Here is a 57,671-nt window from a genome sequence, read left to right as displayed (position 1 = left end):
ATCGTTGCCAATAAACCGTTTCTTATTTTCCTGGCGGCGGATCTGGACTTTTATCTTGTCATCACCGCTCTCTCTTTTTATGCCAATTACGCAACGGAATTCTATAGTGTAGATCAGGCGGTGGCGGCGGGGATATTTGTAGGCTGTATATATTCGGGTTCAATTACGGTGAACATCCTTTTGGGTACACTTGATCTGCTTCGGCTCAAACAGAAATTTGTGCTGTCAAAGTGTATCAGCTGTACAGCTCTGATCCTGTTGATAACAGTGCCGGGACAATGGAGTTTTTTTCTTATCAGCTATCTGCTGGGCATGGTGCGTGCGATCAGGAATATGGTGTATACGCCGTCTGTGAAAAAATTTTCAGGGAAATCGGACGCAACAGACTATTTTGCCTTTGCCCCGATCCTGACAGCACCGATCGCCTTTGGCTTTCCCATGCTGTTTGGCAAAATGCTGGATATGCTATCGCCCATGGGAGCAAATTCGTACAGGATACTCTTTGGGGTATCGGCGCTGTTCCTGCTCGTCACCTTCTATTGCACCCTTAAAACGGAGTACCGCGAATCAGCAACATCCGGGCTATAGGGTGAGCAGGTTTTCATCATCGTCCCTCAATGGCTGTTTTCCGGCAACCTTCGCCAGGATCTTGCCGGGTCGGGCAAAACGGTCAAAACTTCTGGTGAACATGAGCCCGTCTGTTTGTGTCCGCAGTGCTACTACGGTCTCTTCTCCTTCGGCGGGCAGGGGGGTAACGATTTCAGCGATGATATCCCCTTTCCTGAGCCACTCTCCCGGTTGTTTGATAAAGCTGACAATGCCTGGTGATGGGGCTTTGACGTAATCCACACCGGTCAATGGCGTCGCTTTGTTTTTCAGGGGAGGGAGCTCGGGTGCTGTGCCGGACACAATTCCCCTGCGCTGGAGGAAGTTGAAAATATTTCGGGCGTCATTGCTGACCATTTCCGGATCGGTATCGGCAATGCCGCGCAGCTCTATGGTGACGGAAAGGCAGGCGGGTGGTATCGGCTTGTCCGGGAATTGCGCAGCAAGGTCCCACCATATCCTGGAGCAGGCTTCGTCAAAAGGGTTACCGCCAGAGTTTTCGGCGAGCAAGGTGACGTCTGCACCCATCTGGGCGGAGAGATCCTGAGCTGCCGGCCAGAGTGGTGTTCCCATATAAATGTGTACCAGCGCCTGATGATCGCAGTGCAGATCGAGCATGATGTCAGCATCACAGGCCATGGAGAGTAGCAGCTTTTTCAGGGATTCCGCTTCGTCTATAGGGCTGGTTTCGGCCACACACTCTCTAAATGCTGAACGTATAAGAGTAACATTTTCCTGAGGGTTATCGGTGAGTTTTCCCTCTACTTTCCTACTGACAGCTTCGACCAGATCGAGGTGGCTGCGGTTGAAATTGACAGAGTTGGCAAAATTAAAACGGCCGTGTAACAGTTCATCACGCCATTGGCTGAGCCCGATAGGGTTGGCAGCGGGTACAAGTACAATTTCCCCCTTTACCTCCGCCTGGTCAAGCAGGGTTGTGAGATGATGGGCTACCAGGTAACCGGGGGCTTCGTCGGCATGGAGCCCCGCCTGGATGTAGACCTTGGGACCTGGGGTCGATCCTTGCGAGGTATACCGGATAACAGTGAGGGCCCGGTTTGTTCCGGGGCTGGCTGCAGGGAGTGTGATGGTCTCAATTGTTTTCAATTCGGTGCCTCAATGACAGCGCGTTCGTTCATTTGTGGTGCGAGATGGGCAAACCACCGTTTTTCCAGTTTCTTGATGAGAAAAACGAGAATAAAGGTGATACACAGGTAAAAGACGGCTGCTGTTAAAAACGCCTCATAGGGGCTGTAGTATTTGGAATTAATAATACGTGCTGCACCGGTGATATCGACAATAGTGATAACGCTGGCAAGGGATGAACCATGCAGCATGAAGATTATTTCATTTGAATAAGCGGGCAGTGCCCTGCGGAATGCACTTGGCAGGATAATTCTGCGGAACATGGTAAATCGTGACATCCCGGCGGCCATGGCTGCCTCGACCTCACCATGAGGGGTGGCTTCAATGGAACCACGGAAAATCTCAATGGTATAGGCGCAGGTGTTGAGGGAGAATGCAAAAAGAGCACAGAAATAGGCTTCCCGAAACAGTGGCCAAAAGATACTTTCTTTAAAGAAATCAAATTGGCCGAACCCATAGTAGATGATAAACATCTGCACCAGCAGCGGTGTTCCCCTGAAAAAATAGACAAAGGCACGGATTGGTGTCTGAATGAAAATATTTTTGGATGTCCGCAACACTGCTAAAGGGACAGCAAAGAGCAGGCCGATGGCCAGTGACACAGATACCAGTATAAGGGTGTTTTTCAATCCTTCAAAATAGGTGGGCAGACTCTCCAGTATGATCGAAAAATCCATAGTTATGCCCTCCTTACGCCGACGCTGTATTTCTTCTCCAGGTGTTTGAGCAGGTAAATGGAGATAGACGTGAGAATCAGGTAATTGATGGCAACCACCACATAAAAGGTGAATGGTTTCCTGGTAGCTCCGGCGGCTAGCGCTGCTTTTCTGACCATGTCGTCAAGACCGATAATAGAGACGAGAGCGGTTGTCTTAATCAGCACCAGCCAGTTGTTGCCGAAACCGGGCAGGGCGTGGCGCACCATTTGTGGCATGGTGATTCGGCGAAAAGTCATCATCTTCGACATGCCATAAGCGCTTCCCGCCTCAATCTGCCCCTTGCTGACAGCCAGGATCGCTCCCCGAAACGTTTCGGTCATATAGGCCCCGAAGATAAAGCCGATGGTTGAGACTCCGGCAATAAACGGGTTGATGTCGATATAACCCTCATAGCCAAAGGCGGCACCAAGCTGATTGATGAAGACCTGACCACCGAAAAACACGAGCAGCATAAGAACCAGATCCGGAATGCCGCGTATAACGGTGGTGTAACAGGTGGCGATTATCCGCAGTGGCAAAAGGTCTGAAAGTTTGGACAAAGCGCCGATAATGCCGAGCAGCATGGCGATAAACAATGAGGCCAGCGACACTTCCAGAGTGAGAAGTGTTCCTTCCAGAATCGCCGGTCCATATCCGTGAAGGTTCAGCATGAATAATCCGTACGAAAAGAAAACCTGTTCCGCCCGCATAGAGGCGAAACAGGCTGATAAAACATCAGGACGTTAGTACGAATTTCTCGCGATAATGGCGGTGAGAAATTCGGACCAGTCGATTATTCACCGTAGACGTTGAAATCGAAATATTTATCCTGGATTTTCTTGTAAACACCGTTTGCACGGATAGTGTCGATTGCCATATTCAGTTTCTCGGCAAGGTCGCCGTCACTCTTTCTGATAGCAATACCTGCACCATCACCGAACCATTTTGGATCGGAAAGATCAGGGCCGATGAACTGGTAATCTTTTCCTTCCTCTTTTTGCAGGAAGCCATCAAAGAGGGCTACACTATCAGCCAGCAGCATGTCTACACGACCTGCGGTGAGGTCCAGGTATGCCTCATCTTGGGAACCGTAGCGCTTGATCTCAACGGTATCTCCGTAGTTATCAGTCAGGTAGCGGTCATGGATGGTGGCTCGTTGCACACCTATGCGCTTACCTTTGATCGTATCTTTGGAGAACTCGGTCATGCTTCCTTTTTTGCAAACGAATTTTGCAGGTGTATTGTAATATTTTTTACTGAAGGCTACCTTTTTCTTGCGTTCCTCGGTGATGGACATGGAAGCGATAATCGCATCGTACTTCTTGGCCAGGAGTGCAGGGATAATACCGTCCCAATCCTGGGCAACGAGAACAATCTCGGCACCCATCGCTTCACCAAGCGCCTTGGCGATATCGATGTCAAAACCTGCCAGGGTTCCATCGGGTTCAACATAGCTGAAAGGAGGATAGGCACCCTCAACGCCGATACGTACTTTTTTCCAGTCTTTCGCCATGGCGGTGCCGGTAGCGAGGACAAAGGCCAGCAAAGCAACACACAATGTCAGTTTTTTCATTTTCTCTCCTCTAGAATGGTGTTAAACAACTCTGGGCAGTTAAGAGTGAAGCCCATTTGCCTATGAACATACAAGTTAAATGTTTATTGGTAAGGTAGGCCAGACCGGTGAAATCCGAGCTAGACCATTGCCTGTATAAACGTCCGAAAACGTAAGCTTTCAGGGTTGTCAAAGACCTGTTCAGGGGTTCCGTCCTCGATGATCCGTCCCTGGTCGAGAAAAATCACCCGTGATGAGACCTCGCGGGCAAAGCCCATCTCATGGGTGACCACAATCATGGTCCTGCCCTCATCGGCAAGGGTGCGCATAACGCCGAGTACTTCGCCTACCAGCTCGGGGTCCAGGGCGGAGGTTGGTTCGTCGAACAGTATTGCTTCCGGTTCCATGGCCAGGGCCCGGGCGATGGCAGCGCGCTGCTGCTGGCCACCCGACAAGTGAGCAGGGTAGGCATTGAATTTGTCTCCGATTCCAACCTGTTCCAGGTATCTTTTGGCGTTGTCCTCGGCCTGTTTCCTGTTCATCTTCAGCACATGGACAGGAGCCTCGATCACATTTTCCAGAATGGTCATGTGGGACCAGAGGTTGAATTGCTGGAACACCATGGCCAGCTTGGTACGTATCCGCTCAACCTGTTTGTTGTCGGCCGGGCGATACTGCCCCTTCCTGTTGCTTTTCATGAGCACTTCTTCACCTGAGACCTTCAGCTGGCCACTGTCGGGTGTTTCAAGCAGGTTTATGCAGCGCAACAGGGTCGATTTACCGGACCCACTGGAACCGAGGACGGAGATGACATCGCCCTTATAGGCGGAAAGTGAAATATCTTTTAAGACTTCATTGTCCCCAAAACTCTTGTATAGGTTTGAGATCTCAATGGATGGGGTTTTCGCAATACTCATATATTTCCTTGACGCCGAAAGCCTGGAGCTATAACGCGTTGAAGGAGAAAGAAGGTTAGAAACAGTGCTGATGTAATCAGATCCTGTTTCGATGTTGATAATTACTGGCTAAAATCTATCCTATTAAATACCGTAACGCAAATTCTTTCAGGGTGGGTCGATAATCTTTACCAACCGGATGGTCTTGACCTCTTATGATTCTGATCCAGCTCATCACTTGGCATTGAGCAGTTTTGCGTCGATTACCACATCTTACTAAATGTTTACAAAAGGCCAGACCCGGCGGTACCGCCTTCCTCAGTATTTTAACAGTGCATGAAATTCACGCTATATTTCCCCACCTCCTCTCTACTGGTTTCAGTGAGATTCTGCGGGAATTCATTTCCCATGTAGGGAAGGTGAGGGATTACTGTATAATTTGTTACGAGGCCCTCACGTTTTCCATTCACATACGCCTCTTCAAACTTGAGGTAACCATTCCCAAAATACGCGCAATATCGGTATGTGCTACCATAATTTTGACTATTTGGATATGCCCTAAATGAAGATCTTTCGTCTGGCCTTGTCTTAGGACAACTGGAATAGTTGTCATTGCTCGCATTGTTCCAATTCCTGTCATAAGAATCTATTTGAGAATCTTGTATGGCGGTTCCATTACCACTAAAAGATGCTATAACGTTTTTGAATGACAGTGTTTCTAGGTGCTTATCAGATGCGATTCCCGCTAAAACGTCGCCAAAAGAGGAACTGTTTGATGGTGAGTTGTTGTTCTGTTTTGAGGTTAATCTATTTATCTCTTTTTTCAGTTCTGGAAGAACATTATTTTCAACCCTCTTTTTTGTTAAATTTGAAAAATCAATAGCATCTGGATCATTACATCATAGCTTCCATGAGTGTATTTCCAATTACTAACGAGATGTTCCCTGACTATTCTGGCTAACTGCTGCTTAGTCACAAATCGTAGAGGATTGTCTGGTGATGCTGGAATCCAGAAAATATCAGGGTCGTTAACTGCTTTCTTCAAATTATTATAAAGTTCTATTTTCTCATCATAGGTTTCCGGAAAAGCCGAAGAAGACATAAAAATAATCCCTAAGATTCATCCTGTTGTTATACGCAAAATAGTCATCTTTCAATTTCCTTGAAATTGAGTTTACGTATTGTACTATATCTCGGTGTTATTACTGACACGGAAGCAAGCAGGTGGATAGAAACACTTTACGGATAGATCTTATCCCGGAGGGCGGAGACTCCCCCTCGCCCATTATAGAAACAGGAATAGTATAAAATTAGGGATTTTCTTAAATGCTTGATATTGGAAGAAACAATATTCTTTATTGGATACCCAATTATGGTATTCTCTTTTCATTGCCTTAATATACATTATTTCTGATTTACCTCATATCACATATAATATTTTCAAAGCAAAGAAGCGTTGTTGGGGGATCGGATGAAATTTCTTGGTTTGTGGTTGTTCGGCACAAATCTTATAACTCTTTTCGTTTTTTGATGCGTTGGACTGATTTGATAATCAGCCAAATGGTCATCACCATGCCGTAATAACTAATGCTCAAAATTCCAAAGACTGCTAGGGTCATGCCATTTGTGACGTAGGCTTGGTGCCATTGTCTGGTCAGCTCATGTATTTCCTCGGGGAGTTTGTCAAAACCCGTTTTGATAATTTCACCTTCTGAATAATCCAACAAGTAACTCCTCTTTCTTTCGTGGCTTCCCCAGGCAATGAGTTCCAGGTTCTGATCTTTGTCGGCTTGAATTGCCTTGACGAATCCACCGCCAAACATGTCCCCATCAACAATAAATAGGTCTTTTTGCAGGATGTTGTTGTCGTTGTCTATGAGTATGATCTCATAAGAGTTGAGTTCACCCGAGGAGCTTTGTGTGACGTTGACGGTAATGTGTTTTTCTCCATTTCTCCATAACAAGCCATGAGCCTCGATCAGCTTTTTATCTATTTGGGCCTGGTCGAAGATATAGTTGTAGAAAAAATAGGCCATCACCGGAATCGGCCACAGGAAAAGAAGAATTTTGAGTGTGCGCCACATGCTTTGGCCTCATTTAAGGGGATTGTCTCAGAAAACGTAAAAATCGTACGCTAAGCGGTTGTTTGGCTGGCACCCAAAAATGTCGGGGTCATCTTGCATCCAAACAACACCTTACCGGATAATTCACAAAATATTTATACGAAGTGCAGATTAGTGGCGATCGTATGTATAAAAACCAGCTCCATCTGCTGGCCAATCTTTCGAAACACCTTTTAGGTGCTGATTTTCGCTGCAATATTGCTTACCATTCCAGCTTAGAGCATATTTTTGACCAGATTGATGGAAACGTGCATCGCTATATATATAGCGCACGCAAAAGTTTTTTTTCTCTACAGTGTAGGAAATCACTCCTGATTTCAAATAATCAATTAAAAGCATATCGGGAGGAGAATACAGCTCTGTGATTCGAGGGTATTGCTTGTGTTGCTTATAGTACTCCTCAACCTGCAACCCTCACAACTGAATTGGCTTCATTTCTGTGCTTGGAAAAATTCCTCTGCACATTGACGTGGTCCAGTAAAAATGGACACTTTTTCTATACAATCCTTGAGCTTCCTTATAAACGAATTTTTCAAAAATCGATTTAGTAGTAAGAATTTCAGAACGAAGCCAATGAGTTTCTACTTCATGTGATTGCAATTAATAAATTGGTTATTATCAACACAAGTAACGAAACAGGCATTTAGTTCTTTTTCTGTCTTGTACCTCTGTTCAAAACACCCTCCCAGGCAGTTCACCTTATTTTGCCATATCCTAAAGTTGGCTTCATTTCGATCACTTTGGGTGAAACCTGCAAGTCCCCTTCCTATACGTGAAGAATGGTGTTTCCAGGGAAGTGTACTCCAATGCTCTCGTATTGGTCTAAGCCAATTATTATTAATAGTTGTGAGATAAGCAGTGGTCATTACCCCCCCACAGTATTCTATTCCATGAGAAGGTTTGAAATTTGCTGCTCTGTGGGCTCGTATTCGATTTTCAATGTCTGGAATAGTTGTTTGTCGAATATTTGCTTTTATTGCTTGTGATCGCTCAGAGACTATTTTCAGGGCATCCGCAAGAGTGTAACCGCTATACTCACCAGGCCCATTGAGAAAAAAGATGAGTTGATTGACAACGTCATTCCGATGCATAACTCTTGGTTCATTAAAAAAAATGCTTGCTTCAACACACCAGGAATCCTCATCATTTACTAGTTCTAAATACCAGTTGAGATCTCTTTGGAGTCTTTCCATAGAGTTGTCGTCTTGTGCAGACGCGAAAAGAGGTGTCAATAAAATAACCAATAACATACAAAGTAGGTGGGTTTTAATCCGCATAGTAGTCCTTCTCCTGGTGAAAAATCAAAATATGTCTTGGTTGAATAAGCTTATAAATAATTCCAATGCCATAATTGAGTTGACCACGGCAGTCAAAAGCAAGTGATTTTAGGAACCCAGAAATCTCGTTAACCTCTAATATGTTTCAATATTTTCCCAAATAATCGTTACATGTTAACACCTCGGGAAAATTAACATAATTTCCCTAAACCCTCATAAAAACAATGATCAGCAAATATTTTGTTTCCTGCAAAATGAATTGAATTAGCTCTGTTTCTGTGGTTGGAGAACTTCTGCAACACATTGTCTTATAAGCTTGTCTGGGTCAGTCATGCTGTTACGAAGTATCTTGATGGCGCGTTGATCTTCACTGGCACCCAATAGTTGGCATAACCACAAGCGTTTTTCTGTCTCCGGATGTTCCGATGAAAAATAGGTAAATGCCTCCAGCATTTCGGGGACTGCGATTGACCCCAGAAGGTGAAGGCCATTGATAGCTGCTTCACGAGTCTGCTTGTCTTCTTCTGGATCCAGAGCTGATAAAAACACAGGTATTGTACGTTTATCCCTGAAGCGTACCAACGCTTGAATAGCAGCGTCGCGAGTATCAGCACGCCAGGTGGCTTTAAGTAAATATGGAATCGCTGAAGGATCGCCAATTAAACCTAAGGCACGAGCTGACATTTCTCTCCCTAGCCAGTCGTCATCATCTATGGTTAATGTTTGTGTTAGCACAGGGACAGCAGTCGGATCACCTAAGGCACCAAGTGCTGGAATGATCCATGCCCATACTCCACGTCGTTCTTTCAAATCTCTTATCAGTGCAAGAATAAGAGGTTGGACTGCCCGAGGGTCATTGACCCTAGACAAGGCTTTCACCCCCTTTAAATATTCTTCATCTCGGGGAGATCTGATAAGAGTAAGAATAACTTCAAAGTCACACTCTTGCCTACATTGTTGTTGGATAATTTCAAAACCAACAGAAGCCATTTGATTACGCCTGATGCACTCCTCTATACATTGTGAATCCTTCGGTTGAACACCCACAAGAGGAAAGGAACTGTTTTGCCCGACTTTCCCAGATATTGGCTCTTTTCCTTTCACTTCAATAGGTTCTAGCAAACCGACACCTTCAGCGGGAACAAAAGTAGCACGAATAAACAATGTCACTAAAATTAAACATAATAAATGCCGTGGAATACACATCATCGATTCGCCTTTATTTGTTGGCGTAATTTAATCCCAATCATCAAGAAGAGCTGCGAAATTTCACGAATGACAGTCACTTATTGCATCTATAAAAAAGGGACTCAATATTAGCTGCCATGTATTGCTCCATCTTATCATATGGACGGTTGAATTGCTCTGCCATATCTTTGGATGCCGTCCTGGTTATACAATTATAATAATGAGTATAATTAGATTCTATCTTAAGGATTACTTCATATAATATTGGGTTACCTTGTTCGTTTTCCTCTATACCTATCTGCCTCATGTTCTGTAGCATATTATTCCAGGTCTGGCTTGCTTGTACTTCGTTCTGATATACTCTATCATCAAATATTTTCTGTTCCCTCTGCTTGGTATTCATATGTTTCTTTTTAACAGCAGGGGGATTGTAAACTTGTGATGATGAACCGCCGTTTTGTGGATAAATATTATATTTGGCCCACTCATCCTCTAACATTTTATGAGCTCTTTGCATACATCCAAAGTCAGAATTGCATTGTTTACAATATTTAGATTCTTTCCGTAAACAACTTTGAACTATTGCAGAGGTAGCATATTTTTCACACTGAAATGAATACCCGGAATCATTATACCATCCTGCTCCCTTTTTTAATTCGTCCATCGTCCAAGTCCACCCAGATGTGTAACTAATTATTAATAAACAGATTGCCAATACTATTTCTTTCATTAAAGGACTCCTATCTGTCTTAAATTAAATAATTTCTCACATGCTGAACGAGAGACCAAGAAGAAAATTCCTTAGTTAAGAAATTACATTGTATTGAGTCACGTGAGTGATGAGAATTCACTTTCCGCGGGGAAAGGACCTTGGAGGGGAAATACTGCTTCCACAAACAAACTAAAACCGGTGCAAACGGATAGCTTTTTTTGATCTTCTGTCACCATAACTTCCATCAGCGCAGGTCGCTTGAGAAATATCCCCTCAACACTCCCAGCATAAATCATAAGAGATACTCTATAACACTCCTGCCTAAACAGCAACATTATAAAAATATACAACATAATCATACGATATCATTATTGTATATTGTTTCCAAACGGTCTCCAGGCCCTCTTGCCTAACAAAATATTTGTGAGTAGTCAAATGCTATTGACACTTGAATTTGACATTGCCACAAAGCAACTAATCAATGTCATAATATACAAAAACTTAGAGTGCTTCCTGTGTGGATAGACTTTTCTATTTCAATGGAACTGGCTTAAAATGGAGCAACTGCAAAGTAAATATTACCAAAGACTCCGCGTAACAAACTCTGTTTTTTCTATTCGTATTAGCTTGTTAGCTATCTCATATTCATAGATAAGGTTTTATCGTGCCTTTTTGAAAGTAATCGCCAGTGTTTTGTAGTGCATGGGAGTGCACTCGACTTTTGACATTTTGTGCAATTGGCTTCTGAAAATGACATCATTACTCTTTCGCGCACCTTTTAAAGTAGATGTCGTATCGACGAAAGATGAAATCGTTCATGTCTCAAAAACCATAAGCCTGAGGCTTCATTGTCCTGATTATATTGTTAACTTCTCTTCAAGAAGTTTGATATCTGAAGACATCGTCTTTCTTTGGCATAGCTCATCCCAGCCTCTTTGACAGAGCGTTGCAATTTTCGGCGAAACATTTAACCCCGGTGATGTTTTTTTTGCGAGCTTTTCAAAATGATGTCTTGGTAAAAGTGAGGCAGATAGATTGATGATTGTTTTACAGTGCGTCATGGCTCGGATCTCCTTGTATTTGAATATTAATGCGCATTTTCATCATAAATCAAGAAGCTCTTTAGGCCTTTACCTGTCTCTATTCGCATAACTATTTATGAGGGAGCAGTGAAGGCAAATGAAAGAGCTTGAAATGCGTACAGAATATCAGACATTCTAGCCTGATACCGGGACGTTCCGGGATGAACTTGGATGATTCGAGGGCTCGTACTGTTTTTTGATTACAAAATCGGATAGGTGAAAAAATGGCTCAGCAGGTTCGGCAATTTGACAGGCACATCGAAGCGGTGACAGCGGCACTTGATGTGCTCAACTGTTTTCTGGAGTCCCCACGTTTGTCGGTGAAGGATATTGTTGAGCTGACCGGTATGACCCGTAATCGTGTGACACGTATACTCGGGACTTTAAGTCATAAAGGATATGTTATGGGCGGCGCAGAAAGTGGCCAGTTTACACCAGGTCCGCGATTACGCTCACTCGGCAAGGTGTTCGAAGCAATAGACAATCTGGTGGTCTTGGTTCGCCCGGCCCTGCGTGAACTTGCCCTCAGGACCGGTGAGTCGACCACTTTCTATATTCGGGAGGGGTTGGAGCGGGTGGTATTGGCACGCGAGGAGGGGACGAATGCTATTCGTTTTTCCGTATCGGTTGGGCAGAGGATGGAACTGCAAACCGGTGCTGCCGGCAAGGTATTGCTTGCTTATGCCCCGAAAGTGGAGAGGGGCATTATCATTGCTGAAGCCCTGCCTAAGGTGCGCACCCTCCTGGAAAGGGAAATTGAGTCCGTTTATGAACAGGGATATTCAATCAGTAAAGGGGAGAGGAACCCCGACGCCTTTGCCATTGCCGCCCCTGTCCTTGAACGATCTGATCGGATAATTGGTGCCATCTCCCTTGCCGGTCCCCTTAGCCGCCTGAGCAATGTTGCTACAGAAAAAGAGTATATTGGCCAGATCCTGCTGGCGGCAACCAAACTCTCTTCACAATTGAGCTCAGAATTTGAAGTCTGATCTCGGTTTGCTGACTAACCGGGTTTTGCCGTATTTTTCTTTTGCTAACAGGCTGTTCTCTCCCTGGTCTTTTTTGAGGGAACTGATTGAGGTATCTCAATCCAGGAACAACTATATCTATTATTGCAGGAGATTCTATTTTTTCCATTGACTGTTGAAGACCGTAATGCAAAAATAGCTACACTATAAACTAATAGGCTACTGAGTAGCTTCCAGGTGAGAGGTTATTATGAAAACAGTAATTCTGGAAGATGAGTCGTTGCGGGATGGCTTGCAGTTCGAGAAGCAGGTCGTATCGACCCAAAAGAAGCTCGAACTTTTTAACCATCTGGTTCGGGCGGGTGTCTCGAGGATTCAGGTCGGTTCTTTTGTGAATCCGAAAGTTGTACCCCAGATGGGTGATACTGATGAGTTTGTTGCATTGGTCAAACAAACGCCTGGGGTCTTGGTAACCGGTCTGGTTCTTAATGGCAGGGGGCTTGAACGGGCAATGGCATGTGGACTGGAGCATATCAGCTTGTCAGTGTCGGTGAGCGATGCACATAGTCTGAAAAACGTTCGCAAGTCATATGGAGATGCGCTTGATTCGGTCACTGAGCTTATCAGGCAGGCGGTCCAGGCGGGTATCAAAGTAAGGGCCGGAGCACAGTGTGCCTTTGGTTGCATCTATGAGGGTGTAATTCCGGAACAGCGGGTTCTGGAGGCGCTCGAATCAATGGCCGGGGCGGGGGCTGCTGAGTTTAATCTGGCCGATACCACCGGGATGGCGAACCCTTTCCAGGTGAAAGAACTGACAACGAAGGTGGGGCAAGCCTTTCCGGAGGTCGGCATATCCCTGCATCTACATGACACCAGGGGGCTGGCTGTGGCTAACATGGTTGCAGGCTACGAGGCAGGTGTCAGGATATTCGACACCAGTGCTGGTGGGCTTGGTGGCTGCCCCTTTGTAAAGGGAGCGGCTGGCAATATTGCGACTGAAGACGCAGTGAACCTGTTTGAATCTATGGCCGTGGATACGGGAATTGATCTGGAGAAGATCTGCCAGGTGGCAGAAACATATGAACAATTGCTTGGTAGAAACCTACCCGGCAGGATGGGCAGGGTGCTGCAAGTGCAGAAGACCTGCGAGGGCTGATTATGGAAACAGGACAAAGTTTACCACTTGACGGTATACGGGTTTTGGAGCTTGGACACACGGTTATGGGACCGACCTGCGGATTGATTCTGGCAGACATGGGAGCGGAGGTCATTAAAGTTGAGCGAACGGGCAAAGGGGATGATACCCGCTGGCTCAAAGGATTTGGTTCGGGCTTCTTCACCTATTTAAACCGGAATAAGAAGAGTGTGTCCATCGATCTTAAATCGACCAAAGGCAAAGAAATATTACATAAGCTTGTAGCAGAAGTGGATGTGTTGATAGAGAATTTCGGACCAGGTACCGTTGAGAGGCTCGGCGTAGGCTATGAAGATTGTAAAAAATTAAACCCGAAGCTCATCTTCTGTTCTCTGAAAGGATTTATGCCGGGCCCCTATGAGAATCGTCCTGCCTTGGATGAGGTGGTGCAGATGATGGGCGGACTGGCCTACATGACGGGTCCATCCGGAAGGCCCTTGCGGGCAGGCGCCTCGATTACCGATATTCTTGGTGGCAGTTACGGGGCTATAGGTATCCTGACCGCCCTCTATGAAAGACAGCAGACCGGTCAAGGCAAACTGGTGCAGGCGACCCTTTACGAATCGGTGGCTTTTCTGGTGGGCCAGCACATGGCCGTTGAGGCAGTCTCCGGACAGGCACCGCCTCCAATGCCGGAGCGGGGCAGAGCCTGGTCGGTGTACGATCTTTTTATCACAGCGGATGGGGAGCAGGTCTTTGTGGGTGTGACATCCGATCGCCACTGGCAGCGCATGTGTAAAATCTTTGGTTTTGATGACTGGGCGGAAAAGAGTGAACTCGCAACCAACCAGGGCAGGATTGATGCTCGTGACTGGTTCCTGCCAGAGCTCAATGCACGGCTTGGCAAACTGAAGAAAGAGGAGTTGATGTCGTTGGCTGAACAGGCGGGCATACCCTTCGGACCTGTCAACAAGCCGTCCGATCTGGTCGATGACCTTCATATGAATGAATCAGGATCTCTGGTCGAGGTGAAGACCCCGGGCGGAGAGTTGGCAAAATTGCCAAAACTACCGCTGCGAATGGATGGGGTTGCATTCAATTTACGCAGCCATCCTCCGGAGATAGGAGAAGGGTCGCGCTCAATTTTTAGAAAACTTGGTTTCTCAAATGAAGAGATCGATGAACTGGAGGTTCAGAAAATCGTACAAGTTAAGGAATAAACTCACCGAAAATCGTTGACATGCAACTGCGCTTTTTATAAAGAAGGAAGGAGGAGTGCAGCTTGAAAGATCGCAGAGAAGTTCTTTTGTCGAAGATTGCATGCAATTTCTGTCGACAATTGTCGGGAAGCTGCTGGACAGAATGTAGCAGGGAGTGGGCCTGATCGGATTTCAGGCCCCTCCCTGTCGTCTTTTCACCAAGCTTGCAAGAGGTACTCCCAAGAGGTAGCAAGATGTAAATGAGAAGCAGTATTCACCCCCACAAAAAAGTGAAAAACAATGGCAAAGAAGAAACTGAAGGAACACCTGATTAACCGTGACTGGTGCAAAGGTTGCGGTATCTGTGTGGCTTTGTGCCCGAAACAGGTGCTCGAGCTGGACCGTGAGGAGAAGGTGATTGCGGCTCGTCCCGAGGACTGTATCTGCTGTCAACTGTGCGAGATTCGGTGTCCGGATCTGGCCATCGAGATCATCCTTGACGAGGGAGAGAAGGATAATGAGTGAGAAAATACGATTTGTGCAGGGCAACGAAGCGTGCGTTGAAGGCGCGCTCTATGCGGGTCTGAACTTTTTTGCAGGGTATCCGATCACCCCGTCGACTGAGATTGCCGAACACCTCTCATACCGGTTACCCCAGGGTGGAGGTAAGTTCATCCAGATGGAAGACGAGATCGCCTCCATGTGTGCGATTATAGGCGCCTCGCTTACCGGGCATAAAGTAATGACCGCTACTTCGGGTCCTGGATTTTCCCTGAAGCAGGAAGCAATCGGTTATGCCTGTATGGCAGAGATTCCATGTGTTATCGTCAACGTCCAGCGCGGTGGCCCTTCAACTGGTAATCCGACCCACGTCAGCCAGGGTGATATCATGCAGGCACGTTACGGGACCCACGGCGACCACTCAATTATTGCCCTTACCGCTTCCAACCATCAGGATGTTTTTTCCATGACGGTGGATGCTTTTAACTTTGCCGAAACCTATCGTACACCGGTTATCCTTATGCTGGACGAGGCGGTGGGACATATGCGGGAAAAACTTCAGATTCCCGAGCAGGATGAGCTGGAAGTCGTCAGCCGTCTGCGCACCTCTCTTGGGAAGGACGTCGATTACCACCCTTACCTCCCCCGTGAGGACGGTCGTTTACCGATGTCCGATTTCGGTGCCGAGCACCGTTATAATGTGACCGGCCTCTACCATGACATGTGGGGTTTTCCCTCGGCCAACCCGACGGTGGTCAACGAGCTGTTGCGCCATCTGGTCGATAAAATCGAAAATAACGTCCATGCCATAACCAGATATAAAGAGCATTATATGGAAGACGCCCGTTACGTCATGATTTCTTATGGCTCAGCTGCCCGCTCCGCAATTCATCTGGCGGAAGAACGTCGCAGGCGCGGCGAACGTATCGGTGTACTCGAACTGCAGAGCCTGTGGCCTTTCCCGTGTGAGGTTGTTCGCGAGAAATGCGCCAAGGCGCGTGGTGTACTTGTAGTAGAGATGAACATGGGGCAGGTGATGGCCCAGGTAAAGGCGTGTGTGGATAAACCCCGACGCGTATTTCTTGCAAACCGGTTTGACGGCAAGCTGATAACCCCCCACGATATCAAACGTCTCCTTCGGGTGATCCAGGGAAGAGGAGTGTGACATGGCTGTTAAAGATTATATACGACAACGATTTTTCCCGCATATGTGGTGCCCGGGCTGCGGCCACGGGACGATCCTGAATTCACTGCTCCGGGCGGTTGAGGAGCTGGGATTGAATAAAAACGACATCGTCATGACCTCGGGTATCGGCTGTTCCGCCCGTATTTCCGGCTATGTGGATTTTCACTCCCTGCACACCATGCATGGCAGGGCGCTGGCTTGCGCTACAGGTGTTAAACTCTCTAAACCGAGTCTGACTACCATCGTGCCGATGGGTGACGGTGACGCACTCGCCATCGGTGGTAACCACTTTATTCATGCCTGCCGGCGGAATATTGATATTACCGCCATTGTCATGAACAATCGCATCTACGGCATGACCGGCGGTCAGTTTTCACCGCTCTCCGGCGAGGGCAAAAAAGCGACCACCGCTCCTTATCTCACAATTGATCAGGAGTTCGACGTGGTGAAGCTGGCAACAGCGGCCGGTGCCTCTTTTGTGGCACGTTCCACGGCGTACCACGCCAAGGAGGCAACAAATATCCTGAAGAAGGCCATTACCCACAAGGGTTTTTCCGTGGTTGAGATCCTTTCCCAGTGCCCGACCCATTACGGTCGAAAGAATAAGGAAGGGGACGCTCCTGCCATGCTTGAGCTGCACAAGACCAATACGGCTCCGATCGGTTCCAAGGCTCTTGAAGAAAATCCGAACCTCACGCCCCGCGGCATCTTCGTTCAGGAAGAACGCCCTGAGTATTGTATGGAGTATGAGAAGATCGTCAACAAGGCACAGGGGAGGTAAGAACAATGAGCAATATTCGACTGGTATTTTCTGGTTCCGGTGGACAGGGCGTGATAACGGCAGCGATTATTCTGGCTGAAGCCGCCGTTATCTACAGTGGAAAAAACGCAACCCAGACCCAGGCTTACGGTGCAGCGGCGCGTGGTGGTTCCACCCGAACCGATATTATTATTTCCGATAGTAAGATCAACTATCCGGGTGTTATTCAGCCCAACATCCTGATGACGCTCACACAGAATTCGTACAACAGCTTTTCTTCCCTTATCCGGCCTGGTGGCTTGCTGCTTACCGATCCCCGTTTTGTGGAGACCACCAGGAAGGTGGATGCCAAACAGCTTGAGCTGCCTATGTACGAGCAGGTTATGAGTAAAATTGGCAAGCCCATTGTTTATAACATCTGCACCTTAGGTGCCCTGGTTGGCATTACCCAGATCCTGGAACCGGAGGCTGTCCTGCAGGTGCTTGAGGAGCGTATCCCAAAGGATTTCCTTGAGATGAATATGCGGGCCTTTGATCTGGGTCTGGTGTTGGGGTCGCAATATCAGTATCGCAGTTTTTTCTGATAGATCCTTTTGGGATTGAGAATCCTGGCCACGGTATCGGTATAACGGTACCGTGGCCTTTTTTTATTCCTCTTTGGTGGTTATTGCAGTTTTGCACCATTGGTTTTATACCTCTATCCTGGTGTCGGCTGTACATACCGTTCTGAAATCGGAGACAATAGAGGCTAGGGAAGTCAAAGCTGCCTGAAGCCTTCATATATTTACGTATGGTATCCGGCAGTACGGTCGTTGGAGCTCCTCCCTGCACTGGCCGTATTGTTGGGTTTGTTCGCAACGTATGACTCTTCCCACTGCAAGCTCTTCTTTTCTGCCAAAGGCTGTTGAGACGAAATGTAGTTCTTGCAGGGTGTGGCCCAGGAGAGATATCTTTGACAAACCAGGTGGGTACGATATGGATATGGTTACTTCGTATTTTTGTAAAACACAGATACAAGACGTAAATACAATGATGGATAGTATTATAAGCGACCCGCGAAAGGATCCCCTTGGAGCAATGATGCTGGATTACTTGAAGGGCAATCAGCAGGCCTTCGTCGAGGTGGAATCCTCCACACTCGAGATGTGGGAGATGCCTGGTAAAACGATGTTCAGAAGTTATGCTGAAATGGATGAGCTGGAACGCCAGGCCCTCGCTTTATGCAGGGGCAGGATTCTCGATGTCGGTGCCGGGAGCGGTTGTCACAGTTTATACCTTCAGCAGCAGGGCCTGGATGTGGATGCTCTGGATATTTCACCGGGTTGTATCCGGGTGATGGAGCTGCAACAGGTGAAGAATATTGTCCATCAGAACCTTTTTTCACTCTCAGAAAAGAAATACGACACCATTCTCATGCTTATGAACGGCCTTGGGATCTGCGGATCACTGGATGGATGTAACCTCTTCTTGCAGTTTGTCAAAATCATCCTTGAAGATGGTGGCCAGGTGATAGCCGAGTCGACAGTTCTGGAAGTGCCGGATGAAGAAGCACTAGATTTCGAGGAGGAAGAAGACGAATATCAAGGGCAGACAGAGTTTGTTATGCGCTACGGTGATATCGTTTCGGATAGCTTCGATTGGATATACCTGGATTTTGCTACACTTGAAACTCTGGTGACATTCAACGGCTTAGAATGTGAATTGCTGGCAACTGATACGGCAGGGAAATATCTGGTTCAGATATTCTGAGGGTCTGGGGATGTTGTAGGATTACTTTGCCTGCACCGTATTCCGGTGCCGGCACGCATTGTCATCAGATACGTACTTCAACAAGTTGGGTGATATTGTCCGGCAGGAGTTTTTTCATATCTTCTGTAGGGATACGAACGGGAATAAACGGAGGTTGACAGCATCGTCGAGTTCCACAAACCTGAGTCCATGCTGCACAGCGACAGATCTGTATTCCCAGCCATAATCCAGCTCACCGGATTTGAGCAGCTCAACAAGCTGGATCGCCTTGGCCTTCACATTCTCCTCGGGACGGTTGGCGAGGAGTCCATCGTATAGCCCGTCGATTTTATAATACTTTTCTGCAAGCTGCATGACCATTAGGCTGCGGTACCCACAGGGGTCAAGATTTGGGTCTGAATGTCCCCAACTCACGTTGGGATTCCGCAGGATCTCGTGCCAGTTGTCTGCGTTGACCTTGTCAGCCATCTTGCTCTTGTCGGTATAACAGAGCACCAGCCTGTTGGTGGCAAAGCGGACATTCCAGTCGGTAAGGTTTGGGATCAGGTTATTGTCGATGACCTTGTAATCGGCTGAAGCCATAATGTCAGCGGTTTCTCCTTTATCCGATATCAACCTGGCCATCTTGGTACTTCCACCCGCCTTGGTAATAACCTTTACCTCCGGATACTCAACATTGAACTCTGCTATCATCTGTTTGATTGGCACGGTCAGGCTGCCTGCATGGTAAATGATCAGCTCTCCTGAGGGGGCTGCCGAGGCAAGGGTGGAAATCAGGGCAAGTATTGCTGTTGCCGCAAGGAGGGTGGGTATCTTTTTCAATCCGTGTTTCATTTTTTAGTACCTTTTTAGTGTGAGAGATTTATACGGTATGGTCGAGGATTCCATCGCCTCGTCAAGATAGCATAATGATGATAGGGTAACTGAAGAAAATTTTAAAATAACGAAGAATGACTATGGATTACAGTGTTTTCCTTACCCACTCACTTCCTTTATAGAAGGTACCTTTTCATCAGTGTTCCTGGTCTTCAATTTATTGATAGATTCCTTTTCAAGCGAATTGCCGATCGTCTTGACTTCGAGTGTTTCTCCGGGCATGATTGCAGGTGCGTCGTTTAGGGACTATAAAAGGCAAATATCTTAGAGAGCGATCATTTGACACACAACCTTGCGCTATCACTGGCAAAAGAACTTATCCAAGTCGATACGGTAAATCCTCCGGGCAATGAAGCTCAGTGCGTACGCATTATGGCTCCTTTGCTAAGTCAGGCAGGGTTTGCTGTCACCGAATACGAATATGGTCCTAACCGGACTGCCCTTGTTGCACACTGGGGCAGGAAAGACCAGCTTCCTATTATGTTCTCCGGCCATCTTGATACTGTGCCGCTCGGTTCTCAGCCATGGGCCAGGGACCCTTTTGGAGCAGCAATTGAGGGCGGTCGGCTTTACGGAAGGGGTGCTGCAGACATGAAAGGTGGCGTGGCCACACTGGTCGCCAGTGCCATACATCACGCTTCTACCGGCAATGACTCTCCTCTGGTTGTTGTGCTTTCACCCGATGAAGAAATCGGCTGTGCAGGTGTGACAAAATTAATCCAGGATAATGCCCTGCCACAACCGCGTTGTATCTTTGTTGCTGAACCTACTGGCAATAGCCCCTGCCTGGGGCATAAAGGTGTCTTCTGGTTCAAGGCACTGTTCCACGGCAAAACTGCCCATGCAGCGTTTCCCCACCTCGGAGACAATGCCTTGGTGAAGGCGGCGACAGCTGCGCTGTTACTCAGTAACGAGATTGAAAGAGGAGAAACACATCCGGTTATGGGCGACCTCACCCTGGTTCCCAGCAGAATGCGGAGTGGTGACAATTACAACTCAGTTCCCGATCTCGCCGAACTCGGAGTGGATATCCGTTCTACAGTCAACCTGCAAAACAATGTTATCCTGAGTAACATAACAAATCTTTTGATGCCGTTTCAGCCTGAAATAGACGTTATTTTCGACCTTCCCCCGCTGTGGACCAATCCCGACCAGGATATCGTGCTCCAGGTTTTTTCCTGCTGTGATCATATCCGCAATAGAAAACACGACCAGCGTATAGCCACTTTTTATACCGACGGCGGGATCCTTGGGCCTGGCCTTGGAAATGTTCCTGTGATTATCTTGGGCCCTGGTGAATCCGGGATGGCCCACCAGGTGGATGAGTATGTACGGATTAGCGATTTGCACGAGGGGGTAGATATATATCTTGAGATTTTAAACAGATTATGTTGATACAAGGAGTTTGAAAATAGTTATGTATTCAAGGCCTCCAGGAGAGTCGACCTGGTATGAACGTATTGTTTTCCCACCATGGAGAGACTGATGAAGAAAATTCTTTATGCAGCGTTAATTTGTTTACTGGCAGGTACCGTTTCTGCCGAAACTGTCAAGATAGGTGCCGTTCAACCGCTGTCCGGCAAGATTTCCGTTTATGGAGAGGGTTTTCAGCGGGCGATTAACCTTGCGGTAGCCGAGGTAAATGCAGCTGGTGGTATTAAAGGCAAAGACCTTGAAGTTGTTTATGAAGACAACCTTTCCACTGCCCAGGGATCAGTTTCCGCCCTGCAGAAGCTGATTTCCATTGAAAAGCTGCCGCTTATCATCGGTCCTGCTTCCAGTTCCAATTTCCTTGCCGCCTGCCCTATCGCCGAGCGTGAGAAAACAGTGTTTATCGGCGCTGAGTCTGCTGCTTCTGATATCAGCCAATGCGGTTCTTACGTATTCCGTGTATTCCCATCCGATATGCTGCAGGGAATCGGTGTTGCCGAATTGACCGAAGAACTTGGTTACAAGGAAGTTGCCCTGACGTACATCAATAACGATTGGGGTGTTGGCCTGGCTGATGTGTTCAAGGCCAAATACAAGGGGAAGATAGTCGATGAGTTCGCCCATGATGAGGGAAAAGCTGATTATCGTTCTGAGCTTATGCGTCTAAAACGGAAAAAGCCGGAAGCAGTGGTCAACCTGACGTACATCAAGGAAGGAGGTGTCCTCCTGAAGCAGGCATATGAAATGAAATTTACTCCCCAATGGCTCATGGGATCAGCAGCAAAATCCCCCAAGCTTGTTGAGCTTGCCGGGCAGGCTGCAGAAGGTATTGTCGGCACCTATCCCACCTTCTCGAAAGAGGGGGACCGTTACGGTCATTACAAGAGAGCCTTTGCTGCAAAATATCCTGAAAACAAACTCCCTATTTTTGGTGAGTATAATTACGACATGATTCATCTCCTGGCGAAAGCACTGAACAGTGCAGACGAGTTGTCTGCCGATGCTATTCGCGAGGCACTCATGGAATCCTCCAAAGGGTATGTGGGAATAACAGGCGATAAGAGTTTTGATGAGAATGGTGATGTCGGTGCAACCTATGGTCGATGGTCAGTGAAGGACGGCAAGATCGTCGAAAACTGATGGACTCATAAATAGCGATATCAGGGGCGTAATATCTGCACAATCCATTTGTACAGTTAAAGCGATTTCGACCAAGAGCAGCAGACTCGCCCCTGATACGCAGAACATTGCCTTACGAAGCCTCTGTTTGTATCATTATCTTCAGCATGACTTGGCATTAATGTGTATTATCTTCAGCTTTTATTAAACGGGTTCGTTGCAGGCGGTGTCTACGCACTGTTCGCCGTTGGTCTGACTATGGTTTATTCCATTTTCAGGTTTATCAATTTTGCTCACGGAGAACTCATCGCCTGGGGGGCATACGGTGTGTTGCTGTTTATGTCCGCACCGTTTAATCTCCCTCTCTGGCTTGCAGTTCCACCCGCCATCATCCTGGTTGTTGTTCTCGCGCAGGTGCAAAACAGGTTTGTTTTCGGGCCGTTGAAAAACAGCCAACCCATCACCTTGCTCATAGCATCCATCGGGCTCTCTTTCCTGCTGCGTGGCGGTCTGCAGCTCTACTTCGGCTCAGATCTCCGATCCTACCAGGTTGGACTCTTTGAAGGATTTGAGTTTGGCGGATTATTTATCACCCAGGTTCAGATAGGGATGGTGTGTCTGACGATACTGTTTTTCGTTACCCTGTACCTGCTTTTAACCAAGACCCTTATCGGCAAGTCCATGCGGGCGGTGTCGGACAGTATTGAGCTTGCCGGCATTTATGGAATATCGACCAGCAGGGTAAGCTATTTTGTCTGGACCGTTTCGGCGGTCTTTGCCGCATCTGGAGGTTTTCTCCTTGCTCTTGACACCAATCTTGATCCGATGATGGGGCTTGCCTTTATGATTAAGGCATTCGCCGCCGTCTTGCTAGGCGGCGTAGGCAGTGTCTGGGGCGCCCTGTTTGGTGGTATGTGTATCGGTGTGATAGAGAATATGGGAACAGCATTTATCTCACCCGGGTATAAGGATATGCCTGCATTTTTACTGATTATTCTCATTCTGCTTTTGAGGCCACAGGGAATATTCGGTTCGGCACAAAGCGGGGGGCGCTGATGGAATATATCCTGCACATCACTATTATTTGCCTTATCTATATCCTCTTTGCCTCATCCCTGAACCTGGAGCTAGGTTATGCCGGGCTCTATAACTTCGGTCATGTAGGATTTTTTGCTATCGGCGCATACAGCTCTGCCCTTATCACTGTCGGCGGTTACCCAATCTGGTTCGGCCTGGTTGCCAGTATGGTCGTTGCTGCATTCGTCGGCCTCCTGTTTGCCTGGCCGGTACTGCGACTCACTGGGGATTATTTCGGTGTCGCTTCCCTGGCATTTGCAGAGATGATCCGTCTTGTTCTGCTCAACGAGCGGTGGCTGACCCGTGGACCGATGGGAATACCGGGAATTCCCCGGATTGAGCTGATGGGGCTTGCCGGAAATAGTGTGACCCTCCTGATTGTTTTTCTGCTCACCCTGTTCTCCCTGCTCTGCATAAGGGTGATTCTTTTATCTCCTTTTGGCAGGACGCTAAAACTAATCCGTGAAGATGAACATGTGGCCAGGGCCTTTGGCAAGAATGTGGTCTCTTTCAAGACCCGCACGATTGCAGTGGGTTCTGCTTTTGGCGGGCTGGCCGGAGCATTGTGGGCCCATTATATCGGCTATATCAGTCCCAACGATTTCAGCCTGCAGTTAACAGTGCTGGTCGTCTTGTGTGTTGTCCTTGGTGGGCGGGGAACCCTTGCTGGTCCCGTAATCGGCTCGATTATTGTAGTAACAGTGGGAGAAGGTTTGAGATTTCTACCTCTTCCGGCAACCATGACCGCCGGTGTCGCACATGTCCAAAGCATGCTTTTCGGTCTTGTCCTGGTGGTCCTTATGCTGCGAAGGCCTCAGGGTATCATTGCCGAAACAGACCTTATACAGGAGACCTGATGCTCGAACTCAATGGCTTATCAAAACGGTTCGGTGGCAACCAGGTTCTGCAGGATGTTTCCCTCAAGCTGGACCCGGATACGCCTATTACAGGTCTTATCGGGCCAAACGGTTCGGGGAAATCGACCCTTTTTAATGTGGTAATGGGTTTTTATGTGCAGGATCAAGGGACAGTGCATTTCGAGAAACAACAACTCGACAACCTGCCACCTGAAAAAAGATGTCATACCGGCTTATCCTGCACCTTCCAGGATAGTCGAATGCTCTCGTTTATGACGGTTCTGGAAAACCTGACCGCTATTCCGACTCCGCAACTGGGAGAGTCGCTTATAAGTACCTTTTTTGCACGGGGAAGGATTCGCCTGGAGGAAAGCAAGCTTAAAGACAGAGCTTATGAGATTCTGGAATTACTCCACCTGACTGCTCTTGCCGATAAACCTGCCGGAAGCCTGAGTTACGGTCAGCGTAAACTTTTGGAGATTGGCCGGGTGATGATGACAAACCCGAGGCTGGTACTGCTCGATGAACCTACTGCCGGGATAAACCCAACACTCATCCAGTCTCTTGTCACCATACTTGAGACGCTGGCACAAAGAGGCATGCGGTTTTTTTTGGTGGAACATAATATGCCCCTTGTCAGCCAGTTGTGTGACCGTGTACTGGTGCTAGATGCGGGAAAGTTGATTTTTAATGGTACCGCTGAAGCAGCCAGAAACGACAAGCAGGTAATCGAGGCATACCTCGGGAGTGACAGTTATGTTAACACTTGAATCCATCACTGCCGGTTATGGTGAACTCACCGTCCTTTCCGATCTCGATATAACCCTGGCAAAGGGGGAAACAGTCTGTCTTATTGGCCCAAACGGTGCAGGGAAGTCAACGGTTTTGCGAGTTGTCGCAGGTCAGTTGTATCCCACCGGAGGCCGTGTCTTGTACAATGAGAGTGACGTTTCAGGCTTTGGTTGTCAGAAAAAAATATCCATGGGAATCCTCTTTGTTCCCCAGGGGCGAAACGTATTCCCCAGTCTCTCGATTCTTGAAAACCTCCACTTGAGCAGGGTTTTTATTTCTGAAGAACAGTTCCGGGAGCGCCTGGAGGATGTTTTTCTGACGTTTCCTTGGATGCGGGAAAAACTCCAAAACAGTGCCGGCTCACTTTCCGGTGGGTTACGGCAGATGCTCGCGCTCTCCAGGATTCTGCTCCTTAGACCACAACTGGTTCTCCTTGATGAGCCATCCCTTGGTCTCTCTCCACTTGTTGTCGACGAGGTTTTTCAGATCATTTCCGACCTGAACAGTAAGGAAATTTCTTTTTTACTGGTGGAGCAGAATGCCCGTAAAGGGCTCTCGGTTGCCCACAGGGGATATGTCTTGGAATCGGGTCGAAACCGGCTTACCGGCTCCGGCAACAGCTTACTTGATGATCCAGAGGTACAAAAACTCTACCTGGGTGGATAATGCACCGAGTGGTGTACCTCACTTCACCCGATATCTACGCTCCGGGCTCCCCCTCGGTCTCATCGTCTCGATATTTTCGGCATCATAGATGCATGGCCGTGTAAGCCATGATAATACAGGAGGAAGGTATAGATTTATCAACAACGATGATCTGTGATAAGGCTTTCCCCTCCTGGCTTCCACTCTCTTAACATGCTTGATTTACATTGACTATTATTCTTTACTGATGAAAGAATAGGTATATAGGTGATGCAGCGAAACGCGGGGAAGATATATTTAATTGTGAGGATGCTCGTAAATGTGGGGGTATTTTCTAATTAGTAGTGGGGGAGACAGTGGTCAGGCAAGTGACATATGTGTATGGATTGATACTGGCGATGGTTTTTTGCAATGGTTGGGGGGCATCTGCTTATGCATCAGTTTCAGAGCAGACGCTTAAAGAAACCATTGTTATACTTGATAGAGCGAGATCCAATGGTCAGAATGAGGTTCACCGTGGTGTAGACAGTGAAACGTTCAGTGTTATCGAGGCAAAGGAATATCGACAATTTTTGAATTATTTGAGCACAAGGATTCACTATTATTGTGAAGAACTTGCCGGGATGGTCTCATCAATAGAGATGTCTGAACTCCCCTGTAATTATATAGAATCAGCAGATTTGCCGGACTTGACAGGGAGTCCTCCTACACCTGGAGAGACTCAAACCATTGGTGAAAAGATAGATGATCTTGACATGACGCTACAGGCTGCACTGAGCCAGTTTGACGAGATGCTGTTAAGCGAGCAGGAGAAGATAGACCAACAACAATCGTCACAACCTTATCCTGAAGCAGCCTCCGGTACGAGGGGAGACAGTGGTGAGAGGCCCTCTGGTGTATCCCTTGCCGGGAACAGAGAAGAGGAGCAAAGTGCCAAAGCTGAAAAAAAATCTCAGGCGGGGACAAAAAGTCGGACGGCAGCAGGTGGCGCAGGATCTGCTACTGGTGAGATGGACAGGGAAAAACGGGAAGACAACAGGGGGCAACTTCCCCCGGAAGAGAATGATGACATTGTTGCCAGGCAGTTGAGAGAGGCTGCGGAAAAAGAAAAAGACCCGGAAATTAAGGAGAAGCTTTGGGAGGAATACCGAAAATATAAGGAAGGGATTAACTGATACAGTGTTTTAAAATATAACCATCCAGCAAGGCTGGATGTGATTGCAGCCCACGGGAGGGCAGGGCAATGATAGCTTTGGAAAACGGGAAATGGAAGCTTGACAGGCGAAGAGGCCAATCAGGTTACTCAGCCCTGGTTGTGCTGCTTATCTATTCTCTTTTAATGATGAGTGGTTGCGCCACAGTTCCGGGGAGACAAGTTGCAGACGGCGTTGCTCCGCTTACGGCTTCAAATGAATTTCAGCAGGATGAACTGTTGAATGTCTCCATTAAGGTCTTTGACCCGGGAGTACTACCCCGGAATCCGGATCAGCGTCGTGGCTTATCCATGGAAATAAGAGAGGCTGAATCACGCTTTGTGCCGGTGCATCTCAAACATACCCTTCAGCATACAGGATACTGGGGAGCAGTGAGGGTCGTTCCCGATGATGATCTGGCCGCTGAAGTTCTCGTCCGCGGCAAAATAGAATACTCCGATGGGGAAAGTGCTGTTTTATCGGTTGAAGTTGTCGATTCGAGTAATATTATCTGGTTTCGAAAGACGTATGCTGAGACGGCTCGTATCGAGGAACATCACCAGACAGAGGCGGAGAGTAGAGATACCTTTCAGGACCTCTTTAACTCAGTTGCCAATGATATGGCTCTATACAGAAAAGAACTTAGCCGCCAGCAGGTGCAAACCATCCGCAATCTGGCAGAGCTTCGCTACGCTTCCTCCATGGCACCGGATACATTCTCTCATTACCTGGAAAACCAGGAGGGAGTGTACGCAATACGTCAGCTTCCTGCCCATAATGATCCGATGATAGAGAGGGTTCGATCGATCAAGACCCGTGATGATATGTTGGTGGATGCGATAAATGACTATTACGACATGTATTACCTGGATCTTTGGGAACCCTATTCATCCTGGCGGATGTATCGCCATGAAGAGGTTGAAACCATGCGGACCGTCGAGCGTGAGGCTTTGGCCCAGCAGGTCCTTGGTGTCGCAGCTATTGTTGGCGCCATTGCCCTTGGTGTAAGCAGTGATATTGATACCTCCGTCAGAACCCAGCCTCTCCAGGATATAATGATGATGGGCGGTGCCTACGCCCTGTACAGCGGTCATCAAAAACGGCAGGAGGGTCAGCTCAATAAGGTAGCTATCGAGGAGCTTGGGGATTCATTCAGTTCTGAGGCTGAACCTCTGACCATGGAGGTCGAAGGGCAGACCGTTCGTCTGACCGGATCCGCTGAGCAACAATATAGTAATTGGCGCAGGATTCTTCGTGACATATATGCCAAAGAAACAGGGCTTCAGTCACCAGTGAATCCGTCGGCCCTGTACCAGTAAACTCTGTTATGTCAAAAGGGTCCATGCAAACTCCACAGGGTACTCCCTCACTTCGACCGCCGGGAAAAAGACCGGACGACTCAGGATCATCCGGAAGTGCCGAGAGAATCAGTCGCACAGTGATGGTTGTGATGTCGGCGGCGCTGTTTGGTGTTTTGGCCATTCTTGTCTATGGGGTTCTTGTCTATGTTCCCAAATTAGAGGGCCAGGTCGGTGCGGGAGAGATGCAGCATGAGGAGAGTCTGGCTGCCGGAACGGTTTCTGCCCCCCCTGTGAAACGTGAATCAGCTACAGCGGATACAGAGGATGGATCTCATGATCAACATGAAATGAGCTCCAGAGAAATACTGAAGAAACTGTTGGCATTAAACAGCCGACTCGCGTCCGATAACATTCAGGTATGGGGGCAGGGTTCTTACAGCAGTATAGTCGCTCTTATTGGTGAAGGGGATGGTCATCTGAGGAAGAGTGAATTTAGAGATGCAGAAGAAAGGTATGTGAAAGCCTACGAGAAGCTACAGCAACTTGATGCCGACAGAAACGAAATATTGGTATCCGCTGTCCAGGCGGGCATGGCAGCCCTCGAACAAGGCGACAGTGTCGAGGCTCAGAAACACTTTTCAATGGCACTTGCTGTCGATGCCGCGGACCAGGAAGCAAAAGATGGGTTGCAAAGGACTCAGAATCTGGAGACTGTTCGAACCTCTCTTGCACGGGGAAAAGAGTTTGAGGAACAGGGCGAACTGGAGGCTGCCCTGCTGGAATACAGGAAAGGGTATGAGCTGGATGGGACATTTCAGCCGCTGGCAATTGCCTATGAGCGGCTTACAGAACAAGTAAAAGAGCAAAAGGTAAGAGATCATCTTTCGCATTTCTATTTGTACCTTGACTCGAGTGATATACCAGGAGCAGAAGCCTCCCTTGCTGATGCCCTGCGCCTGTCTCCCACAGATCCTGCAGTACTTGCCGCCAAAAAGAAACTCGAATCAGCCAGGGAAGATCTGGTTGTGCTGAGACTGCGGCAACAAGCACAAAGCCAGATGTCGAATGAGCAGTGGCATAAGGCACTGACAAGTTATCAGCAGGTGCTGAAAATTGCCCCTCAGGCTGCTTTTGCCCTACAGGGCGTTGCGGTTGCCAGGAGGAATTCCGAGCTGGTTGTTCAGATTGATACGCTGTTGAAGAGCGCAGAGCGTCTTCAAGATGAACGGGTGCAGCAAAACGGGAGGGCAACGCTCGAGTATGCACGGCGGTTAGAGGGATTAGGGCCCCGGACGACTGCGAAAATTAATGATCTTGATGAGGTTCTCACCAGGGCGTCTCAGCCAATCGTGCTCATTCTTCAATCCGATAATCTTACTGAGGTCACTCTGTATCATGTCGGGCGATTGGGGCGGTTTTACCAGAGAAGACTTGTTTTAAGGCCAGGGAAGTACACCATTATTGGGGAGAGAACGGGATACCGTGTTAAAAGGTCCATTATTGAGCTTACCCATGAGCAACCCGAAGTGGAATACTCCATCAGGTGTGAGGAAGTATTTTGACAAAGTATATTTCGGTGCAGGGCTCCGGTCACCAGACAGAATATACGGAGAATAATCTCCCTCTTACGGTTGGCGAGAGGGGGCAATGTGACATTGGACTGGCTTCCTGTTCGGGGACGATTGGTTTGATCGGCGCGGAAGGGGGGCATCTGTTTTTTCAGCCTGTTGATTCGGGCCAGACCCTGTTCTTCAACAGCCGGCAGATGACCTCCTCTGCCTGGTTAAAATCCGGGGATAAAATAGAGGTCGGCAATTCAGTTGTTCTGTTTTCTGTGGCGGGTGATTGCTACACCTTCTCAATCAGTTCAAAAGAAGAAATTGATCGAGAAAGAGACGCTGGTTTCTACCATCCAGCCGGTCCTCTCTACAACAAGAGTAATGAAAGCCTCCCACTGGAGATTTTACCCGCCGCTCAAAATAGAAGCGGCAATACGTTCCTCTACCTGTCGCTTTTCGCTCTTGGCGCTCTGTTGCTCGGCAGCATCTTTCTTTTTCTGGCCAAGCCGGTTTCGTTCCAGGTGTCACCTGAACCCGATCGCATACGCCTTACAGGATTTCCTCCCGCATTATCAGTTGGCGCGAGATACCTTGCTTGGTCTTCCCGGTATACCCTCATTGCAGAAAAAACGGGATATGCCCGGTTGGAAGAAATAATTGAGGTGAAAGATACGGACAACCGTTTTTCCTTCAAGCTGGAAAAACTTCCCGGTCAATTACATCTCATTCTTACCCCTGCTCAAGGGGTTGCTGTCTGGGTGGATGATATCCAGGTTGGTTCAACAGAAGGAGGAACGAATACGGATGTGTTTGATATAGCCCCTGGCAGGCACCTTCTTCGACTGGAGAAACCTCGCTATCACCCCCTTGAGGAACGCATTGACATAGAAGGAGAATCCCGTCTTCAGGTCTTCCGGGCCGCACTTAAACCAGCCTGGTCCTCCCTGCTTCTTGAGAGTGAACCCGAGGGAGCCGTCATCGAGGTGGATGGGAAGCGACAAGGCACCACGCCTGCTTCCCTGGAACTCCTCCAGGGAAACCATAAGATTGTAGTCTCAAAAAACGGCTTTCTTGAGGAGTCGCTGGAAATCGAAACGATCGCAGGACAGGACGAAAAGAGCAGGGTAACACTTACACCGACCCCGGCAGCTGTGACTGTCACATCAGTTCCCGAAGGGACGACTGTTCTGGTGGATGGCGAATTTCTGGGGATCACGCCCATGGACATGCAACTGCCATCAGGAAAAGAACTGGATTTCTCTCTCCAGCTGCCGGGCTTTGAATCCCAGGCGAAGCACTTTATTTTCCAGGCGGGCGAGGAAAAATCCCTGCACTTCACGATGAAGCAAGAATATGGTGTGGTCTTTTTCCAGGTTGACCCTCCTGCCGCCGAACTGTTCATTGATGGTAAAAAGCAGCCTGATTCAAATGGCAGGATGCTGCTGCCGGTCAAGACCCTTCAGGTAGCGGCACATCATCCGCAGTTTGGAAGGTATACTTCTACTGTGACACCAAAAAAAGCTTACGCTCAGCAGGTGCACATAAATCTGGCTTCACGAGAAGGGGCGGGCAATGCGCCGCTGTCATCGCAAGAAGAGAAAAGAGGGGGGAATGGCCACTCTCTTCGGCTGATCCGGCCCGTAGAATTTATGATGGGTGCCCCACGAAGAGAGGCCGGGCGCAGGGCAAACGAACAGGAGAGAAAAGTTGCGCTGGATAAAGCGTTTTATGTTTCTCCCAGGCTTGTGACAAACGGTGATTACAGGAAGTTTAATCCAAAACATTCTTCTGGAGTTATTGGCAGATATTCTCTCGATGCGGATAAACAACCTGTGGTCAGTGTTTCCTGGAATGAGGCGGTGCGTTACCTTAATTGGCTCAGCGAGAAGGAGGGGCTTGAGCCTTACTACCGTTTCGAGGGTGAAAAAGTGCTGGTGCCGGATTTTCAAGGTCTTGGCTACAGGTTGCCGTCAGAGGCTGAATGGGCGTATGTAGCCAGGCAGGCAGGCCGTGGAATCAGAGATAAATATCCATGGGGAGCCGGCTATCCTCCCTACCAGGTTGCCGGTAATTACGGTGATGTTGCGGCGGGATCCATTCTTGGTGGGACCCTAAAGGGGTATAATGATTCCTTTGCGGTTTCCTCCCCGGTGGGTTCGTTTCCTCCCAATAGTGCCGGCATATATGATATCGGTGGAAATGTCGCGGAATGGTGCCACGATTTTTATGCGGCCTATAATCCAGTCAGTACCAGCAACCCCTTTGGCCCGAAAACCGGAAGCCTCCATGTCATCCGAGGATCAAGTTGGAGGGACTCGACAATTACAGAGCTTCGGCTAAGTTATCGAAGATATCATAAGAAAGCGCAGGACGATGTCGGCTTTAGAGCAGTGAGGTACGCACAATGAGAGGAAAACGGAGGGCGACTTTCTTGATGATCTTTATGATGGGGTTGGGGGGGGCTACAGGGGTGGTTGCAAAAGAACAAGTGAATTCACAAAACACACAACAGAAAACAGAAAAAGTGGCAACGAAGAGCACCCAAACAGCCGGTGAGCCAGTTCAACCGTTTAAGCCCTCGAAAGAGATTTCTGCTGATTCTGTGATCTCACTTCCAACCGATATATGAAAGGAGACGACTATGACACGACAGGCATTACCGGTTGAGTTGATGTTTCAGGTTGCCAGTCTGCTGGTTTCCTTCATTTTTATCCATGGCGCGTATGTGACTGTCGTCAGGCCTCACGCCCAACAGCACCTGCAGCAGGAGGCAGTTGTGATGGTTCAGGACCCTGAGTATGTGCAGGAAAGGGACTTCTATGTGGTGATAAAGGATTATGAGCAGGAAGCCTGCTTTATCCTGATGCTGTGGGCCTTTGCCATATTGGGCTACAAGGGGGGGGACAGTTTTCGGCAGAAGAATTTGCTCCGCACCAATCTTCTCCACTTGCCTCCAACCCTGCCAATTGGCCCTGAGGATATTACAGAACTGCACAAACGTCTCGGTGAATTACCCCCACAGGTTTCTGCATACCTGCTACCCAGAGCACTTCGCAGCGGTATTCAACGGTTTGGGGCGACGTTGAATATACAGGATAGTGCTACTGCCGTACGAAACACCTGCGAGTCCGAGATGGAGAGGCTCGAATCCGAATTGTCTATAATCCGCTATATTGCCTGGGCTATCCCTTCTGTCGGCTTTATCGGAACTGTTCGGGGGATCGGGTCGGCACTGTCACAGGCAAACAGGGCGGTGGCAGGGGATATTACGGGAGTTACCCAGAGTCTTGGGGTGGCATTTAACTCTACTTTTATTGCCTTGATTATTTCCATCATCTTGATGTTTTTTATCCATCAGCTGCAACTGAGCCAGGAACGGTTGGTTCTGGATACCGAAGGGTATTGCGACGAGCAACTGATTTCCCGACTCCGGGTTCAACCTCCTCGTTGAGAACATGTCCTCTTCCAGACGCCCAATATCCTCTTTTAACCTGTCTTTTCTGGATATTATGTTTTGCGGGTTCGGGGCGGTGGTCCTTCTTGTTCTCATTATAAATTCTCAGACGGTAACAGAGAGAGAAGAAAAGTTTGAAGATCTCCAGGCTGAGGTTGAGCGACTTCAGTTGGAGCTTGCAGCCAACGAACTGAATCGTGAAAGGCTGGTTGCCGGCAGGGAGAGCGTCGAGAGAAGAAGAACAGAGGTGGTGGCCCTCCAGAAAACCGTGGTCGAGGGTATTGAAGCTGAAAAAACTGTTCAAACCGCATCCGGTACGGCACAGAAGAAAGTGCAAAAGGATGCGGATGAATTGAAGCAGGAACTACTCATTCTCGCACAGCAAAACGAAAAAATTAAAGATGAGATTCTGCACGGGCAAAAAGAAGGTCGGAAGGTCCGGGAATTTGAAGGAGACGGGCACCGTCAGTACCTTACGGGTTTGAAACTCGGGGGCAAAAGGGTGCTGATCCTGCTGGATAGCTCTGCATCCATGCTGGACAGGAAAGTGGTGGACATCATACGCAGAAAAGTCATGGATGACAGCACAAAACGATATGCCCCGAAATGGCGCCGGGCTGTGAGGGCAGTGGAGTGGATTATTGCCAATCTCCCGGCTGACAGCACGGTTCAGGTTCTCAGTTTCAACACCGGGGTAGAACAGCTCGGACGACAGAAGAGCGGCACCTGGCTTCCCGTGACTGATGTTGAAAGAATTGATTTGCTGCTGGCGAGACTGGCCGAGATAATACCAATGGGTGGTACCAGCCTGGAAAAGGTATTTTCCAAGGCCAAAAGCCTTACTCCGCAGCCTGACAATATCATCCTTTTAACCGATGGTTTGCCAACCCTGGGCAGCCAGCCTGCAACGCAACGAACGGTCACCGGAGCGGAACGGGTGAAATTTTTTGAACAGGCCGTAAAGAAGCTTCCCACAAGAACTCCGGTCAATACAGTCTTATTCCCGATGGAAGGTGACCCCATGGCTGCAGTGCTTTTCTGGAAGCTGGCGGTGGAGAGCTCCGGTTCATTTTTTACTCCTACCCAGGACTGGCCATGAGAAAAAAACACCGGTCCTTCGAAATTTTCAGTTTGTCCTTTCTCGATGTCGTCTCATGTGGTTTCGGCGCGATTATCCTGTTGCTGGTACTTATTAAGTCGTCTGAACCGCGGCTGGAGCGGGAAATAAGCCAGGATCTCAGTGTCAACGCGGCCGGGATCAGGCTCAATGTTGAACAACTTCAGCTGGAAAGCAAAAAGCTCTCCATCACCCTTGCATCTGAACAAAAGAGGCTGGAGGAGGAGAGGGAGAAACTGGAAGGGCTGGAACAACAATTACAGACCTTGCGAGAGCTCAGAGCGGATGCAGAAAAGACGAATGCGGCAGCCGCACTCATCCGGAACGAGTTGAGAAGTGCCAGGCAGCAACTGACCGAAGAAATGAGAAGGCTTCAGCAAGAGGTGAAATCTGCTGTTGTTTCGGATTCTGTCATTGGAGGCGTCCCTGTTGACAGTGAATACATCATCTTTATTATCGACACGTCCGGATCCATGCAATCCAGTGCCTGGCTGCTTGTGCAGCAAAAGATGAAGGAAATTCTGTCTATTTATCCGCAAGTCAAGGGTCTTCAGGTTATGAACGATATGGGGGACTACATGTTTTCCCAGTATCGGGGCAAATGGATACGTGACACCCCTGCCAGGCGAAGTTCCATATTGAGGATGCTGTCGCAGTGGAGTGCCTTTTCAAACTCCAGCCCGGTGGAAGGTGTCTCTGCTGCCATTAAACAGTTTTATAGTCCTGACAAGAAAATCAGTATTTATGTTTTTGGTGATGATTTTTCCCGTGGATCGATACAGCAGGTTGTCGATACCGTAGCCCATGTGAACAATTCGTTTTCCGGCGGCGGGCGGGTTAGGATTCATGCCGTTGGCTTTCCGGTCCTGTTTGAGCAGCCAGGTTCAGAGATGAATATTGCCCGTTTTTCTGCCCTGATGCGCAGACTTGCAGAGGATAATAACGGGAGTTTTGTCGGCCTGACAAGCCTGAAATAAATCTCAATTCTGTCGGATATTTTGATAAATGTAATCAGCAGCACTCAGAATATTAATGGAAGGATCGTAGTCTATTTCTTGGGCAGTTTTGAGATTGATGGTTAGTTTCAGGGGGGTTGTGAAGGGCTGTTGCAGCGAGCCCGGATTGGTTCCGTGAAATACCTTGGCGATGATTCGTGCCAGGTTGCGGGCAACCAGGTTGTAGTCATCCATGGAGATGCTGAATAACACACCGCGCTTTACCTCCTCGTCAGTCCCTTGAGTAAAGGATGGGATTTTGTGCCGCAATAGCGGCCGGGCAATATTAGGGAGATTACGGAGGGTGACACCAGGATGATACGTTATGTAAACGGCATCGACCTTGGAGGCCAACTGTTCATAGCAACGTGCTGTCTCCTGTTCGGCTTGTTCCTGCGTTTTATCGTTGAACGGCGCATAACAGGGGATGATAGTAAATTTTCGTTCTCGGGCAACTTCCTGGATCTTTTTAAGAGAGCAGATATTGCGACCACGCGGACTGTCTTCGTAAACGACCCCCAGACTTTTAAAGTCAAAAATACTGTGGAACAAAAAGAGCTGTCGCATATATCGCTCAGGATCTATGTTTGCATAGATGTTGGCACGGCCAGAGTCGGTGGGAGATTTGATAAGTCCTGCAGAAATGGCATCGGTTGTCTCAATTATAAGCGTGTTGACATTGTTGCGGTCAGTGAGAAGGCCTCTGCTTAAAGGGGTGCCAAAAACCAAAAGCAGGTCGAGGTCCTGCTTATCATGCAACCGTGGGAGGAGCTGTTCCTGTTGTTCCTCATAATCGGTCTTGTTCCAATTGGCGGAATAGAAGGCATCGTCCACAAACTCGATGGTGTCGCTTTGTAACTCCCTGGCCAGCCAATTCCAGACCTGGGCAGCGTCCCCCCGTTTTTTTATCGGTGGAATATCTGTCGGTTTGATCCAGCCAATTTGCATCAGAGCCTCGACAATGGCTTGCAACTCTATGGGAAATGAACTGTATGGGCCACTCTCTATATAACCTATACGCCACTTCTGCCCGTTGTTTAAGATCGGTTGCAGGACGGGATCATCGTTATTTGCAGCAATGACGGAAGATACCTGAAGAAGACAGATGAAGAAGGCGGTTAACAGAATCAAGATGCGAGTGTTCATGTAATCCTCAAATCAGTCCGCAGTAGATTCGGACTTGCGTGGTGGTTTCCTGCTGTCGGAGGCAAGCACCAGAAGTAAGCCAATCACCGGAGTGAGCAGCAGCGAGGCAAAGAGGTAGCCCCAGAAGCCGAATTTGCGATTTATGCCCAGGATACCAACGATGATGCTAAGCACGATGCTAATAAGTATAATCTGCATACATTCAGTCTCCTCATTTTTTTTTGAGTCGGACGTGTTACTTCATGATTTCTACCATTCCCGGCAATACAACAGCTGCTCTCTTCTTCAAGGAGCGCTTGTAATTATTGAGCTGCGTTCAGGAAGAGTTCGATGAGAGGGTGTAGGCATAGCTGGTTCGCTTACTTCCTGAGCGGGGAGTGTCTTTATGGCTTCCTGTGAATTTAATCCGGGTGATGTTGTTTTATCGGTGCCAGCCGTCGTTTCCGGTGAATTGAGAAAAATGGGTACTCCCCCCTGGCCGGTACCGCCAAAGACTACAATTTTAGTGTTGTTCGATTGGGCGAGTTTTCTTGCTGCCTCAATTCCTTTCCAGCGAAGCAGATTTTCAGATAAGCTCTCGGCGACGGTGTTTTGAAAAATCTTGATTCCTTCAGCTTCTATCTTTTTCCGTTCCTTTTCGGCGGTCTCTTTCTGTATTCGAAAGGTATAGGCAAGAAACTCTTGTTCCTGGCGCAGCTTCGTCTCAATGGCGTTATTGATTTCTTCTGGGAGTTTGATCGACTGGACTATAATCGTATTGTAGATGATGGGAAGTCTGCCGGTTTCCTCGATGGTCTCAACCAGAATTTCATCCTGGATTATATCCCTCTTGGTGGTGTAGATCTGCTCAGGTGTATATTTGCCAATTACTTCACGAACAGCTGAGATGGTTGATGGGATAATGATTTTGGTCGGATAGTTGGGGCCGACCTTTTGGTGGAGATAGGGGAGGGCATGGGTGTCGGGGCGGAAACGGATCGCAACCTGAACCTTGATAGTTAAACCGTTCTGGCTCAGGACTTTGATCTCTTGTATGATATTTTGAGAACGAATATCATAAATGAACATCTTGTCCCAGGGAAATATGGCGTTGACACCTTCTCCGTATGAATGATCAGTGACTGTACCGCGATTGAAAAAACGATGGAAAAGGACACCGGCGTGTCCTGGGTATATGGTGATAAAAATGGCATCCAAATAGTAAATGACAACGAAAAGTATGATCAGTAAAATCGTTATCAATTTGGCTGAATGATTTTTCAGAATGTTCAGCATTTTCTGCATGTTTTTCCCAGGTTTATGGTAAAATAATGGAATGTTTTCGGGACGCGGCCGTCAAAGGTTCAGGCTGTCATGCTCTAGAAGGACAGCTGCTCCACGCCAGTATTGATCAAGGAAATATTCAATCGCCCTGACTTCCATGTTAATACAGTCAGTGTTTGTCGCTCCCTCAGTCTCTCCCTTACACATGGCATAGATAACTGGACAAAGCTTAAATGCCGGTATAGCTTTACCCAGCAGAGGGGCTGAGTTGATATTGGTACGGGCAGTGGTGACAAGGCTCAGCAGGTACTCTTTCTGGCATTCCTTGATTCGATCGCCAACCGCATATTGATGATCGTAGCAGTCCAACCGTTTTTCAACAATGGTCACCAAGTTATCGGCAAGTTCTGAAGGCTCTGTTTTCTGCACGCTTTTATAGAAATCAAAAAAGAAGTCTGTGGTGGGTTTTGAGAGGTCGGGCCCCGTCTCGTTGGTGGTGCGGCCTGCCAGTATGATATAGCCGATGATGCAGAGCACAATAAGAGCTAATCGTGTTGAGAAAACGCGTATATCCATGCTGTTCCTTTAGACTTGGTCGAGAGAGGTCATCTTGCCATAGTCCATTTTTATCACCCGGTCGGCATCGCTGAAATAGCGATCGTCATGGCTGACAGCGATCAGGGTTTTACCTTGAGCCTTGAGGTCATCCAGCAGCTGTTTGTAAAAATACTCTCTAAACTCAGGATCTTGATCTGCTGCCCATTCGTCGTATACGCAGATGGGTTTATCGTCCAGCAGGCTGACGATCATTGCCAACCGCTTCCTTTGGCCGGTGGAGAGATTGATGTCGGAAAAGGAACCATCCACAAACTCCACCTTGTTTTCCAGTTGCATCAGTTGCAACAGGGACTGTACCTGTTCGACGGGAATTTCATCCATGCCGTAAAGGTGATCGAAGAGAAAGAAATCATCGAAGATGGCAGAGAAGAGTTCTCGAAAGGCTGGATAGTCCTGGTAATTGATTTGGCGGCCGTCAATGCGCAATTCACCGGAAACAGGGTAATAAAGTCCGGTTATCAGCTTGAGCAGGGTCGATTTTCCGCTGCCGTTTCCGCCTATAAGAAAAAGGATTTCTCCTTTTTGCAGGGTAAAATCAATTGGCCCGACACTGAAGGTGTTGGCGGGGTCCTTGGCAGGATAATGGAAATAGACATTATTGAACTCGATGGTCTGAAAATCGTTAATCGGTGGACAGGCAGGATGGACAGGTTGATCTTTACTCTTCTCCCGCCGGGTAGTGTCGAGGCTCTCCTCGAGGCTATAAAGCCGGGCAATAGCCACATCGGCCTTGGTGTGGAAGGGAATGGCATTTACCAGAACCTCAATAGGACCGATAATAAAGAGAATGGAGGTGGTAATCTGAATAATCAGCTGCGGTTTGATGTCATCAAGTTTGGGCAGGAGGAAAAGCACGGCTGCGATCAGCAGGTAGAAAAAGGTCTGGGAGAAAAGAAAACCGATGATATATTTTTTTTGGGTATCGACTTTCAGCACTTCGGTCTCGACAGCCACTTTCTCCATGGTTTGAAAATGATGGTCGTTTTTCTGTTTCGATAGCTTTAACTCCTTGAAACCATGTATGATCTGTTGGATCTTGTCGAGGAATACATTTTCTTTAACCTTGGTCTCCTGAATTTTATGGATGACCTTCTTCTCATAATGAAGAAAGACCAGTGCTGCGATTATTACCGAGAACAGGGTCATTACTAGAGCGATTTTCGAGAGGACGGCGAGGTAGAGGATGCAGAAAAAGAGCATTACCGAGGATTGCAGACCGTTGATGATCATCAACGCTGCCTGTGAGATAATTTCCGTGTCTTGGGTGATGCGGTTGTAGATGTCTGATTTACCCAGTCCTTCAAGATCCAATAGCTCTGATTGTCGGATCTTGTCGGAAAGTCGGACACGCATGCCGCGGATAATATTCTCAGCAATTTCAGTGGCTTTTTCCAGTGCGTACTTCTTGCCGATAAGAAATAAGGCTAAGGCAATGCCAAACAACCAGAAAAATTTCTGATTGATGAATGCTGAATATGAGGACTTCGATGCGGTATTGATAATTGCCAGCAGCACCGCATTGGCCACTCCGGAAACAACAGCCATAGCGACGACCGAAGTTCCAGGAATAGTTGTCTCGCGTTTATATAAGGTATAAAGATTCATGGTTACCAATAGAAGTGGTGTAGAGTAAACCTTCCAGTTAACGTATCACGGCTTTTTTAATTTTACCAATAGTTATCAAAAGAAAGAGGTAACATATTGTACGAAAGAGGTCCGCAACATAGAAGAAGGGTGGACACTTTTAGAGAATATAAAAGTTGATAGCTGTCAGTCTGCTCCGACTCGTATTGCAGATTGCTTAAATAACGTGCTGGGTTGGTCTCGGTGGAATATCAATAGGCGATGGACTCAGCAACTGACTCTTGATGGCCTGATTGCTGAATATGGAACATCCCGTCAAATAAACAACTGCACAACAAATACTGCTGGGACGAGAAAGTCTCCGAGTCGCTATAGAATGTTTATCACACTTAAAATTCCAGTACCTTGACTTGACATGGAAATATTTGATAGAGTGCTGCAGGTGCTTGTTGCAAGTAGATTGTCTTATGTTAGTAATATTAACATGTTCTCATCCTGAGACGGCCCTCTCGAAGTCTACGCTCATCGGGGGCTTTTGCTTTGTTGGCTAATATCTTCGTTATGCTCAAAATTTTATCCTCCGGTAAGCGAGGAACGAGACTCCGAGATATCAATTATATGCCTGTGAGGCAATTTTTCACATGCCTTGATCAGGATCAGATATCACATCCTTCGAAATGGAGGGTTTTAGGATAGAAAGGACAAAGTTAATTGGTTACATGTTTTTTATGGTGGTGATTTCTTTTGATTGATAATGGCTCAGGCACGCACTACATCTTGGACAGGTAACAGGTAACAGGTAACAGGTAACAGGTGACAGGTGAGCCAGGATGAGATGATAACCACTTCAGCTGCTATTTATGTGCTTATTTTTATGGATATATTAGATAAAAATATGTTTTTTTTGCTGTTCTTATACATTCTGCCGCGACATCTTCTGAAAAGGAGACGCGAATGAAACTTATAATGTTGCCGTATGCCGGTGGGAGCAGTCATTGTTATCGGGATTTGACTTTCCACCTGGCTGACTTCATTGAACCGTTGCCGTTAGAGCTACCCGGTCGTGGTCGTAGAATAAGTGAACCGCTATTGACCGATATCAATGCTCTTGTTGATGACCTGTTCCAACGTCTCACACCAACCTTTTCTTCAGCTTATGCGTTTTATGGTCACAGCATGGGGGCCCTTCTCTGTTACCTGCTGAGTTGTAAAGCGGTTGAAAATGGCTATCCCGCTCCCAAACATCTCTTTTTATCCGGTCATGCTGGTCCAGAGAGCATCAAACGGGATAAACTGTGCCATACATTACCGAAAAGAGAGTTTCTCCAGGAAGTGATACAGCTTGGAGGTACTCTGCCGGAAGTCGCCGCCTCACAGGACTTGCTCGATTTTTTTGAGCCAATATTGCGAGCGGATTTTGCAGCTATTGAGACTTTTCGTCCGGCCCCAGTCCGTCCCCTTGATGTAGAAATCACGGTCATGATGGGCTGTGAGGAGGAATCTCTTCGCAACGGTGATTTGAACTGGCAAAAGTTTGTATTAGGTGAACCACATCTGATACAATTCGATGGCGATCATTTTTTCCTCATAAAGCATTGGTCGGCCATTGGTGCCCTGATCTCGACAACCCTGGATATGGTATGGGAGGGACAAACAATTTCCCATAAAAGCACTGCCTGTTATGGCTAAGTGCTTGCCCCGTGCCCAGGTTGAGGTCTGGTCAACATTTTTCGAGGGGCGCTGGTCGAATGACTACTGGTGGCAGCAGCTTATGCGGTTGCCAAAACAGTTACACGAGAGCCTGCTGCGTTATCAGCGATGGCAGGACAGGCAGCTTGGTCTTCTCGGTAAATTGTTGTTGCTCGCAGGCCTTCAACAACGCGGCTACGGCAGCGATTGTCTTGACCGGATGCTTTGGTCGGCCGAGGGGCGGCCCTGGTTACAGGATGGACCTGACTTTAATCTTTCCCATAGTGGCCATGTTGTGGTCTGTGCCTTTTGCAGCCAGGGGAGGATTGGTGTCGATCTGGAACAATATCGAACGATTGATCCACAGGATTTTGTCTTGGCAATGAGCAGGGAGGAGATGGCTGAAATCCGAGCGGCTGATGATCCGAGTCGGCGATTGCTGCAACTGTGGACAGCGAAGGAGAGCGCTGCCAAGGCGCATGGCCTGGGGCTGGGCTGCGATTTCAAGACCATAGAGGTTGAAAACCATCAATTATTTATAGAGAATAAAAAATATAGTGTTCAGTATCTCAATGTAGTAACTGATTATCTGTGTTGTCTGGCCACTGAGGTTCCAGTGACGGAAGTACGATGTATTGAACACCCGATAGGGTGGTCAGGTTGTTAACCCCCAGCTGCTGGTTCGGTAAGGACCGGTAGGAAAAAAGGAGCGTATCATGAACAGTACAACAGCTGAGAAAGCAAAGGTAGAGCAGGGCAAGAAAGAAGAGCAGGAAGAGACTACCACCGAGACTGCTGCAGAGACTGCAACCTTGAGCAAACAGGAACAGGCTGATGCGGTTACCAGGAGCAAGATGTACTGGGCTATGGGTGCTGGTTTGGTGCCGGTTCCCCTCTTTGATATTGCCGTCATCTCCGGTGTGCAAATGAAGATGCTCAGTGATATGTCAAAAATTTATGAGATACCTTTTTCCGAGCATAAGGTGAAGAATATCATCAGTGCCCTGATTGGCGGCTTTGGCAGCACTCAGTTTGGTATTCCTCTGGCCAGTCTGGTCAAAATAATTCCGGTTATTGGACAGATCGGCAGTTTAGCCGCTGTCCCTGTGATGGCAGGGGCGTCTACCTATGCACTCGGCAAGGTCTTTATTCAGCATTTTGAGTCTGGTGGCACTTTTCTTGATTTTGATCCGGCTGCGGTAAAGGAATATTTTGCCAAACAGTTCGAAGAGGGCAAAAAGGTTGCTGAAAATGTTAAAAATGCCTCGGGTAAGTAGAGCTACACCCTCTCTTCCGTACTAAACAGGAAAGAGGGTGTACATTTACTAGTTTTCCCGAGGCAAGGAAAGACATGAATTGTTCACCGAGACAATGTTATATGCGTGGGATTTGGTTGTGTTGTCTGCTCCTGTTTATTTCCGGTTGTGAGAAGGAAAAAACGGCTGCGCCGGTGGTGACTCAATCTGCTCTGGCGGTAACCGTGATGAAGGTGGTTCCGCAGGATAGTCCCGTTGTTTTTACATTTAACGGCATGGTCAGGAGTACCCACAAGGTAGAGATTCGTGCCCGTGTAGAAGGTTTTCTGGAAAAGAGGCTATATCGTGAAGGAACCATGGTAGAGCCTGGTGAAACACTCTTTCAACTTGATCGCAAGCCTTTTGAATCGGCATTGCAGCAGGCGCAAGGGGAACTTGGTCTACGGCAAGCCCAGCTCGAATATGCGCAATCGAATCTGGCCCGGGTGAAACCTTTAGCTAAGAAAAATGCGGTCAGCCTGAAAGATCTTGGTATCGCTATCAGTGATCAGAAATCTGCAGCTGCAGCCCTGCAGAAAGCTGAAGCAGGAGTACGCCTTGCCGAACTCAATCTTGGATATACTCTTATTCGCACACCAGGGGCCGGTGTTGTTGGTAAGGCATTGGTGCAGGAAGGTAGTTATGTCTCCCCGGCCCTCAATGGCCTGTTGACCTCGGTGTCACAAATTGATCCTATCCTTGTTGCCTTTAAAATATCAGAAAACGAGTTACTGCATGTCGAGCAACAGGTTTCGAACGGACTATTAGTCGTTCCGGAGAACCGGAAATTTCAGGTCGAGGTGGAGCGGAGTGATGGGAGTTTGTACCCGCATCAGGGCCAGATAAGTTTTGCTGAGCCTGTAATTGATCCGAAAACCGGCACCTATGAGGTGGAGGCTCGGCTTGATAATCCCCAGAGGGCTTTGCGGCCGGGACAGTTTGTTCGGATACGGCTCAAAGGCGCTTATCGTCCCAAGGCCGTGCAGGTTCCTCAGGCAGTTGTTACAGAAGGTGCAAATGGACCCTTTGTCTGGGTTGTTGACCAGCAGCAGAAGGCCGCAGTCAGGGCCTTGCATCTCGGTGAATGGCATGCTGACAAGTGGTTTGTCGATGACGGCTTAAAGGAAGGCGAACAGGTCGTGCTTGACAACATCAGTAAACTTGCACCGGGAAGGTTACTCAAGGCGGAGGCGGCAGTTCCGCAGAGAACTCGATGATATCTCGTTATTTCATTGACCGCCCCATCTTTGCCACGGTGATATTTGTTATTATCGTTTTGGCAGGACTGGCCGCCATGCGAGAACTCCCGGTTGCCCAGTATCCGAATATTTCTCCGGTACAGGTGACTGTCAGCGCTTCATATCCTGGGGCGAGTGCTGAAATTGTGGCGCGGAACCTGGCAGCACCCATCGAACAGCAGATCAACGGTGTTGACAATATGCTGTATATGTCGTCGAGTAGTTCGTCGGCCGGCAGCATGTCACTTGTGATCGTATTCCAGAATGGTACTGACCCGAATAAGGCCCGATCCGACGTCCAGGATTGTGTCAATCGCGCACTACCGAGCCTGCCGCAGGTCGTCACCCAACAGGGTGTAACGGTGAGCAAGGTGTCTTCTTCTTTTATGATGGTCATCGCCATCCTTTCACCTGATGGACGTTATGACGACACCTATGTCGGCAACTATGCAAATCTTTCCATTCTTGATGGTATCAAACGGGTTCCCGGTGCAAGTCAGTCGAATATTCTGGGGATGCCCGACTATGCCATGCGGGTGTGGCTTAATCCCGACAGAATGGCTCAACTTGGCATTACCGCAAGCGAGGTTGCCGCAGCGATTCGCCTGCAGAACGAACAGTTTGCCATTGGCAGCATCGGTCAGCCGCCTAACAGCGAGGCAGTTACCCTGACCTTTCCCGTGGTCACTGAAGGCCAGATGACCATGCCCTCACAGTTTTCCAACCTGATTATCCGCAGCAGCAGTGACGGCAATACCCTGATCAGGCTTAAGGATGTTGGCCGGGTTGAGCTTGGCAGCCGGGATTACTCCCTGCGTACTAAATTGAATGGCAAGGATGCGACTCTCATCGGCGTTTATCAGCAGCCGGGTTCGAATGCTATCGAAGTTTCCGACAAGATCCGCCAGACCCTTGCAGAGATGGAACCCACTTTTCCAGCAGGTATCGATTATAAGATCTGTCTTGATACCACGGAATTTGTCAGGGCCTCTATCCACGAAGTGGTGATGACTTTTTTCGAGGCCTGTTTTCTGGTGGTGCTCGTCGTATTTGTTTTTCTCGGTACCCTGCGCGCCACTATCATCCCGATCATAGCTATTCCGGTCTCTCTTATTGGTACCTTTATCGGCATGGAAATGTTTGGCTTTTCTATAAACATGCTGACGCTGTTCGGACTGGTCCTTGCCATAGGCCTGGTCGTTGATGATGCGATTGTGGTGGTGGAGAATGTCGAACGAAATATGAGAGACCTGGGCCTTGCCCCGCGGGAGGCAGCGAAAAAAGCCATGGATGAGGTGACCGGACCTGTCATTGCCACTACCCTGGTGGTTATGGCTGTGTTTGTACCCGTCGCTTTCCTGGATGGGATGACAGGCCAGCTTTATAAACAGTTTGCTGTGACCATTGCCTTTTCGGTCTTCATCTCCAGCCTGGTGGCCCTGATTTTCTCCCCTGCCCTGGCTGTACTCCTGCTGAAGCCTGTAAAGAAAGAAAAATTTGTGGTGTTCAGGGTTTTTGATCGATTATTCGAGCGGTTGACCAGAGGATATCTGGGCGGTGTTCGATTGCTCATCAATTGGCCAGTAATGGGCCAATTGCTAATGGTTGTCCTGGTTGTTGTTGTCTGGCAGCTCTTTACGAGGGTGCCGACCAGCTTTGTCCCACCCGAAGACCAGGGCTATCTTTTTGGCGTGTATTTGTTGCCCGATTCGGCCAGCCTTGATCGAACCGTTGACGTTGCTGGTGAGGCGGCGAAAGCTTTTATCGGTCATCCTGCTGTTGCCGAGGTGGCTGAGTTCAGCGGTTTCAATATCCTGGATGGCCAGAGTAAATCCAATGCCGGTTTGCTTTTTGTTTCCCTCAAAAATTTTGATCAACGTACGACGGCTGATTTGCAAGCCCCTGCCCTGATAGCAACAGCCGATGCAAAATTGACTAAAATCCGGGAGGCAATGTCTTTTGCGATCAATCCACCGGCTATCCCGGGTCTTGGTGTTACCGGTGGCATCAATTTCTGGGTTCAGAGTCGCGGTGTTGGAGGGGTTGAGCAACTCGGAAAGACCATCAATGGTTTCATTGCTGAAGCGCGTAAGGATCCAGCCCTGGCAGGTCTTTCCAGCACTCTCAGTCCTGCCAGCCGGCAACTGCTGGTAGAGGTCGATAGGGAACATGCCGAGACCCTTGGAATTCCCTTGAGCGAAATCTTTACCAGTCTGCAGGCCATGTTCGGCTCGATGTATGTGAGCCAATTCAGCAAGTATAGTCGGCAGTGGTATGTGATCCTTCAGGCAGATGGAGTGTTCCGCGACAAACCAGAGGACATTGGTAAGATTTTTGTGCGGGGACGCGGCGGTACCATGTTGCCTCTGAAAACTATAGTGACAAGCCGTTTTGTCGCCGGGCCTGATCTGGTGAGCCGCTTCAATGGTTTTCTCGGGGCACAGGTCACTGCCAAGACTGCTGACGGTTTCAGCTCGGGGCAGGCCATGGACGCCCTGGAACGGCTGGCGCTGCAACACTTGCCGACTGGATATGCGCTGAACTGGGCAGGTCAGGCCTATGAAGAACGGCAGGCGGGCAGTTCTTCTCTGTGGACGTTTGTCTTTGGCCTGCTGATGGCTTTTTTGATCCTCGCGGCCCAGTATGAACGCTGGTCTCTGCCCTTTGCAGTTTTACTCGCTGTACCTTTTGCTCTTTTCGGTGCCCTGGCAGCAATTTGGCTTCGCAATATGGAAAATGATGTCTATTTCCAGATCGGCCTGTTGACCTTGATAGCCCTCGCAGCCAAAAACGCCATTATGATTGTTGAATTCGCGCTATTGAAGAGACAGGCAGGATTGACCATAAAAGATGCAGCTCTGGAAGCTGCCAGGTTACGCTTGCGGCCAGTGGTTATGACCTCTTTTGCCTTCATTTTGGGTTGCATTCCCCTGGCTATTGCAAGCGGTGCATCTGCTAACAGCCGTCATTCCATCGGTACCGGGGTGATTGGCGGAATGCTCGGTGCTACGTTGCTGGCCACTTTTTTCATTCCTCTCTTGTTTACGCTATTACAGGGGTTCAGTGAGCGTTTTTTTACTAAAAAGAAACATGGGCCTGAATTTGAGAGTACTGAGACATGATTAAATGGCAGAGCCTCTGCGGCATTATTGTTCTGTTCCTGCTCAGCGGCTGCACGGTCGGCCCCGACTATCTTCGGCCGGAGGTTCCTCTTCCTGAGAATTGGCGTTTGGTTCCCCAGCAGGCACAGCGGTTTTCCAACCTTTCCTGGTGGGATCAGTATGGGGATCCCCAGCTAAGCCAGTTGATTACTGAGGCCCTGGATAGCAATCTTGATCTGGCTGTTGCAGCTGCCAGGATTGAAGAGTTGATGGGCCTTTATGGTTCCAGCAGGAGCGCGCAACGTCCCAAGGTAGACGGAATAGCGGACTGGACCCGCTCTGCAGCCGATGGCCTTACCGCAGACCTGTGGCAACTGAAGCTTAGCAGTAGTTGGGAGATCGACCTGTGGGGCAGACTCAGGCGTAACAGTGAAGCGGCCTGGGCGGATATGATGGCTTCTGAAGCAGGCCGCAGCAGCCTGGTTCTATCCCTGGTGGCCAGTGTTGCGACTGCATATATCGACCTGCTCAACCTTGATCGCCAGCTGGAGATTGCTCACCGGACCACCAAGTCGAGACAGGATGCTTTGGATGTTTTTACGTTACGGTTGGATGCTGGCCTGGTGACTCCAATGGAGGTGGCGCAGATTCGCTCCGAATATCATGATGCCATGGCTGTTATCCCCCAACTGGAGCAGGATATTGCCATACGCGAACATGGCCTCTGTGTATTACTGGGCCGTAATCCAGGGCCAATCCGCCGAGGTCGTGTTTTGGCTGACCTGAGCATGCCGCAGGTCCCGGTGGCTTTGCCTGCGCAGATACTTAATCAGCGGCCCGATATCCGCCAGGCGGAGGAGAGCCTTATTGCCGCCAATGCCCGGATTGGGGTGGCTCGGGCGGCCTATTTCCCAACCATCAGTCTGACTGGTGTCCTCGGCAGTGTCAGTGGTGAGCTGTCCAGTTTGCTCAATGGGTCCGGTGAGGTGTGGAGTCTGGGTGTGCCCCTGAGTCTGCCAATTTTCAGCGGGGGGCAGCTCAAAGCGGGAGTTGAAACAGCAGAAGCCAGGCAGAAGCAGGCCCTGCTCAAGTATCGGCAAACTATTCTCAAGGCCTTGCAGGAGGTGGAAGATGGGCTGGTACGGCAACAGCAGATCGCCAAATTGCTGATATCCTTTGGCGAGAAGGTCGCTGCTTTGCAGGAGTATGCTGAGATGTCGCGGTTGCGTTATGAGGAAGGGTATGTCGGGTATCTTGAAATCCTTGATGCCCAGCGCAGCCTGTTCGCCAGTGAATTACTCTATACAGAGCGGAGGGCTATTGAACTACAGTCTGCGGTGGCCCTTTATAAGGCTACAGGAGGTGGGTGGAATCAAGAGGTGTCTCAGTCGTCGGAAACCGCCGAAACGGCAGTTGATGAAACCGGACATCTCAAAAAGGATTAATCATTATGATCAAGAGGCTGATCAGGATCTTTTTGAGTGTCTATCTCGCAATTTCTCCGGCAGGAGGTGTAATGGCACAAAACCAGGAAACAGTGGCCTTGGTCGATCCCGTTGATGCCCAACTGGCTGCCTATAATGCCCATGATATCGAGAAAGTGGTCATGGCCTATTCCGAACAGGTCCAGGTCTATATTTTTCCGCAGAAACTTGTCTGTTCAGGACGTGAAGAATTACGCAACATCTATGAAGAAATCTTTAGAGTGTCACCTGAGGTACATGCTGAACTCCTTGGGAGGCAGATAAAGAAGCCTTTTATTATCGATCATGAAAGACTCACCGGTCTGCAGGTTGACGGTCAGAGCACCAGTCGGGAAAGTCTGGTCATTTATCGTGTAGAGACGGGTGCTATCAGCGCTGTCTGGTTTCTCCCCTAATTAATTCCTGAAGAAGGTTTATTCACTCATGTCTGATGCCACCTCGCAGAGCTATCCATTGACCTCGGGCCAACAGGAAATCTGGTTTGACCAGCTCCTCAACCCCGATACTCCGCTCTATACAATTGGTGGTTACGCGGTCATTGAGGGCCTCCTGGATGAAAACCTGTTTCGTCGCGCGGTACAATTGCTCCTTAATCGCCATGATGCTCTGCGTTTGATGCTGGTGCCAAAAGAGGGATTGCCGCAACAGCTCCTGGCAGAGCAGGTAGACTTTACTCTGCCGATTCTCGACTACCGAGATCAGGACGACCCCGAAGGTGCGGCCCGTGAATGGATGGAATCTCGTTTTGCCGAACCTTTTTCGCTCTATTCCAGCCCACTATTTGAGTTTGTTCTGCTCAGGGTAGGGGAGGAAAGGTATTACTGGTTTAAAAAATACCATCATCTGATCACCGATGGCTGGGGAATCTCCCTTACTTTAAAATCTCTGGCCGAGATTTACAATTGTCTCAAGAAAGGAACTGTGGTTCCGGAATCTCCCTGCTTTCGTCAACAGATTGAAGCTGATGGCAACTATCTCAGTTCAAAGTTGTTTCAGAAGGATCAGACCTATTGGCAAGAGCGTTTTCAACAGCTTCCAGAACCCATGTTATTGCCGAGACACCGAGCTGCTTTCGGGACCAGAGCGGTTCCCGGAGCCAGCTCTACTCTCAGCCTTTCCCGGCCATTTTATAACAGCTTGAAGGCTATGGCTGCTGATCAGGGAGCCTCGCCCATGCACGTGCTCCTGGCCGCTCTCTATATCTATTTTACAAGGGTCCACAAAAAGGAAGAACTGGTCATCGGTCTGCCATTGCTCAGTCGCAGCTCCAAGGCTTTCAAACAGACGGTGGGGATGTTCACCGGCACCATAGCAGCCCGTTTCGATCCTGGCGGACAGCTCAATACCAGCGAATTAATGCAGCAGATAGGCAAACAGTTGCGTCAGGACTATCGCCATCAGCGTTTTCCCCTGAGTGAAGTATATAAAAGTTGTAACCTGCATAGCAATGGGCGACGGCAATTGTTTGACCTGGCTCTGTCCTTTGAAAAACTGGATCTGGATCAGACCCGGTTCGGTGAAGCTGTCGTCGAGCTGCGCCAGCTGCGCCACAACTATGCCCAGATGCCACTCGAACTGTTTCTCGATGACTTCTACCTCGATTTGGAGGTCAAACTTCATTTCTGTTACAACCTGGCCTATTTCAACAGCAGGGAAATCGCCTTATTGCAGAGGCGATTCAATGCTCTGTTGCACGAGATGGTTGAAAGGCCGGATATCTCGATTGCACTCTTACCTCTTATGGATGAGGAAGAGCGGCATCAGTTAAGAGGCTTCAGCGGGAATAAGGCGACACCTGGTGCTCAATCCACGGTGATGGAACAATTTGAGCACTGGGCAAAAAAGACTCCCACGGCGACCGCATTGTGGTTTGAGGGTGAAGAGACAAGCTACGAGCAGCTGGACCGTGCCGCCAATCGTCTTGCCTGCCGGCTGAGGTCGGAGGGACTTGATGCTGGTGAAACAGTAGGGGTTTGCATCGGACGTTCACCACTGCAGATCATTGCTCTTCTCGCTGTGCTGAAAGCAGGTGGTTGTTATCTGCCACTGGATGGTTCTCAACAGCCGGCTAGCCGTATGCAGCAGCTGGCAATAGAGAGCAACGCAAAGCTGCTCCTGATCGGGCTTGAGCAGTCTTCAATCTTTGCAAACCTTCCCATTCCCCTGGTATTCCCGGAAGAGCTGATAACTATAGGTGACCAGGCTGATGGCGTATCCGCCCTGCGCCCGGCCGCCGACACTCCGGCGTATCTCCTCTACACCTCAGGTTCCACCGGCGAGCCGAAAGGCGTGTTGGTTAATCATGATGTCCTGGGGTTACATGTTAAGGCGGTGGGGCAGTCGTACCGGATTACACCGCAGGAAAGGCTTCTGCAGTTTGCCTCACCCGCTTTTGACGCGGCCCTGGAACAAATACTGGTTGCCCTGACCAATGGTGCCACCCTGGTCCTGATGGGGGGAAATCTTGTTGGTGCCAAGGAACTGGGTTACCTGCTCGACCAGGCTCAGGTCGATGTGGTCGATCTGCCACCGGGGTTTTGGCTGCAACTCCTTGCGGATTCCTCTATTTTACCCGTCCTTGAGAGGTTGCGATTAGTAATAGTAGGTGGTGAGCCCCTCCGTCCTGCTGTGGTGTGTAAGACTCGTGAACTTTTGCCACAAATCGATTTTATCAACGCCTATGGTCCAACAGAAGGGGTCATAACCGCTAGTATGTATGAGATCCCGTATGGTCCTGCAGATCCTGAAGCGGTAACGCCCATTGGCCGTGCCGTTGGATCACGGCGGATTCATGTGCTTGACGAGAGCCTTCAGCCCATGCCAATTGGGGTCCGTGGTGAAATCTATCTTGAAGGCTTATTGTCGTCAGGGTATTACAAGCGCCCCGATCTGACAACAACAGCCTTTGTCTGTCACCCTGTTTCTGGGGAGATTCTCTACCGCACCGGGGATTTAGGGTGTTGGCGCAGCGACGGGTGCCTGGAGTTCCTCGGTCGTATCGATGAGCAGATCCAGTTACGTGGTTTTCGTATTGAGCCGGTTGAGATCGAACAGATGCTGTGTCGTCACCCTCTGGTGAGAGAGGCGGTTGTCAGTTTGCAGACGAATAGCACTGGTGAACGATTACTCGCTCATGTTGTCCCCGGCGACAGATCGTATGGAGCCCATGCCGACGATAATGCCCTCGAAACTGTTACTGTTGAGGAATTACACGGTTGGGTAGCGCAGCGTCTTCCCTCGTATATGGTGCCATCAACCCTTGTAGTTGTGGAGCAGTTGCCTCGCACCGCCGCAGGAAAGATTGATCGGAAGAAACTTTCGGTAGCAGAGGTTGAACCTGCTGGCCGGAAGAAACGCCCTGCGACCCCCTTCGAGCAGAAGTTGGCCGCAGTATGGGAGGATGTGCTCGATCAGGAAAATATAGGGCGCAATGATAATTTCTTTTCTTTGGGAGGTCATTCTCTGCTGGCCATGCAGCTTATCTCCCGGATACGTGTCCGGTTTGGAATCGAGTTGCCACTCGCCCTGTTGTTCGATCATCCGGTACTGGCAGATCTGGCGAAGAAACTGGAGAATTGCAGGTCGGCAGAGACAGAGGTCATTGAGTTATTACCTTCAGGGGCAGGACTTAAAACGAGTTTTGCCCAAGAGAGAATCTGGCTGCTCTGCCGTCTTGCCGGTGGTGAAAGTGCCTACAATATGCCGTGGGGCGTGAAGGTGAACGGTAGGTTGCAACCTCTGGCATTACGGTCAGCCCTCCAGGAGTTAGTCCGGCGACACAGCAGCTTGCGACTGGTTTTTCCTGAGCGGCAAGGTCAGCCTGATCTGCAACTGCTTTTGCCTTATGATCCGCTTGAACAGATTGATAGCTCCACAGCAGATGCGGATACCTGGGATTCAGAGATGAGACGACTGGCGCAGGAGGATGCTGTACGACCCTTTGATCTCTCCTCCGGACCGTTGTTCCGAGTAACGCTGATCCGCTTCAGTGAGCACCGTCACCTCTTGCTGTTTAATATTCACCATATCATCTTTGACGGCTGGTCCATTGATTGTTTCAATCGGGAACTTCACAAACTCTATCGTAACTTTGCTGATCCCAATCCCTTGGCTCATTCGGCGACCCTCATAAAACCGACGATTGACTATCACGATTTTGCCGTCTGGCAGCGGCAGCAGTTTAATGCAGGTCGCTTCGATGCTCAGCTCACCTATTGGCAAGAGGAATTACAAGAAGTGCCGGAACAGCTGGTTCTGCCCGTTGACAGGCCACGATCGGCCCAAAAAATGCGTACAGGCTGTTTGTTGCGCCAACATCTCTCAAAAGAATTGAGCAGTAACCTGTCAGAGCTGAGCCGGAAACAGGGGGTGAGCCCTTTCATGATCCTGTTGGCATCGTTCGGTCTCTTGTTGGAGCGCTACAGTGGCCAACAGGAATTCTGTATTGGTATCCCGGTTGCCAATCGACAACAATCGCAATGCGAGTCGCTCATTGGTTTGTTTGTCAACAGCGTTGTAATGAGATATCAACGGCAGGCAGAAGATGATTTCCGCAGTCTGCTCGCACGGGTGCGCCGTAAGATGATAGCAGCACAGGACCATCAGGACCTCCCGTTTGAAAAGGTGGTTGAAGCACTGCATCCTCAGCGTAGCGCGGAACACACTCCGCTTTTTCAGGTGATGTGTGCCATGCAGCGCTCTCATCTACCCTTGGAATTGCCGGGATTGATATTGCAACATATGCCGCAGAGTTCAATTGCGGCCAAATTCGAGTTGATTCTCAATATAGAAGAGGCGGAGAACGGGGAACTGGGCTGCGTCTGGGAGTACAACAGTGACCTGTTCGACCGTGAGCGTATTGAACGGATGGCAGGGCATCTGCAGCAACTGCTGAAAGCGGCTGTTGCTGCCCCCCGGCAGCGGCTGTCCGAGCTGTCCCTGCTGACGCCGGCAGAGACGGCCCAGCTGCAGGGATGGCAGGAGGGCGAGCAGTACCCAGGCGGACGCGGTGTCGTGGAGCGCTTTATGGCGGTGGCGAGTCGTTGCGGCGAGCAGCAGGCAGTAGCCTGTGACACCCAGAGTTTCAGTTATGGCGAGCTTGAACAGCGCGCCAATCACCTGGCCGGTCAACTGCAGGGTGAGGTGCAACTCGAAGCAGACCAGGTGGTTGCGGTAATCCTGCCGCGCTCCTCGTACCTGATGGTGGGACTGCTGGGTGTCCTGAGGGCCGGTGGTGCTTTCCTTGCCTTGGAGCCTGATCTTCCCGAAGAGAGGCTTGTCTGGATGCTGAGCAACAGCGGCTGCCGGGCCGTGGTCAGTGTTCAGGAACTGGTGCTGCCGGTTGACCTGCCCCGGTTTGATCTTGATCTGCCCCTGGCAGAGGCCGCACTCAGCCCTGCCCCTGCTATTTTGCCGGCAATGGACTCGCTCGCCTATGTGATCTATACCTCCGGTTCCACCGGTGAGCCCAAAGGGGTGATGATTGAGCACCAAGCTCTTGCCAACCTGGTGACGGCCCTGGAGAAAGAGGTTTATGCCGACCTGGCTTCCCCACTCCGTATCGGCCTGTGCGCCTCCTGCCAGTTCGACGCCTCGTTGCAGCAGATCTTTGCCGCTCTGTGTCTTGGCCACAGCCTGCAGGTGGCAGCAAATCCGACGAAACAGGACGGTGTCCTTTTCAGTCGCTGGCTGCAGCAGGAGCAGATCCAGCTGTGTGATCTGACGCCGTCGTTGTTGCGGCTGGTGCTCGAGCGTGCCCCCGAGGCACGTTATCCAGCGCTTGAGCGGCTCCTGGTAGGCGGTGAAGAGTTGCCCCCATCACTGGTGCGGCAGTTGCTGGCTCCTTCTGCCCATCATGGTATTCGGGTTCACAATCTCTACGGTCCAAGCGAATGCAGCGTCGACAGCATCAGTGACTGTTTTTCACATGATGATCCGCGACTGCAGGAATTGACCCTGCCTATCGGCCGTCCCATGAGCAACCTGCGGATACAGATCCTTGATGATCATTTCCGTGAGGTACCGGTTGGTGTGCCCGGTGAGATACTGATCAGCGGTCGTGGTCTGGCGCGTGGTTATCTGGGTGACAGTGCCTTAAACTCCCGCAGATTTATAGAAGTAGGCGGTGAGCGTTGTTACCGCAGCGGTGACCTGGGGCAGTGGCTGGGCGACGGGACCATTGCATTTCTTGGCAGGCGTGACAACCAGGTCAAGATCCGTGGCTTCCGGATTGAAGCAGGTGAAATCGAGACGACCCTGGAACGGTATCCGGCATTACGCAGGGCGGTGGTAATCGTCGAAGGCGAGGGCGGTGACCGGGAACTGGTTGCCTACCTGGAGGGCAGCGCACCATTACGACTTGAAGACCTCCTTGTCCATTGTCGCCGCTGGCTGCCTCAGTATATGGTTCCTTCGCGTTTTATGCAGCTCGAGCAATTCCCCCTGTCTGCCAGTGGCAAGATCGATCGTCGCCGTCTGCCTCTGGAGGTCTCGGCTAGGCGGCTCAGCCCGGACCATGCTGGTCGCATGGCTCGCACCCCTCTGGAGGGGCAGCTGGTTGAAATCTGGAGCCAGGTGCTTGGCCATAGCCCAGGCATAGACGACAATTTTTTTGCCATTGGCGGGCAGAGTCTCAAGGCGGCGCGGGTCATCGGTGCCATCAGTGCCCGTCTCAAGCTGCAGGTTGGCCTGCGGGATCTGTTCAACAGCCCGACCATTGCCGAATTGGCCGAGCTCCTGCAGCGACGTCAACCCTGCCGTTTTCTGCCGTTGGAACCTCTGGTGGAGGCTTCTTCTTACCCGGTTTCCCACGGTCAGCACCGGCTGTGGATTCTTGACCAGTTTGAAGGAGCGGGCCTGGCCTACCTGATGCCAGCCCGGTTCAGGCTCCGTGGCAATTTTAACGCTGTGGCCTTTCGTCAGGGACTCGACGCCCTGATTCACCGTCACGAGATACTCCGGACACGGTTTATCCAGCAGGAAGACGAGGTTCATCAGGTGGTCGATTCTGCCGGAACCTCTTTCATCCAGAAGGATCTTCGCAAGTATCCCGAGGACAGCTGTGACCAGGTGGTCGGGGAGTTTTTCAGTCAGCCTTTTGATTTGGAGACCGGCCCGCTGTTCCGGACACTTCTGGTGCGTGAGGCTGATGAGAGCTGGCAGCTCGCATTCGGCGTTCACCACATCATCTGCGATGGCTTGTCGGCGGGATTGCTGACCCGTGAATTGAGCCAATTCTACAGTGCTTTTACTTCAGGCGAGTCTCCTGCACTGGAGCCCCTTGCCTTGCAGTACAAGGAGTATGCCGCCTGGCAGCGCCGATTGCTCAGTGAAGAGCACCTGGCGGAACAACGACGTTACTGGCTGGAGCAACTGGCGGCTCCGCTGCCGGTACTGCAGCTGCCGACTGATCGGCAGCGGCCGGTATTGAAGAGTTACCGGGGTGAGAGTCTTAAGCTGGAATTGGCAGAAATGCAGCGGCCTATGCTGAGTCAGCTGGCTTCTGAGCACGGGGTCACGGTCTATATGGTGGTGGTTGCCCTGGTGAATGTGCTGCTGCATCGTTATACCGGCGCGGATGAGATCATTGTGGGTGCTCCGGCCGCTGGTCGCAACCGGTTGGAACTTGAAGACCAGATAGGTTTTTACGTCAATACCCTTGCTCTTCGCAGTCGGTTGAACGGGCAGGAAAGTTTCACCGCTCTCCTTCATCAGGTGCAGCAGACGGTTTCCGAGGCCTTTGACAATCAGGACTATCCCTTTGACCGATTGGTTGAAGAGCTGGAACTGCAGCGTGATACGGGCCGCAGTCCGCTGTTTGATGTAATGGTGGCTTATGAAACCGCAGAGACCGTTACCTCTTTAGAGCTGGACGGGATCCATGTCGAGCCGGTGGAGAGTGGTATAGAGCGGGTCAAGTTTGATCTCAGCTTCACCTTTACTGAGGCAACCGGGCTCTCCCTGGAACTGGAGTACAACAGTGACCTGTTCGACCGTGAGCGTATTGAACGGATGGCAGGACATCTGCAGCAACTGCTGAAAGCGGCTGTTGCTGCCCCCCGGCAGCGGCTGTCCGAGCTGTCCCTGCTGACGCCGGCAGAGACGGCCCAGCTGCAGGGATGGCAGGAGGGCGAGCAGTACCCAGGCGGACGCGGTGTCGTGGAGCGCTTTATGGCGGTGGCGAGTCGTTGCGGCGAGCAGCAGGCAGTAGCCTGTGACACCCAGAGTTTCAGTTATGGCGAGCTTGAACAGCGCGCCAATCACCTGGCCGGTCAACTGCAGGGTGAGGTGCAACTCGAAGCAGACCAGGTGGTTGCGGTAATCCTGCCGCGCTCCTCGTACCTGATGGTGGGACTGCTGGGTGTCCTGAGGGCCGGTGGTGCTTTCCTTGCCTTGGAGCCTGATCTTCCCGAAGAGAGGCTTGTCTGGATGCTGAGCAACAGCGGCTGCCGGGCCGTGGTCAGTGTTCAGGAACTGGTGCTGCCGGTTGACCTGCCCCGGTTTGATCTTGATCTGCCCCTGGCAGAGGCCGCACTCAGCCCTGCCCCTGCTATTTTGCCGGCAATGGACTCGCTCGCCTATGTGATCTATACCTCCGGTTCCACCGGTGAGCCCAAAGGGGTGATGATTGAGCACCAAGCTCTTGCCAACCTGGTGACGGCCCTGGAGAAAGAGGTTTATGCCGACCTGGCTTCCCCACTCCGTATCGGCCTGTGCGCCTCCTGCCAGTTCGACGCCTCGTTGCAGCAGATCTTTGCCGCTCTGTGTCTTGGCCACAGCCTGCAGGTGGCAGCAAATCCGACGAAACAGGACGGTGTCCTTTTCAGTCGCTGGCTGCAGCAGGAGCAGATCCAGCTGTGTGATCTGACGCCGTCGTTGTTGCGGCTGGTGCTCGAGCGTGCCCCCGAGGCACGTTATCCAGCGCTTGAGCGGCTCCTGGTAGGCGGTGAAGAGTTGCCCCCATCACTGGTGCGGCAGTTGCTGGCTCCTTCTGCCCATCATGGTATTCGGGTTCACAATCTCTACGGTCCAAGCGAATGCAGCGTCGACAGCATCAGTGA

49 protein-coding genes (2 of these 49 only partly in view) are annotated in these 57,671 nt (G+C 49.5%); 32 read left to right on the top strand and 17 right to left on the bottom strand.

Translation table 11 applies throughout. The features are described from left to right. Window positions 1-588, top strand: partial view of an MFS transporter gene (locus tag GA520_RS21515; RefSeq protein ID WP_163340376.1) — the final stretch only. The gene continues 678 nt to the left of window position 1, outside the view; 588 of the gene's 1,266 nt are visible here — the last part of the coding sequence; the start codon falls outside the window, past its left edge; it ends in the stop codon at window positions 586-588. Here GA520_RS21515 and GA520_RS21510 read toward each other — a convergent pair. The 5 genes from GA520_RS21510 to GA520_RS21490 all read right to left on the bottom strand — a co-directional run bounded on the left by GA520_RS21510 (window position 583) and on the right by GA520_RS21490 (window position 4,913). Further along, on the bottom strand, window positions 583-1,713 hold the full coding sequence (locus tag GA520_RS21510) for a succinylglutamate desuccinylase/aspartoacylase family protein (protein WP_163340375.1): 1,131 nt from the start codon (window positions 1,711-1,713) through the stop codon (window positions 583-585). The genes GA520_RS21515 and GA520_RS21510 overlap by 6 nt on opposite strands. Continuing rightward, complete coding sequence (locus tag GA520_RS21505; protein WP_163340374.1) at window positions 1,710-2,429, bottom strand: ABC transporter permease; 720 nt, start codon at window positions 2,427-2,429, stop codon at window positions 1,710-1,712. The genes GA520_RS21510 and GA520_RS21505 overlap by 4 nt, the downstream gene beginning before the upstream one ends. A 2-nt stretch (window positions 2,430-2,431) precedes the next feature. After that, window positions 2,432-3,121: an ABC transporter permease gene (locus GA520_RS21500; RefSeq protein WP_163340373.1), complete on the bottom strand. Its 690-nt coding sequence runs from the start codon at window positions 3,119-3,121 to the stop codon at window positions 2,432-2,434. A 122-nt stretch (window positions 3,122-3,243) separates the two neighbouring features. Continuing rightward, on the bottom strand, window positions 3,244-4,023 hold the full coding sequence (locus GA520_RS21495; protein ID WP_163340372.1) for an ABC transporter substrate-binding protein: 780 nt from the start codon (window positions 4,021-4,023) through the stop codon (window positions 3,244-3,246). A gap of 119 nt (window positions 4,024-4,142) precedes the next feature. Further along, a complete protein-coding gene (locus GA520_RS21490) occupies window positions 4,143-4,913 on the bottom strand; it encodes an ABC transporter ATP-binding protein (protein WP_370362812.1) in 771 nt (256 codons plus the stop codon). A gap of 648 nt (window positions 4,914-5,561) precedes the next feature. Here GA520_RS21490 and GA520_RS21485 point away from each other — a divergent pair. Beyond that, entirely contained in the window at window positions 5,562-5,831 is a 270-nt protein-coding gene (locus tag GA520_RS21485) for a hypothetical protein (protein ID WP_163340370.1), read from the top strand. A 575-nt stretch (window positions 5,832-6,406) separates the two neighbouring features. Here the strand turns inward: GA520_RS21485 and GA520_RS21480 are convergent. The 6 genes from GA520_RS21480 to GA520_RS21455 all read right to left on the bottom strand — a co-directional run bounded on the left by GA520_RS21480 (window position 6,407) and on the right by GA520_RS21455 (window position 11,259). After that, window positions 6,407-6,982 (bottom strand): hypothetical protein, encoded by a 576-nt coding sequence (locus GA520_RS21480; RefSeq protein WP_163340369.1) that lies wholly within the window; start codon window positions 6,980-6,982, stop codon window positions 6,407-6,409. Between the two features lie 150 nt (window positions 6,983-7,132). Next, window positions 7,133-7,360: a hypothetical protein gene (locus GA520_RS21475; RefSeq protein ID WP_163340368.1), complete on the bottom strand. Its 228-nt coding sequence runs from the start codon at window positions 7,358-7,360 to the stop codon at window positions 7,133-7,135. A 242-nt stretch (window positions 7,361-7,602) separates the two neighbouring features. Continuing rightward, window positions 7,603-8,298, bottom strand: a complete 696-nt coding sequence (locus tag GA520_RS21470; protein WP_163340367.1) for a hypothetical protein — start codon at window positions 8,296-8,298, stop codon at window positions 7,603-7,605. 264 nt (window positions 8,299-8,562) lie between these two features. Further along, complete coding sequence (locus GA520_RS21465; RefSeq protein WP_163340366.1) at window positions 8,563-9,507, bottom strand: HEAT repeat domain-containing protein; 945 nt, start codon at window positions 9,505-9,507, stop codon at window positions 8,563-8,565. Between the two features lie 73 nt (window positions 9,508-9,580). Continuing rightward, window positions 9,581-10,216 (bottom strand): hypothetical protein, encoded by a 636-nt coding sequence (locus GA520_RS21460; protein ID WP_163340365.1) that lies wholly within the window; start codon window positions 10,214-10,216, stop codon window positions 9,581-9,583. A gap of 839 nt (window positions 10,217-11,055) precedes the next feature. Then, entirely contained in the window at window positions 11,056-11,259 is a 204-nt protein-coding gene (locus GA520_RS21455; protein ID WP_163340364.1) for a hypothetical protein, read from the bottom strand. 245 nt (window positions 11,260-11,504) lie between these two features. On the opposite strand from GA520_RS21455, the gene GA520_RS21450 reads away from it, so the two are divergent. From GA520_RS21450 to GA520_RS21415, 8 genes are all read left to right on the top strand, one after another. After that, window positions 11,505-12,269 (top strand): IclR family transcriptional regulator, encoded by a 765-nt coding sequence (locus GA520_RS21450; RefSeq protein WP_163340363.1) that lies wholly within the window; start codon window positions 11,505-11,507, stop codon window positions 12,267-12,269. A gap of 229 nt (window positions 12,270-12,498) precedes the next feature. Beyond that, window positions 12,499-13,404 carry a hydroxymethylglutaryl-CoA lyase gene (locus GA520_RS21445; protein WP_163340362.1) on the top strand — a complete coding sequence of 302 codons (906 nt, stop codon included), beginning with the start codon at window positions 12,499-12,501 and terminating at the stop codon, window positions 13,402-13,404. Between the two features lie 2 nt (window positions 13,405-13,406). Then, window positions 13,407-14,603, top strand: a complete 1,197-nt coding sequence (locus GA520_RS21440) for a CaiB/BaiF CoA-transferase family protein (protein WP_205749403.1) — start codon at window positions 13,407-13,409, stop codon at window positions 14,601-14,603. Between the two features lie 279 nt (window positions 14,604-14,882). Next, window positions 14,883-15,107: a ferredoxin family protein gene (locus tag GA520_RS21435; RefSeq protein WP_163340361.1), complete on the top strand. Its 225-nt coding sequence runs from the start codon at window positions 14,883-14,885 to the stop codon at window positions 15,105-15,107. After that, complete coding sequence (locus tag GA520_RS21430; protein ID WP_205749402.1) at window positions 15,100-16,248, top strand: 2-oxoacid:acceptor oxidoreductase subunit alpha; 1,149 nt, start codon at window positions 15,100-15,102, stop codon at window positions 16,246-16,248. Before GA520_RS21435 ends, GA520_RS21430 begins: the two co-directional genes overlap by 8 nt. A gap of 1 nt (window position 16,249) precedes the next feature. Beyond that, complete coding sequence (locus GA520_RS21425) at window positions 16,250-17,050, top strand: 2-oxoacid:ferredoxin oxidoreductase subunit beta (RefSeq protein WP_163340360.1); 801 nt, start codon at window positions 16,250-16,252, stop codon at window positions 17,048-17,050. A 5-nt stretch (window positions 17,051-17,055) separates the two neighbouring features. Beyond that, the gene (locus tag GA520_RS21420; RefSeq protein WP_163340359.1) at window positions 17,056-17,613 is read left to right on the top strand and encodes a 2-oxoacid:acceptor oxidoreductase family protein; all 558 of its coding nucleotides are present in this window, start codon (window positions 17,056-17,058) and stop codon (window positions 17,611-17,613) included. Window positions 17,614-18,058: 445 nt separating this feature from the next. Further along, window positions 18,059-18,778, top strand: coding sequence for a bifunctional 2-polyprenyl-6-hydroxyphenol methylase/3-demethylubiquinol 3-O-methyltransferase UbiG (locus GA520_RS21415; RefSeq protein ID WP_163340358.1), 720 nt, complete (start codon window positions 18,059-18,061; stop codon window positions 18,776-18,778). 114 nt (window positions 18,779-18,892) lie between these two features. On the opposite strand, the gene GA520_RS21410 is transcribed toward GA520_RS21415, so the two are convergent. Next, window positions 18,893-19,612 (bottom strand): extracellular solute-binding protein, encoded by a 720-nt coding sequence (locus tag GA520_RS21410; RefSeq protein WP_163340357.1) that lies wholly within the window; start codon window positions 19,610-19,612, stop codon window positions 18,893-18,895. A 321-nt stretch (window positions 19,613-19,933) separates the two neighbouring features. On the opposite strand from GA520_RS21410, the gene GA520_RS21405 reads away from it, so the two are divergent. From GA520_RS21405 to GA520_RS21340, 14 genes are all read left to right on the top strand, one after another. Continuing rightward, window positions 19,934-21,049, top strand: a complete 1,116-nt coding sequence (locus GA520_RS21405) for a M20 family metallopeptidase (protein WP_163340356.1) — start codon at window positions 19,934-19,936, stop codon at window positions 21,047-21,049. 90 nt (window positions 21,050-21,139) lie between these two features. Continuing rightward, window positions 21,140-22,225 carry an ABC transporter substrate-binding protein gene (locus tag GA520_RS21400; RefSeq protein ID WP_163340355.1) on the top strand — a complete coding sequence of 362 codons (1,086 nt, stop codon included), beginning with the start codon at window positions 21,140-21,142 and terminating at the stop codon, window positions 22,223-22,225. Window positions 22,226-22,387: 162 nt separating this feature from the next. Beyond that, window positions 22,388-23,260 (top strand): branched-chain amino acid ABC transporter permease, encoded by an 873-nt coding sequence (locus tag GA520_RS21395; RefSeq protein ID WP_163340354.1) that lies wholly within the window; start codon window positions 22,388-22,390, stop codon window positions 23,258-23,260. Continuing rightward, window positions 23,260-24,138 carry a branched-chain amino acid ABC transporter permease gene (locus GA520_RS21390; protein WP_163340353.1) on the top strand — a complete coding sequence of 293 codons (879 nt, stop codon included), beginning with the start codon at window positions 23,260-23,262 and terminating at the stop codon, window positions 24,136-24,138. Before GA520_RS21395 ends, GA520_RS21390 begins: the two co-directional genes overlap by 1 nt. Then, complete coding sequence (locus GA520_RS21385; RefSeq protein ID WP_163340406.1) at window positions 24,138-24,908, top strand: ABC transporter ATP-binding protein; 771 nt, start codon at window positions 24,138-24,140, stop codon at window positions 24,906-24,908. Before GA520_RS21390 ends, GA520_RS21385 begins: the two co-directional genes overlap by 1 nt. After that, window positions 24,895-25,596, top strand: coding sequence for an ABC transporter ATP-binding protein (locus GA520_RS21380; protein ID WP_163340352.1), 702 nt, complete (start codon window positions 24,895-24,897; stop codon window positions 25,594-25,596). Before GA520_RS21385 ends, GA520_RS21380 begins: the two co-directional genes overlap by 14 nt. Before the next feature lie 335 nt (window positions 25,597-25,931). Continuing rightward, window positions 25,932-26,750: a hypothetical protein gene (locus GA520_RS21375; RefSeq protein WP_163340351.1), complete on the top strand. Its 819-nt coding sequence runs from the start codon at window positions 25,932-25,934 to the stop codon at window positions 26,748-26,750. Between the two features lie 68 nt (window positions 26,751-26,818). Beyond that, entirely contained in the window at window positions 26,819-28,087 is a 1,269-nt protein-coding gene (locus GA520_RS21370) for a hypothetical protein (protein WP_163340350.1), read from the top strand. A 23-nt stretch (window positions 28,088-28,110) separates the two neighbouring features. Then, window positions 28,111-29,631 (top strand): hypothetical protein, encoded by a 1,521-nt coding sequence (locus GA520_RS21365; RefSeq protein ID WP_163340349.1) that lies wholly within the window; start codon window positions 28,111-28,113, stop codon window positions 29,629-29,631. Further along, the gene (locus GA520_RS21360; RefSeq protein WP_163340348.1) at window positions 29,628-32,036 is read left to right on the top strand and encodes an SUMF1/EgtB/PvdO family nonheme iron enzyme; all 2,409 of its coding nucleotides are present in this window, start codon (window positions 29,628-29,630) and stop codon (window positions 32,034-32,036) included. Before GA520_RS21365 ends, GA520_RS21360 begins: the two co-directional genes overlap by 4 nt. Window positions 32,037-32,059: 23 nt before the next feature. Beyond that, window positions 32,060-32,257: a hypothetical protein gene (locus GA520_RS21355; protein ID WP_163340347.1), complete on the top strand. Its 198-nt coding sequence runs from the start codon at window positions 32,060-32,062 to the stop codon at window positions 32,255-32,257. Window positions 32,258-32,269: 12 nt separating this feature from the next. Next, complete coding sequence (locus GA520_RS21350) at window positions 32,270-33,079, top strand: MotA/TolQ/ExbB proton channel family protein (RefSeq protein WP_163340346.1); 810 nt, start codon at window positions 32,270-32,272, stop codon at window positions 33,077-33,079. Between the two features lie 4 nt (window positions 33,080-33,083). After that, window positions 33,084-34,181: a vWA domain-containing protein gene (locus GA520_RS21345; protein WP_163340345.1), complete on the top strand. Its 1,098-nt coding sequence runs from the start codon at window positions 33,084-33,086 to the stop codon at window positions 34,179-34,181. Further along, on the top strand, window positions 34,178-35,176 hold the full coding sequence (locus tag GA520_RS21340) for a VWA domain-containing protein (protein WP_163340344.1): 999 nt from the start codon (window positions 34,178-34,180) through the stop codon (window positions 35,174-35,176). Before GA520_RS21345 ends, GA520_RS21340 begins: the two co-directional genes overlap by 4 nt. Window positions 35,177-35,179: 3 nt before the next feature. Here GA520_RS21340 and GA520_RS21335 read toward each other — a convergent pair whose 3' ends face one another. The 5 genes from GA520_RS21335 to GA520_RS21315 form a co-directional block, all read right to left on the bottom strand. Continuing rightward, window positions 35,180-36,340, bottom strand: a complete 1,161-nt coding sequence (locus GA520_RS21335) for an ABC transporter substrate binding protein (RefSeq protein WP_163340343.1) — start codon at window positions 36,338-36,340, stop codon at window positions 35,180-35,182. A gap of 12 nt (window positions 36,341-36,352) precedes the next feature. Beyond that, window positions 36,353-36,538: a hypothetical protein gene (locus GA520_RS21330; RefSeq protein ID WP_163340342.1), complete on the bottom strand. Its 186-nt coding sequence runs from the start codon at window positions 36,536-36,538 to the stop codon at window positions 36,353-36,355. An 87-nt stretch (window positions 36,539-36,625) separates the two neighbouring features. Next, window positions 36,626-37,624 carry a prohibitin family protein gene (locus GA520_RS21325; protein ID WP_163340341.1) on the bottom strand — a complete coding sequence of 333 codons (999 nt, stop codon included), beginning with the start codon at window positions 37,622-37,624 and terminating at the stop codon, window positions 36,626-36,628. Window positions 37,625-37,675: 51 nt separating this feature from the next. Next, window positions 37,676-38,179 (bottom strand): hypothetical protein, encoded by a 504-nt coding sequence (locus GA520_RS21320; RefSeq protein WP_163340340.1) that lies wholly within the window; start codon window positions 38,177-38,179, stop codon window positions 37,676-37,678. Window positions 38,180-38,188: 9 nt separating this feature from the next. After that, window positions 38,189-39,826: a cyclic peptide export ABC transporter gene (locus GA520_RS21315; RefSeq protein ID WP_163340339.1), complete on the bottom strand. Its 1,638-nt coding sequence runs from the start codon at window positions 39,824-39,826 to the stop codon at window positions 38,189-38,191. A gap of 933 nt (window positions 39,827-40,759) precedes the next feature. On the opposite strand from GA520_RS21315, the gene GA520_RS21310 reads away from it, so the two are divergent. The 8 genes from GA520_RS21310 to GA520_RS21275 form a co-directional block, all read left to right on the top strand. Next, a complete protein-coding gene (locus GA520_RS21310) occupies window positions 40,760-41,494 on the top strand; it encodes a thioesterase II family protein (RefSeq protein WP_163340338.1) in 735 nt (244 codons plus the stop codon). After that, entirely contained in the window at window positions 41,487-42,161 is a 675-nt protein-coding gene (locus tag GA520_RS21305; protein WP_163340337.1) for a 4'-phosphopantetheinyl transferase superfamily protein, read from the top strand. The genes GA520_RS21310 and GA520_RS21305 overlap by 8 nt, the downstream gene beginning before the upstream one ends. A 49-nt stretch (window positions 42,162-42,210) precedes the next feature. After that, window positions 42,211-42,771, top strand: a complete 561-nt coding sequence (locus tag GA520_RS21300) for a YcjF family protein (protein ID WP_163340336.1) — start codon at window positions 42,211-42,213, stop codon at window positions 42,769-42,771. Between the two features lie 101 nt (window positions 42,772-42,872). Continuing rightward, the gene (locus tag GA520_RS21295) at window positions 42,873-44,006 is read left to right on the top strand and encodes an efflux RND transporter periplasmic adaptor subunit (protein ID WP_163340335.1); all 1,134 of its coding nucleotides are present in this window, start codon (window positions 42,873-42,875) and stop codon (window positions 44,004-44,006) included. Beyond that, the gene (locus GA520_RS21290) at window positions 44,003-47,149 is read left to right on the top strand and encodes an efflux RND transporter permease subunit (RefSeq protein ID WP_163340334.1); all 3,147 of its coding nucleotides are present in this window, start codon (window positions 44,003-44,005) and stop codon (window positions 47,147-47,149) included. Before GA520_RS21295 ends, GA520_RS21290 begins: the two co-directional genes overlap by 4 nt. Continuing rightward, on the top strand, window positions 47,146-48,573 hold the full coding sequence (locus GA520_RS21285) for an efflux transporter outer membrane subunit (RefSeq protein WP_163340333.1): 1,428 nt from the start codon (window positions 47,146-47,148) through the stop codon (window positions 48,571-48,573). Before GA520_RS21290 ends, GA520_RS21285 begins: the two co-directional genes overlap by 4 nt. A 71-nt stretch (window positions 48,574-48,644) precedes the next feature. Then, window positions 48,645-49,007: a nuclear transport factor 2 family protein gene (locus GA520_RS21280; RefSeq protein ID WP_163340332.1), complete on the top strand. Its 363-nt coding sequence runs from the start codon at window positions 48,645-48,647 to the stop codon at window positions 49,005-49,007. Between the two features lie 28 nt (window positions 49,008-49,035). Continuing rightward, on the top strand, window positions 49,036-57,671 hold the start of the coding sequence (locus tag GA520_RS21275; RefSeq protein WP_304511257.1) for a non-ribosomal peptide synthase/polyketide synthase. The gene runs 12,214 nt beyond the window's last position; only the first 8,636 of its 20,850 coding nucleotides appear in the window; it begins with the start codon at window positions 49,036-49,038; its stop codon lies off the right edge, out of view.

This window comes from Desulfopila sp. IMCC35008 (genome assembly GCF_010646885.2).
GTDB lineage: Bacteria > Desulfobacterota > Desulfobulbia > Desulfobulbales > Desulfocapsaceae > Desulfopila.
Note: the sequence above shows the minus strand (reverse complement) of the source record. Positions and strands in the feature narration are given on the sequence as shown.

Bases quoted from the DNA above. Each gene is read 5' to 3' on its own strand.
- GA520_RS21415 (WP_163340358.1), top strand. From the start codon at position 18,059: ATGATGGATAGTATTATAAGCGACCCGCGAAAGGATCCCCTTGGAGCA.
- GA520_RS21325 (WP_163340341.1), bottom strand. From the start codon at position 37,624: ATGCAGAAAATGCTGAACATTCTGAAAAATCATTCAGCCAAATTGATA.
- GA520_RS21420 (WP_163340359.1), top strand. From the start codon at position 17,056: ATGAGCAATATTCGACTGGTATTTTCTGGTTCCGGTGGACAGGGCGTG.
- GA520_RS21435 (WP_163340361.1), top strand. From the start codon at position 14,883: ATGGCAAAGAAGAAACTGAAGGAACACCTGATTAACCGTGACTGGTGC.
- GA520_RS21425 (WP_163340360.1), top strand. From the start codon at position 16,250: ATGGCTGTTAAAGATTATATACGACAACGATTTTTCCCGCATATGTGG.
- GA520_RS21335 (WP_163340343.1), bottom strand. From the start codon at position 36,340: ATGAACACTCGCATCTTGATTCTGTTAACCGCCTTCTTCATCTGTCTT.
- GA520_RS21500 (WP_163340373.1), bottom strand. From the start codon at position 3,121: ATGCTGAACCTTCACGGATATGGACCGGCGATTCTGGAAGGAACACTT.
- GA520_RS21465 (WP_163340366.1), bottom strand. From the start codon at position 9,507: ATGATGTGTATTCCACGGCATTTATTATGTTTAATTTTAGTGACATTG.
- GA520_RS21430 (WP_205749402.1), top strand. From the start codon at position 15,100: ATGAGTGAGAAAATACGATTTGTGCAGGGCAACGAAGCGTGCGTTGAA.
- GA520_RS21305 (WP_163340337.1), top strand. From the start codon at position 41,487: ATGGCTAAGTGCTTGCCCCGTGCCCAGGTTGAGGTCTGGTCAACATTT.
- GA520_RS21330 (WP_163340342.1), bottom strand. From the start codon at position 36,538: ATGCAGATTATACTTATTAGCATCGTGCTTAGCATCATCGTTGGTATC.
- GA520_RS21485 (WP_163340370.1), top strand. From the start codon at position 5,562: ATGGCGGTTCCATTACCACTAAAAGATGCTATAACGTTTTTGAATGAC.
- GA520_RS21285 (WP_163340333.1), top strand. From the start codon at position 47,146: ATGATTAAATGGCAGAGCCTCTGCGGCATTATTGTTCTGTTCCTGCTC.
- GA520_RS21315 (WP_163340339.1), bottom strand. From the start codon at position 39,826: ATGAATCTTTATACCTTATATAAACGCGAGACAACTATTCCTGGAACT.
- GA520_RS21410 (WP_163340357.1), bottom strand. From the start codon at position 19,612: ATGAAACACGGATTGAAAAAGATACCCACCCTCCTTGCGGCAACAGCA.
- GA520_RS21295 (WP_163340335.1), top strand. From the start codon at position 42,873: ATGCGTGGGATTTGGTTGTGTTGTCTGCTCCTGTTTATTTCCGGTTGT.
- GA520_RS21390 (WP_163340353.1), top strand. From the start codon at position 23,260: ATGGAATATATCCTGCACATCACTATTATTTGCCTTATCTATATCCTC.
- GA520_RS21385 (WP_163340406.1), top strand. From the start codon at position 24,138: ATGCTCGAACTCAATGGCTTATCAAAACGGTTCGGTGGCAACCAGGTT.
- GA520_RS21505 (WP_163340374.1), bottom strand. From the start codon at position 2,429: ATGGATTTTTCGATCATACTGGAGAGTCTGCCCACCTATTTTGAAGGA.
- GA520_RS21495 (WP_163340372.1), bottom strand. From the start codon at position 4,023: ATGAAAAAACTGACATTGTGTGTTGCTTTGCTGGCCTTTGTCCTCGCT.
- GA520_RS21300 (WP_163340336.1), top strand. From the start codon at position 42,211: ATGAACAGTACAACAGCTGAGAAAGCAAAGGTAGAGCAGGGCAAGAAA.
- GA520_RS21470 (WP_163340367.1), bottom strand. From the start codon at position 8,298: ATGCGGATTAAAACCCACCTACTTTGTATGTTATTGGTTATTTTATTG.
- GA520_RS21460 (WP_163340365.1), bottom strand. From the start codon at position 10,216: ATGAAAGAAATAGTATTGGCAATCTGTTTATTAATAATTAGTTACACA.
- GA520_RS21400 (WP_163340355.1), top strand. From the start codon at position 21,140: ATGAAGAAAATTCTTTATGCAGCGTTAATTTGTTTACTGGCAGGTACC.
- GA520_RS21475 (WP_163340368.1), bottom strand. From the start codon at position 7,360: ATGCTTTTAATTGATTATTTGAAATCAGGAGTGATTTCCTACACTGTA.
- GA520_RS21370 (WP_163340350.1), top strand. From the start codon at position 26,819: ATGATAGCTTTGGAAAACGGGAAATGGAAGCTTGACAGGCGAAGAGGC.
- GA520_RS21445 (WP_163340362.1), top strand. From the start codon at position 12,499: ATGAAAACAGTAATTCTGGAAGATGAGTCGTTGCGGGATGGCTTGCAG.
- GA520_RS21350 (WP_163340346.1), top strand. From the start codon at position 32,270: ATGACACGACAGGCATTACCGGTTGAGTTGATGTTTCAGGTTGCCAGT.
- GA520_RS21340 (WP_163340344.1), top strand. From the start codon at position 34,178: ATGAGAAAAAAACACCGGTCCTTCGAAATTTTCAGTTTGTCCTTTCTC.
- GA520_RS21345 (WP_163340345.1), top strand. From the start codon at position 33,084: ATGTCCTCTTCCAGACGCCCAATATCCTCTTTTAACCTGTCTTTTCTG.
- GA520_RS21480 (WP_163340369.1), bottom strand. From the start codon at position 6,982: ATGTGGCGCACACTCAAAATTCTTCTTTTCCTGTGGCCGATTCCGGTG.
- GA520_RS21365 (WP_163340349.1), top strand. From the start codon at position 28,111: ATGCAAACTCCACAGGGTACTCCCTCACTTCGACCGCCGGGAAAAAGA.
- GA520_RS21320 (WP_163340340.1), bottom strand. From the start codon at position 38,179: ATGGATATACGCGTTTTCTCAACACGATTAGCTCTTATTGTGCTCTGC.
- GA520_RS21290 (WP_163340334.1), top strand. From the start codon at position 44,003: ATGATATCTCGTTATTTCATTGACCGCCCCATCTTTGCCACGGTGATA.
- GA520_RS21380 (WP_163340352.1), top strand. From the start codon at position 24,895: ATGTTAACACTTGAATCCATCACTGCCGGTTATGGTGAACTCACCGTC.
- GA520_RS21450 (WP_163340363.1), top strand. From the start codon at position 11,505: ATGGCTCAGCAGGTTCGGCAATTTGACAGGCACATCGAAGCGGTGACA.
- GA520_RS21440 (WP_205749403.1), top strand. From the start codon at position 13,407: ATGGAAACAGGACAAAGTTTACCACTTGACGGTATACGGGTTTTGGAG.
- GA520_RS21280 (WP_163340332.1), top strand. From the start codon at position 48,645: ATGGCACAAAACCAGGAAACAGTGGCCTTGGTCGATCCCGTTGATGCC.
- GA520_RS21455 (WP_163340364.1), bottom strand. From the start codon at position 11,259: ATGACGCACTGTAAAACAATCATCAATCTATCTGCCTCACTTTTACCA.
- GA520_RS21310 (WP_163340338.1), top strand. From the start codon at position 40,760: ATGAAACTTATAATGTTGCCGTATGCCGGTGGGAGCAGTCATTGTTAT.